Annotated in this window: 58 protein-coding genes and 1 tRNA gene (1 of these 59 cut by a window edge); 22 read left to right on the plus strand and 37 right to left on the minus strand. The window is 54.1% G+C overall.

All coding sequences use genetic code 11. The features are described 5' to 3' along the window. Positions 1–119: 119 nt before the first annotated feature. The gene (locus ACTG3Z_RS10355) at positions 120–1,139 is read right to left on the minus strand and encodes a TRAP transporter substrate-binding protein (protein ID WP_439142998.1); all 1,020 of its coding nucleotides are present in this window, start codon (positions 1,137–1,139) and stop codon (positions 120–122) included. A gap of 288 nt (positions 1,140–1,427) precedes the next feature. Between ACTG3Z_RS10355 and ACTG3Z_RS10360 the strand changes: the two genes are divergently transcribed. Beyond that, positions 1,428–1,949 carry a hypothetical protein gene (locus tag ACTG3Z_RS10360; RefSeq protein ID WP_439142999.1) on the plus strand — a complete coding sequence of 174 codons (522 nt, stop codon included), beginning with the start codon at positions 1,428–1,430 and terminating at the stop codon, positions 1,947–1,949. A gap of 208 nt (positions 1,950–2,157) precedes the next feature. On the opposite strand, the gene ACTG3Z_RS10365 is transcribed toward ACTG3Z_RS10360, so the two are convergent. The 3 genes from ACTG3Z_RS10365 to ACTG3Z_RS10375 all read right to left on the minus strand — a co-directional run bounded on the left by ACTG3Z_RS10365 (position 2,158) and on the right by ACTG3Z_RS10375 (position 3,614). Then, a tRNA-Arg gene (locus ACTG3Z_RS10365) sits at positions 2,158–2,234 on the minus strand. A gap of 55 nt (positions 2,235–2,289) precedes the next feature. Beyond that, positions 2,290–3,369, minus strand: a complete 1,080-nt coding sequence (locus ACTG3Z_RS10370) for a CaiB/BaiF CoA transferase family protein (protein ID WP_439143000.1) — start codon at positions 3,367–3,369, stop codon at positions 2,290–2,292. A 5-nt stretch (positions 3,370–3,374) separates the two neighbouring features. Next, on the minus strand, positions 3,375–3,614 hold the full coding sequence (locus ACTG3Z_RS10375) for an Lrp/AsnC family transcriptional regulator (RefSeq protein WP_375266612.1): 240 nt from the start codon (positions 3,612–3,614) through the stop codon (positions 3,375–3,377). A gap of 151 nt (positions 3,615–3,765) precedes the next feature. On the opposite strand from ACTG3Z_RS10375, the gene hisB reads away from it, so the two are divergent. Then, positions 3,766–4,353 carry an imidazoleglycerol-phosphate dehydratase HisB gene (hisB, locus tag ACTG3Z_RS10380; protein ID WP_439143001.1) on the plus strand — a complete coding sequence of 196 codons (588 nt, stop codon included), beginning with the start codon at positions 3,766–3,768 and terminating at the stop codon, positions 4,351–4,353. Further along, positions 4,354–4,992, plus strand: a complete 639-nt coding sequence (hisH, locus tag ACTG3Z_RS10385) for an imidazole glycerol phosphate synthase subunit HisH (protein ID WP_439143002.1) — start codon at positions 4,354–4,356, stop codon at positions 4,990–4,992. It begins immediately after the preceding gene. 4 nt (positions 4,993–4,996) lie between these two features. Here hisH and ACTG3Z_RS10390 read toward each other — a convergent pair whose 3' ends face one another. Beyond that, positions 4,997–5,389, minus strand: coding sequence for a DUF2147 domain-containing protein (locus ACTG3Z_RS10390; RefSeq protein WP_439143003.1), 393 nt, complete (start codon positions 5,387–5,389; stop codon positions 4,997–4,999). A 132-nt stretch (positions 5,390–5,521) separates the two neighbouring features. Between ACTG3Z_RS10390 and hisA the strand changes: the two genes are divergently transcribed. The 3 genes from hisA to ACTG3Z_RS10405 are packed head-to-tail and all read left to right on the plus strand — an operon-like array spanning position 5,522 to position 7,309. Next, positions 5,522–6,247 carry a 1-(5-phosphoribosyl)-5-[(5-phosphoribosylamino)methylideneamino]imidazole-4-carboxamide isomerase gene (gene hisA, locus ACTG3Z_RS10395; RefSeq protein WP_439143004.1) on the plus strand — a complete coding sequence of 242 codons (726 nt, stop codon included), beginning with the start codon at positions 5,522–5,524 and terminating at the stop codon, positions 6,245–6,247. After that, the gene (hisF, locus tag ACTG3Z_RS10400; protein WP_439143005.1) at positions 6,240–7,001 is read left to right on the plus strand and encodes an imidazole glycerol phosphate synthase subunit HisF; all 762 of its coding nucleotides are present in this window, start codon (positions 6,240–6,242) and stop codon (positions 6,999–7,001) included. Before hisA ends, hisF begins: the two co-directional genes overlap by 8 nt. Continuing rightward, on the plus strand, positions 6,998–7,309 hold the full coding sequence (locus ACTG3Z_RS10405; protein WP_439143006.1) for a phosphoribosyl-ATP diphosphatase: 312 nt from the start codon (positions 6,998–7,000) through the stop codon (positions 7,307–7,309). The genes hisF and ACTG3Z_RS10405 overlap by 4 nt, the downstream gene beginning before the upstream one ends. 19 nt (positions 7,310–7,328) lie before the next feature. Here the strand turns inward: ACTG3Z_RS10405 and tilS are convergent, their stop codons facing one another. The 12 genes from tilS to ruvC all read right to left on the minus strand — a co-directional run bounded on the left by tilS (position 7,329) and on the right by ruvC (position 17,070). Then, complete coding sequence (gene tilS, locus ACTG3Z_RS10410; protein WP_439143007.1) at positions 7,329–8,492, minus strand: tRNA lysidine(34) synthetase TilS; 1,164 nt, start codon at positions 8,490–8,492, stop codon at positions 7,329–7,331. Continuing rightward, a complete protein-coding gene (ybgF, locus tag ACTG3Z_RS10415; protein ID WP_439143008.1) occupies positions 8,492–9,337 on the minus strand; it encodes a tol-pal system protein YbgF in 846 nt (281 codons plus the stop codon). Before ybgF ends, tilS begins: the two co-directional genes overlap by 1 nt. A gap of 23 nt (positions 9,338–9,360) precedes the next feature. Continuing rightward, a complete protein-coding gene (gene pal / locus ACTG3Z_RS10420) occupies positions 9,361–9,903 on the minus strand; it encodes a peptidoglycan-associated lipoprotein Pal (RefSeq protein WP_439143009.1) in 543 nt (180 codons plus the stop codon). 41 nt (positions 9,904–9,944) lie between these two features. Then, on the minus strand, positions 9,945–11,264 hold the full coding sequence (gene tolB, locus ACTG3Z_RS10425) for a Tol-Pal system beta propeller repeat protein TolB (protein WP_439143010.1): 1,320 nt from the start codon (positions 11,262–11,264) through the stop codon (positions 9,945–9,947). A gap of 110 nt (positions 11,265–11,374) precedes the next feature. After that, positions 11,375–12,442: a cell envelope biogenesis protein TolA gene (locus ACTG3Z_RS10430; protein ID WP_439143011.1), complete on the minus strand. Its 1,068-nt coding sequence runs from the start codon at positions 12,440–12,442 to the stop codon at positions 11,375–11,377. Between the two features lie 10 nt (positions 12,443–12,452). Beyond that, positions 12,453–12,935 carry a protein TolR gene (tolR, locus tag ACTG3Z_RS10435; protein WP_439143012.1) on the minus strand — a complete coding sequence of 161 codons (483 nt, stop codon included), beginning with the start codon at positions 12,933–12,935 and terminating at the stop codon, positions 12,453–12,455. A gap of 3 nt (positions 12,936–12,938) precedes the next feature. Next, positions 12,939–13,634: a protein TolQ gene (gene tolQ, locus ACTG3Z_RS10440; RefSeq protein ID WP_439143013.1), complete on the minus strand. Its 696-nt coding sequence runs from the start codon at positions 13,632–13,634 to the stop codon at positions 12,939–12,941. A gap of 114 nt (positions 13,635–13,748) precedes the next feature. Then, on the minus strand, positions 13,749–14,135 hold the full coding sequence (gene ybgC, locus ACTG3Z_RS10445) for a tol-pal system-associated acyl-CoA thioesterase (protein WP_439143014.1): 387 nt from the start codon (positions 14,133–14,135) through the stop codon (positions 13,749–13,751). Positions 14,136–14,144: 9 nt separating this feature from the next. Further along, a complete protein-coding gene (locus ACTG3Z_RS10450; RefSeq protein WP_439143015.1) occupies positions 14,145–14,774 on the minus strand; it encodes a hypothetical protein in 630 nt (209 codons plus the stop codon). 47 nt (positions 14,775–14,821) lie between these two features. Next, on the minus strand, positions 14,822–15,847 hold the full coding sequence (ruvB, locus tag ACTG3Z_RS10455; RefSeq protein ID WP_375266619.1) for a Holliday junction branch migration DNA helicase RuvB: 1,026 nt from the start codon (positions 15,845–15,847) through the stop codon (positions 14,822–14,824). Between the two features lie 51 nt (positions 15,848–15,898). After that, entirely contained in the window at positions 15,899–16,567 is a 669-nt protein-coding gene (ruvA, locus tag ACTG3Z_RS10460; RefSeq protein WP_439143016.1) for a Holliday junction branch migration protein RuvA, read from the minus strand. Continuing rightward, positions 16,564–17,070: a crossover junction endodeoxyribonuclease RuvC gene (gene ruvC, locus ACTG3Z_RS10465; protein WP_439143017.1), complete on the minus strand. Its 507-nt coding sequence runs from the start codon at positions 17,068–17,070 to the stop codon at positions 16,564–16,566. Before ruvC ends, ruvA begins: the two co-directional genes overlap by 4 nt. Positions 17,071–17,433: 363 nt before the next feature. On the opposite strand from ruvC, the gene ACTG3Z_RS10470 reads away from it, so the two are divergent. Continuing rightward, complete coding sequence (locus ACTG3Z_RS10470; protein ID WP_375265688.1) at positions 17,434–17,640, plus strand: DUF1127 domain-containing protein; 207 nt, start codon at positions 17,434–17,436, stop codon at positions 17,638–17,640. Positions 17,641–17,734: 94 nt separating this feature from the next. Here the strand turns inward: ACTG3Z_RS10470 and ACTG3Z_RS10475 are convergent, their stop codons facing one another. The 3 genes from ACTG3Z_RS10475 to ACTG3Z_RS10485 form a co-directional block, all read right to left on the minus strand. Then, positions 17,735–18,088 (minus strand): hypothetical protein, encoded by a 354-nt coding sequence (locus ACTG3Z_RS10475; protein ID WP_439143018.1) that lies wholly within the window; start codon positions 18,086–18,088, stop codon positions 17,735–17,737. Between the two features lie 107 nt (positions 18,089–18,195). Beyond that, positions 18,196–19,071: a 50S ribosomal protein L11 methyltransferase gene (locus ACTG3Z_RS10480; RefSeq protein ID WP_439143019.1), complete on the minus strand. Its 876-nt coding sequence runs from the start codon at positions 19,069–19,071 to the stop codon at positions 18,196–18,198. 19 nt (positions 19,072–19,090) lie between these two features. After that, on the minus strand, positions 19,091–20,320 hold the full coding sequence (locus ACTG3Z_RS10485; RefSeq protein WP_439143020.1) for an MFS transporter: 1,230 nt from the start codon (positions 20,318–20,320) through the stop codon (positions 19,091–19,093). Positions 20,321–20,569: 249 nt separating this feature from the next. On the opposite strand from ACTG3Z_RS10485, the gene ACTG3Z_RS10490 reads away from it, so the two are divergent. Then, complete coding sequence (locus tag ACTG3Z_RS10490; RefSeq protein WP_439143021.1) at positions 20,570–20,863, plus strand: DUF6958 family protein; 294 nt, start codon at positions 20,570–20,572, stop codon at positions 20,861–20,863. Positions 20,864–20,915: 52 nt separating this feature from the next. Here the strand turns inward: ACTG3Z_RS10490 and ACTG3Z_RS10495 are convergent, their stop codons facing one another. Both ACTG3Z_RS10495 and ACTG3Z_RS10500 read right to left on the minus strand, forming a co-directional pair. After that, positions 20,916–21,743, minus strand: coding sequence for a LysR family transcriptional regulator (locus ACTG3Z_RS10495; RefSeq protein ID WP_439143022.1), 828 nt, complete (start codon positions 21,741–21,743; stop codon positions 20,916–20,918). A gap of 152 nt (positions 21,744–21,895) precedes the next feature. After that, positions 21,896–24,124, minus strand: coding sequence for a primosomal protein N' (locus tag ACTG3Z_RS10500; protein WP_439143023.1), 2,229 nt, complete (start codon positions 24,122–24,124; stop codon positions 21,896–21,898). Between the two features lie 60 nt (positions 24,125–24,184). Here ACTG3Z_RS10500 and fsa point away from each other — a divergent pair, with 60 nt between their 5' ends. The 4 genes from fsa (at position 24,185) to ACTG3Z_RS10520 (ending at position 27,300) form a co-directional block, all read left to right on the plus strand. Then, positions 24,185–24,838, plus strand: a complete 654-nt coding sequence (gene fsa / locus ACTG3Z_RS10505) for a fructose-6-phosphate aldolase (protein WP_439143024.1) — start codon at positions 24,185–24,187, stop codon at positions 24,836–24,838. A 48-nt stretch (positions 24,839–24,886) separates the two neighbouring features. Beyond that, positions 24,887–25,594, plus strand: coding sequence for a DUF484 family protein (locus ACTG3Z_RS10510; RefSeq protein ID WP_439143025.1), 708 nt, complete (start codon positions 24,887–24,889; stop codon positions 25,592–25,594). Continuing rightward, positions 25,591–26,511: a tyrosine recombinase XerC gene (locus ACTG3Z_RS10515; protein ID WP_439143026.1), complete on the plus strand. Its 921-nt coding sequence runs from the start codon at positions 25,591–25,593 to the stop codon at positions 26,509–26,511. Before ACTG3Z_RS10510 ends, ACTG3Z_RS10515 begins: the two co-directional genes overlap by 4 nt. A gap of 93 nt (positions 26,512–26,604) precedes the next feature. Next, the gene (locus tag ACTG3Z_RS10520) at positions 26,605–27,300 is read left to right on the plus strand and encodes a CDP-alcohol phosphatidyltransferase family protein (protein ID WP_439143027.1); all 696 of its coding nucleotides are present in this window, start codon (positions 26,605–26,607) and stop codon (positions 27,298–27,300) included. Here the strand turns inward: ACTG3Z_RS10520 and ACTG3Z_RS10525 are convergent. From ACTG3Z_RS10525 to ACTG3Z_RS10550, 6 genes are all read right to left on the minus strand, one after another. After that, entirely contained in the window at positions 27,287–28,123 is an 837-nt protein-coding gene (locus ACTG3Z_RS10525) for an EamA family transporter (RefSeq protein ID WP_439143028.1), read from the minus strand. The two genes, ACTG3Z_RS10520 and ACTG3Z_RS10525, sit on opposite strands and share 14 nt — an antisense overlap. Before the next feature lie 17 nt (positions 28,124–28,140). Beyond that, positions 28,141–31,065: an isoleucine--tRNA ligase gene (gene ileS / locus ACTG3Z_RS10530; protein ID WP_439143029.1), complete on the minus strand. Its 2,925-nt coding sequence runs from the start codon at positions 31,063–31,065 to the stop codon at positions 28,141–28,143. Between the two features lie 570 nt (positions 31,066–31,635). Next, positions 31,636–34,383, minus strand: coding sequence for a DUF2339 domain-containing protein (locus ACTG3Z_RS10535; protein ID WP_439143030.1), 2,748 nt, complete (start codon positions 34,381–34,383; stop codon positions 31,636–31,638). Positions 34,384–34,397: 14 nt separating this feature from the next. Further along, a complete protein-coding gene (locus ACTG3Z_RS10540) occupies positions 34,398–35,399 on the minus strand; it encodes a YcjF family protein (protein ID WP_439143031.1) in 1,002 nt (333 codons plus the stop codon). After that, entirely contained in the window at positions 35,392–35,853 is a 462-nt protein-coding gene (locus tag ACTG3Z_RS10545; protein WP_439143032.1) for a GNAT family N-acetyltransferase, read from the minus strand. Before ACTG3Z_RS10545 ends, ACTG3Z_RS10540 begins: the two co-directional genes overlap by 8 nt. Then, positions 35,850–37,265 (minus strand): YcjX family protein, encoded by a 1,416-nt coding sequence (locus tag ACTG3Z_RS10550; protein ID WP_439143033.1) that lies wholly within the window; start codon positions 37,263–37,265, stop codon positions 35,850–35,852. Before ACTG3Z_RS10550 ends, ACTG3Z_RS10545 begins: the two co-directional genes overlap by 4 nt. Positions 37,266–37,378: 113 nt before the next feature. Between ACTG3Z_RS10550 and truA the strand changes: the two genes are divergently transcribed. Further along, complete coding sequence (gene truA, locus ACTG3Z_RS10555) at positions 37,379–38,155, plus strand: tRNA pseudouridine(38-40) synthase TruA (RefSeq protein WP_439143034.1); 777 nt, start codon at positions 37,379–37,381, stop codon at positions 38,153–38,155. On the opposite strand, the gene ACTG3Z_RS10560 is transcribed toward truA, so the two are convergent. The 4 genes from ACTG3Z_RS10560 to tadA are packed head-to-tail and all read right to left on the minus strand — an operon-like array spanning position 38,156 to position 41,777. Beyond that, complete coding sequence (locus ACTG3Z_RS10560) at positions 38,156–38,596, minus strand: DUF3726 domain-containing protein (RefSeq protein ID WP_439143035.1); 441 nt, start codon at positions 38,594–38,596, stop codon at positions 38,156–38,158. Positions 38,597–38,599: 3 nt separating this feature from the next. Continuing rightward, on the minus strand, positions 38,600–40,252 hold the full coding sequence (locus tag ACTG3Z_RS10565) for a hypothetical protein (RefSeq protein ID WP_439143036.1): 1,653 nt from the start codon (positions 40,250–40,252) through the stop codon (positions 38,600–38,602). After that, positions 40,249–41,295, minus strand: coding sequence for a membrane dipeptidase (locus ACTG3Z_RS10570; protein ID WP_439143124.1), 1,047 nt, complete (start codon positions 41,293–41,295; stop codon positions 40,249–40,251). Before ACTG3Z_RS10570 ends, ACTG3Z_RS10565 begins: the two co-directional genes overlap by 4 nt. A gap of 32 nt (positions 41,296–41,327) precedes the next feature. Then, positions 41,328–41,777, minus strand: coding sequence for a tRNA adenosine(34) deaminase TadA (gene tadA, locus ACTG3Z_RS10575; RefSeq protein WP_439143037.1), 450 nt, complete (start codon positions 41,775–41,777; stop codon positions 41,328–41,330). 53 nt (positions 41,778–41,830) lie between these two features. On the opposite strand from tadA, the gene ACTG3Z_RS10580 reads away from it, so the two are divergent. The 9 genes from ACTG3Z_RS10580 to dtd all read left to right on the plus strand — a co-directional run bounded on the left by ACTG3Z_RS10580 (position 41,831) and on the right by dtd (position 50,472). Further along, the gene (locus ACTG3Z_RS10580; protein WP_439143038.1) at positions 41,831–42,763 is read left to right on the plus strand and encodes a pseudouridine synthase; all 933 of its coding nucleotides are present in this window, start codon (positions 41,831–41,833) and stop codon (positions 42,761–42,763) included. Between the two features lie 158 nt (positions 42,764–42,921). Next, entirely contained in the window at positions 42,922–43,740 is an 819-nt protein-coding gene (locus tag ACTG3Z_RS10585) for a TerC family protein (protein ID WP_375265708.1), read from the plus strand. Between the two features lie 225 nt (positions 43,741–43,965). After that, a complete protein-coding gene (locus ACTG3Z_RS10590) occupies positions 43,966–44,862 on the plus strand; it encodes a 5-bromo-4-chloroindolyl phosphate hydrolysis family protein (RefSeq protein ID WP_439143039.1) in 897 nt (298 codons plus the stop codon). 16 nt (positions 44,863–44,878) lie between these two features. After that, positions 44,879–46,072: a toxic anion resistance protein gene (locus ACTG3Z_RS10595; protein ID WP_439143040.1), complete on the plus strand. Its 1,194-nt coding sequence runs from the start codon at positions 44,879–44,881 to the stop codon at positions 46,070–46,072. After that, complete coding sequence (locus tag ACTG3Z_RS10600; protein WP_439143041.1) at positions 46,073–47,041, plus strand: DUF2927 domain-containing protein; 969 nt, start codon at positions 46,073–46,075, stop codon at positions 47,039–47,041. It begins immediately after the preceding gene. Positions 47,042–47,079: 38 nt separating this feature from the next. Beyond that, the gene (locus ACTG3Z_RS10605) at positions 47,080–48,204 is read left to right on the plus strand and encodes an SPFH domain-containing protein (protein ID WP_439143042.1); all 1,125 of its coding nucleotides are present in this window, start codon (positions 47,080–47,082) and stop codon (positions 48,202–48,204) included. 53 nt (positions 48,205–48,257) lie between these two features. Next, entirely contained in the window at positions 48,258–49,364 is a 1,107-nt protein-coding gene (locus ACTG3Z_RS10610; RefSeq protein WP_439143043.1) for a TFIIB-type zinc finger domain-containing protein, read from the plus strand. After that, positions 49,361–50,038, plus strand: coding sequence for a nitroreductase (locus ACTG3Z_RS10615; RefSeq protein WP_439143044.1), 678 nt, complete (start codon positions 49,361–49,363; stop codon positions 50,036–50,038). The genes ACTG3Z_RS10610 and ACTG3Z_RS10615 overlap by 4 nt, the downstream gene beginning before the upstream one ends. Beyond that, positions 50,035–50,472, plus strand: a complete 438-nt coding sequence (gene dtd / locus ACTG3Z_RS10620) for a D-aminoacyl-tRNA deacylase (protein WP_439143045.1) — start codon at positions 50,035–50,037, stop codon at positions 50,470–50,472. The genes ACTG3Z_RS10615 and dtd overlap by 4 nt, the downstream gene beginning before the upstream one ends. Before the next feature lie 91 nt (positions 50,473–50,563). On the opposite strand, the gene ACTG3Z_RS10625 is transcribed toward dtd, so the two are convergent. From ACTG3Z_RS10625 to ACTG3Z_RS10645, 5 genes are all read right to left on the minus strand, one after another. Beyond that, positions 50,564–51,070, minus strand: coding sequence for an alkylphosphonate utilization protein (locus tag ACTG3Z_RS10625; RefSeq protein ID WP_439143046.1), 507 nt, complete (start codon positions 51,068–51,070; stop codon positions 50,564–50,566). Between the two features lie 8 nt (positions 51,071–51,078). Next, entirely contained in the window at positions 51,079–52,269 is a 1,191-nt protein-coding gene (locus ACTG3Z_RS10630; protein WP_439143047.1) for an HlyD family efflux transporter periplasmic adaptor subunit, read from the minus strand. Between the two features lie 3 nt (positions 52,270–52,272). Continuing rightward, entirely contained in the window at positions 52,273–54,465 is a 2,193-nt protein-coding gene (locus ACTG3Z_RS10635; protein ID WP_439143125.1) for a type I secretion system permease/ATPase, read from the minus strand. A 56-nt stretch (positions 54,466–54,521) separates the two neighbouring features. Further along, positions 54,522–56,081, minus strand: a complete 1,560-nt coding sequence (locus ACTG3Z_RS10640; RefSeq protein WP_439143048.1) for a TolC family protein — start codon at positions 56,079–56,081, stop codon at positions 54,522–54,524. A gap of 85 nt (positions 56,082–56,166) precedes the next feature. Continuing rightward, positions 56,167–56,818: the 3' end of a hypothetical protein gene (locus tag ACTG3Z_RS10645; RefSeq protein WP_439143049.1), read on the minus strand. 2,186 nt of this gene lie beyond the right edge of the window; the window shows 652 of its 2,838 coding nt (coding positions 2,187–2,838); its start codon lies off the right edge, out of view — the gene reads right to left on this strand; it ends in the stop codon at positions 56,167–56,169.

The raw sequence follows: 56,818 nt of genomic DNA on the forward strand, positions 1-56,818 counted from the left end.
GTACCGTGGCTGTAGGCTAAATCCGTCTGGGGTAAGGGGGAGATCGGCCTCAGACCGATTTGTGCAACAAAGCCGCTCGAAACGCCCCCTGTTTGCGTATTAGTTTACTAAAGAACGCTTTACTCGATTTCGCCAATCTCACGGCGAGCAGCATCCATGGCCTCGCGCCATTGCGATAGCAAAGCCTCGCCATTAGGCGCGCGTTTCGCGAAAGTGGCAAAAATGCTTTCGCCTAGATTGGCACGCATTTCTTCAAATTCCGCCGGATCAATCTCATTGATTGTGTGGCCTTGAGCGGCAACAAATCCAAGAGAATCCGCTTCCCATTTGTCGACTTCCGCCCCAACTTCACGGGTCTTATCACAAACGGCGTCGGCCCCAAGCGCGGCTTTAGCGTCATCCGACAAGGCGTCAAAGCGAGCGCGGTCCATAAACACCATGCCGGTCGCACCACCAAGCGGCAAGCGCAGGTGATCTGTTGTCACTTCGTTAAGATTAAACGCAGGGAACGCAGTAAACGTCATAAAATTGCCATCAGCCGTACCACGTTGCAAAGCTTGGTATTGTTCAGGCAAAATGTTCGAGAGCGGCGTGCCGCCAAAGGCTGACACGATTGCAGAGCTGATCGGACTACCAACCATGATCTTTTTGCCCTCAAGGTCGGACATCGAGGTCAATGGCCCACCATTAAGATGCGCAGACGACTGGGGGAAAGGCACAAAGAAAAGTGGTTGGAAATCAGCTAATTCCTCGTCAAATGCTCCGGCCTCGTAAAGGCGGCAAAACGCCAAGGAACTGGCTTCGGCAGAGCCTTCGATGAAGGGTACAGTGGAAACCAATGAGCGCGGGAAGCGGCCCGGATTGAAGACGAGCATGCCAAAAGCGATCTGAACAACATCGTCCTGCACCCGATCGACGTAGTTCCCTGCATTCACAAGCATCTGGCCGTGACGCACTCTGACTTCGACAGCGCCATTAGCTTCAGCGTTCACCGCCTCTGCCCATGGCGTCATAATCCGCTGATTGATCGGATGAATTACGACATTCCCTGTGCCAAAAACAAGCTGTTCAGCCGTTGCCGCCAAAGGCGTTAAGGCTGTAGCCGCGGACAGATATAGAGCTGTTAATTTCTTGCGCATTTTTTCCTCCCAGAAAAATATGAAATGGCCATTCATGGTGTTTTCAACGAGGAGGCTACCCCATATCTGCGCGTTTCGGAATTGAATTCATTGAATGCTTATGATTGATCTTATGAATACATGGACATGCATCCCCCCTCACAAAGCATGGAAGATATCAATGAGTGGTATTTTCCGATTCCGTTTTAGAAATACTTGAAGCAGCTATAATATCCTCCCTAGCAATACGGGATTTCTAGGTTTAACAGCATGTTAGACAAAAAATTCCCGCAATGGGAGGAGACCATAATGAAGACGTCTATCACAGCCGTGGCCTTGGCAGCCTGCGCAGCCACAACGGCAGCAGCACAAGACTACAACTTTAAAGTAACCAACAACTTGACTGAAGGTGTGATCGCACCACTAATCGTTCTGGATGCTGTCAAAGCAGCGCCCATCATGTTCACTGACGAAGGCAAGATGACTGAAGCCTACATCACAACGATCCTCGAGGGGGACCCGCGTCCGATGAACGGCAAAATGCCTGATGCTGTTGCCGGTCCAGTTCTGGGAAAGTCCGGTCCTCCCGGAGTGTTGATTGCTGCGGGCGAAACTGCTTCGGCTGATATGTTCGTCTTTGCAAACGTTCTGCGCTTCTATGCCAAGGGTGACTACACCGAAGGCGATACGGTTATCCAAGGCGTCTATGACATCTCGGCGGGTCCTGGCACAGTTTTGCTGAACCGCTATGACATTGGCCACAATGAAGGCACGATGGAAATGACTTTGGTCGATGAAGGTGTCGTCGAGGTCGTCATCACAGCAAACTGATCCCGATCCCTTGCAGATCATTGCTTCGGCACACCCGCCCCAATCAGGCGGGTGTTTTCGTTTGAAGGGAGCAGAAGCGAAAGATCCGCCAAGCGCTGATATTCTTTGAACCAACACCGATGTGATTTTTACATCGCAGCCTTCAGGCAGTCAGTACCGCTGCAATTCCAACTCGTTTTGTTACAAAAGCACAAAAATTTGAAATTACTGGCGATCCCGGGAGGAATCGAACCCCCAACCCCCTGCTTAGAAGGCAGGTGCTCTATCCAGTTGAGCTACGGGACCGCGCGGGTCAATCTATCGCGCGAAGCGATGCCGGGTTGCAAGCAAAAACACCGCCTTAAAGGCTGAGTTGTGCCAAAATTTCGGCTCTATCCGCATCACGCGCGGGTGCATCTTTCAAGGGTGCTACCTTTCCATCAAAGCGCGGCGCAGCGCTTGCTTGTAGGTGACCATTCTTAACATCCCATACACCGCGCGCTTTCATATGGGGCTCTTGTGCGGCTTCCATTGGGCTAAGCACCACTGCAACACACGCATCCGACCCTTCAAAATGCGACGCCCACTCAGCACGTGATTTTTCCAGAAATATCGTAGCAAGCCGTGCGGTTTGAGCCGCCCATTGCCGCGCATCGTGCTGAGCAGCCATCGACGGATCACTTTGCAAATCCAAAGCCTGGAGCAACAATTGATAAAATTGCGGCTCGAGCGCTTGCACCGCAATATGCCCGCCACACGCACACATATAACTGCGCGACCAATGTGGCCCATCCAGAAGGCTCGCGCCCCGTTTGTCTGACAAACCACCGCCCTGCCCTAAAGCCATGAGCAAGTTCATCATATGCGCGGAGCCATCGACAATCGCTGCATCCACAACGCAGCCTTTTCCCGTTCGAGTTGCCTTGATGATCCCCGCAAGCATGCCCGCTACAAGATACAAAGCGCCACCACCGATATCGCCCAGCAAAGTAGCGGGAGTGACAGGCGCATCATTGGGTAAACCCGCATAGTAAAGCGCGCCTGAGGTGGCGATATAGTTAAGATCATGCCCCGCGTGTTGCGCGCGCGGACCGCTTTGTCCCCAGCCCGTCATGCGGCCAAAAACCAGCTTGGGATTGTTTGCGTGACATTGCTCTGGTCCTAAACCCAAACGTTCCATAACACCGGGGCGAAATCCCTCAATCACCCCGTCGCTCGCGGCTATCAGAGCCCGCGCGATGCCCAAATCTGCTGGGTCTTTCAGGTTAAGCGCAATTGAGCGCTTGCCACGATCCAGTAGACTGGCCTCAGCCGTGATACTGTCTGCTTTTCCTTTGCGGTGGATCACAGTGACCTCTGCACCCAAATCCGCAAGCATCATCCCCGCGAAAGGTGCTGGCCCAAGCCCTTCAATCTCAATGATTTTCAGCCCGTCGAGCATGTTGTTTAGAACGCTTTGAAGGTCATCGTCGTCAAGGACCGCTCAATTCCTTCAATTGGCAGCAAGTGTTCGTTGATGTATTTCCCAATGTCTTCATTTTCAGGAATATACATCTTCACAATCAAATCGTACTCGCCTGAGGTCGAGTAAATCTCCGAGTGAATTTCCTCAAATGCGATTTTTTCCGCAACCGTGTAAGTCGTGCCGGGTTTGCACCTAATTTGCACAAATACGCATGTAGACATTGTGAATGATCCTTTTCGTGACGTAGCGCCAATACTCATTTCAAAGCTGGCACGAAGGTCACGCCAACGCAATCGCGAAACGTGACCGCTTGGCGCGCGCGGCGCGGGTGCTATAAGGGCGCTAACTTGCAATGCTTTAAGGAGCGCCTCGATGCGGAAAGCTAAGGTAACACGCGCAACTGCGGAGACTGATATTTCTGTCGAGATCAATCTCGATGGCACTGGCGTCTATGACAATCAGACTGGCGTTGGCTTCTTTGATCACATGCTCGATCAACTCGCGCGCCATTCCTTGATTGATATGACGATCCGCGCCAAAGGCGATTTGCACATTGATGATCACCATACTGTTGAAGACACGGGCATTGCTTTGGGGCAGGCATTGGCAGAAGCGCTTGGCGACAAGCGCGGGATACGGCGCTATGGTGAATGCCACCTCCCAATGGATGACGCGCAGGTGCGCTGCGCATTAGACCTCTCAGCGCGGCCTTTCTTGGTGTGGAACGTAGACCTCCCAACCCAAAAAATCGGTGCGTTTGATTGCGAATTGGTGCGCGAATTCTTCCAAGCCTTTGCAACACATGGTGGGATAACACTGCACGTCGATCAACTGCATGGCTTTAACAGCCACCACATTGCAGAAGCTGCTTTCAAGGCAGTCGCACGCGCGTTGCGTATCGCAGTTGAAACGGATCCGCGTAAATCGGACGCCGTGCCGTCGACCAAAGGAACGCTTTAAGTGCTCACCGCGATTATTGACTATGAGAGCGGTAATTTGCACTCCGCCGAAAAAGCCTTCGGGCGAATGGCTGCGGAAGTTAACGCAGGCGACGTCGTTGTGACCAGTGACGCTGATGTCGTAGCACGCGCTGATCGGATTGTTTTGCCCGGTGACGGCGCCTTTCCAGCCTGCGTGAAAGCCCTCAAAAGCACAGGTGGCTTGTTTGATGCGCTGCAAGAGGTGGTCACCGTCAAGGCGCGCCCTTTCTTGGGTATTTGCGTCGGTATGCAGCTTATGGCCACGTTGGGTCGTGAGTACGAAACGACTGATGGCCTTGGCTGGATTGATGGCGAAGTCGTCAAGATCACCCCGTCCGACGAAAGCCTGAAAGTGCCCCATATGGGCTGGAATGATCTTGTAATCGACACGCCCCACCCTGTCTTTGACGGTGTTGAAACGGGTGACCACACATACTTTGTGCACTCATACCATTTTAATGTCGCCAAACATGCTGAACGACTTGCACATGTAGATTATGCAGGTGACATCACTGCAATTGTCGGTCGCGACACGATGATGGGGATGCAGTTTCACCCAGAGAAAAGCCAGCAGGTGGGCCTGCGGCTTATCTCTAACTTTCTGACATGGACGCCGTAAACCTTTAGTTTACTCGGCTCCAAGTGCCACCATCACGACACACGCCAAGAACGCAGCCCTGAACGGTAAGCTTGTTTCCAGATAGCTTCAGCTTTCCGTTATAGGTTTTATCGCGGTCAGGCGAATAGGCTTTGCCTTTGCCATATTTGCCAGCACCTGTGTTCACCATGTCCCAGATGAGCTTGCGTCCTTGGTTCTCGGAGATAAACGTTTTGCCGTTTGCATCGAATGACTTGGTCAAAACACCGCAGATCTTGCTACCACAAGCCGAAACGGTGATGAGGCCTGAGTTGCCATTGTCATCTTTTGTGGTTTGCCATGTGCCAAAAACCGGATCAGCAAATGCCGCTGTTGCCGTCACCAACGAAACCGCCGCAATTGTAAGAAGTGCTTTCATCTTTTTTTCTCCCGTCTATTTGACGCAAGAGTGCAAGGCCTCCTGCAACAAAGCAAGAGTTGACGCTACGCCCGTTGCAAAATCGGCAATCTCATGCGAAGGGATGCGCACGTAATAAAAAGGCTTTGCGCGATGATCCTCTACCCTGCGATTGATCTTAAAGACGGCCAAGCGGTGCGCTTGTTGCGTGGCGAAATGGACAAGGCAACAGTGTTCAGCGACGATCCTGCTGCACAAGCTTTGGAGTTCGTAAATGCAGGGTGTGAATGGTTGCATCTGGTTGATCTTAATGGTGCTTTTGCGGGTGAACCAGTGAACGCAGCCCCCGTGGAGGCGATTTTGAAAGCCTGTAACGTACCTGCGCAACTTGGCGGCGGGATCCGTGATATGGCAACGATCGAGCGTTGGCTGGACAAAGGGTTGCAGCGCGTGATCCTTGGCACTGTCGCGGTAGAGAACCCTGAGCTGGTCAGAGAAGCTGCAAAAGCGTTTCCGGGACATGTGGCTGTTGGCATTGACGCGCGCGGCGGTAAAGTCGCAACCAAAGGCTGGGCTGAAGAAACTGACGTTGAAGTCACAGACCTCGCACGTTCGTTCGAGGACGCGGGTGTTGCGGCAATCATTTACACAGACATCAATCGCGATGGCGCGATGCAAGGACCCAACATTGACGCAACGGCGGCCTTGGCGCGTGCCGTCTCTATCCCTGTGATTGCCTCTGGCGGCGTATCCTCCTTAGAGGATTTGATCGCGTTGCGCGATTGTGGAGCCGATCTGAATGGCGCAATTTCGGGTCGCGCCCTCTATGATGGTGCGCTTGATTTGGCGGACGCGCTGAAGGTGTTTGGCGATGCTTAAAACCCGCATCATCCCTTGTCTCGATGTTGCCGACGGGCGCGTCGTCAAAGGTGTGAATTTTGTCGGCTTGCGCGATGCGGGCGACCCCGTAGAAAGCGCGCGCGCTTATGATCTTGCGGGCGCAGATGAGCTTTGCTTCCTCGACATTCACGCCACGCATGAAAACCGCGGCACAATGTTTGACGTTGTGCAGCGCACGGCAGAGCAATGCTATATTCCTTTAACAGTGGGTGGCGGCGTGCGCGAAGTGGACGATGTACGTGCACTTTTGCTTGCAGGCGCTGACAAGGTAAGCTTCAACTCTGCCGCGGTGGCGCGGCCTGATGTCTTGAGCGAAGCCGCAGATCAATTCGGCAGCCAATGCATTGTCTGCGCCATAGATGCGAAAACCGTCGCTCCGGGCCGTTGGGAGATTTTCACCCATGGCGGGCGTAAATCAACCGGAATCGACGCTGTTGAATTCGCTATCCGCGTCGCTGAAAAAGGCGCGGGTGAGATTTTGCTCACCTCGATGGATCGCGACGGAACAAAATCGGGCTTCAATCTCCCCCTCACACGCGCAATTTCAGATGCTGTGAATGTGCCTGTGATCGCCTCTGGCGGTGTGGGCAATCTTGATCATCTGGTCGAGGGCGTCACACAAGGCGGCGCAAGTGCGGTTCTTGCCGCGTCTATCTTTCACTTTGGCGAATATACGGTTGCTCAAGCAAAGGCGCATATGGCCGCCGCAGGTATTCCAGTGAGGCTGACATGAGCGTTTTGCACGACCTATTCGCAACGATCCAAGCACGCAAGGCAGAAGGTGGCACTGAAAGCTGGACCGCAAAGCTGCTGGCACAAGGGCCTGAAAAATGCGCCGAGAAATTTGGTGAAGAGGCGATTGAAGCAATCATCGAAGCTGTAAAGGGCGACAAAGCAGCTTTGCGTTCTGAGGCGGCCGATGTGCTTTATCACTTGCTGGTCATGCTCGCTGCGCGCGATGTGTCACTCGCAGAGGTCGAGGAGGTGTTGGCGCAACGCGTAGGCACCTCTGGTATTGCTGAAAAAGCGTCACGCAGCTGAACACCGTCCGCATTTGAGTTTATTTGGAAAAATGAAGCGGATTTGCGGCGCTTGCGCTCCAAACAGGGTCAGGCTGTGCAATTGGGGCTGCTACGAAGGTCTCATTCTGCCAAATAACCGGCGTTCCCAAAAGTGAGCGGCGCGGCACGAGAGCCGTGTCTCGCCAATCGGGCATATAGGTAAAGTCGCTCTCTCTTAGAGGTTTGATCACATGCGTTGCGGTAAGTGGGCCTGTGATCTTCCATCGCATCTCATCTTCTTTGATCGCACTGGGCTCTCGTGTGAGCCGCAAAGTGTCTCCATGATGATAGGTAATGCATCCGTGTAGGGTTTGAGCAGAGTTATTTGAGAGAAGTGCGATCAAAGCGCTGAAGCGCGGACGATAAGGGTTGCCCGAGATGTTACACAGGGCTCGGCTCAAAACCCGAGCGGCAGTTTCCACAGGCGCCACTTGCAAGGCTTTGAAATTGAAAACGGCATCACCATGATCACCCCAAGCGTTCTGCGAAATCCATGTATCTGCGGCCATTTCAAGAACTTTAGAAGCTGCACGCATCCAATCGGCCGTTTGGTTTAAACGCTGTGTTGTCAGGCCAAGATCATCAAGAAACGGCTGGGCTTGGCGCATTTGAACACGTGTAAAGCGCGGATCTTTATTGGACGGATCCTCGCTCCAGCTCAGGCCTTGCGCGCGCAGATAGGTTTGCAATTCGAAGCGGTCAGCGTCAAGCAATGGCCGCAGGAAACGCACGCCGTGGCGTTCGAAGATTTCTGGCATGGCGGCAAGGCCATCCACGCCCGATCCACGAGCGAGGCGCATCAAAAAGGTCTCTGCAACATCGTCTTTGGTGTGGCCCAGAGCGACAGCCGCAACACCTGAGCGCTGCGCCCAATCACATAAAGCGCTATAGCGCCCAGCACGTGCACGCGCTTGCAGGTCGGCACCATCTTCAAGATTGAGCGTGAGGATTTCATGAGAGATTTTCAGCGACGCACAGAGTTGAGCAACCTGCCCTGCTTCGTCTTTCGCAGCGGCCCGTAGACCATGATCTACGGTCACGGCGCGTATTGCATCTGGTCCTTTGGCTTGCGCCATCAAACTCAAGAGTGCCGTGGAATCACTGCCACCCGAGACTGCAACGCCCAAAGTACGATCACCGCTCAGAAGGGCTGTGTTGAGCATTAATTGCAGCTCAGCGCGGCCATTTCGGCTTGGGCACTGCTCGCGGCAGATGTCCCGGCATGGCGCACCCCAACTTCGCCAAGGGTGACACAGGCTTCGGACACTTTGCCCAGACGCCCCAATGTACGACCAAGGCGGAACAATGCTTCGGGTGCGATATCACTGGACGGGTCCCGCGAGTAGCCCTCTAGGTATGCGCGCGCCGCGTCGCGCGTATTGCCCGCCGCGTCATACGCTTCGCCTTGCATAAGGCGTGCTTGGCCTTCCAGCGGGCTGCCGGGAAAGTTTTGTATGAAAAGTTCGAATTGAGCCGCTGCCCCTGCCGCATCACCACTGTCCATCAATGCTTTGGCCGCATCGAAGTCCGCCTGTTCCCCCATTGCGAGCTGCGCACCGCCGGAGTCGGTTCCACGTGGTGCCGGCACAGCGATTGGCGCATTGGGTGCAGTCCCACCGCCAAGCGTGCTTGTCTCAGCGAGCGTGCTCACATCACCGCCCTCAAGCTCAACCAAGCGGAACTCAAGGTCGCCAATGCGATTGGTTCCATCTTTCACGATCGAGTCGATGCGAAACTCCAGCTGTTCAATCTTACCTGTAAGTCGTTGCAGCTCTCCCTCGACAGAAGCGATCCGGTCGGTCACAGAGCTGCCACCGACGGCAGGTGCAGAGCTGCCAGTCGTCGAAAGCTCCCGCTGCAAACGCTTCATTTCTACGGATAAGACGGTAAGATCCTGCCGAATATCCGCTAAGGTTTGCTCAGTATTGCTTTGCGCAACCAAAGACGTTGAACAAATAAAAAGAGACAAGGCAGCCGCGGCAAACCCTTTCGTCAAACGCGCCGTCATATATCTCTTTCCTTAGAACCAGATTAACCAGAGAGCCCTGCGGCAAGCACAGTCACCGCGCGACGGTTCTTAGCATAGCAACCCTCTTGGCTGCAAATCTCAATCGGACGTTCCTTACCGAAACTCACAACACGAAGTCGCGAGCTGGAGATGCCTTTGGACACAAGATAATCGCGCACTGCATTGGCGCGGCGTTCGCCGAGCGCGACGTTATATTCGCGTGTGCCTTGCTCATCAGCGTGGCCTTCGATGATCGCAGTATAGTCGGAATTTTCCGTCAGCCACCGTGTTTGGCCATCTAGGATCAATCGGCCCTGCCCGTTCAATGTGCTTTGATCCACCTCGAATAGCACACGGTCGCCAACGCTTTGCTGGAAGAAAGCAACGGAGGTGGGGTCGTTGACACCGCCCGTTCCCTCAAAACCATTGCCAGCACCATCATCTATGCCAGAGCTTGGGCCTGCGTTCAGGTCGACAAAATCATCGCCCTCAAAATCAGATTTGTTCGAGCAAGCGGCAAGCGCAAGCACACTGGTCAGCAACACTGCCTTGGTGATCATTTTCATTTGTCTGTCTCACTGCTTATTGTTTGTTTTTAGACGTTTATTTAGCGTTGTAGAGGCGACCACGATGGATCGGATGCGCCGCCAGTTGTTGGGATCCGCTTCAGGTTTCGCCCCGAAATATCGACGGAGTAAAGCGAGGCTGAGCCGCTCGCACCTTGGGTCTCTCGGGTGAACATGATGACGCGACCATTGGGCGACCATGTCGGCCCCTCATCCAAGAAGGACGCGGTTAGCAAACGCTCTTCGGAGCCATCTGTGCGCATCACACCAATGTGGAAACGTCCTTTGGACTGCTTGGTAAATGCGATCAGATCGCCGCGCGGGGACCAAACCGGCGTGCCATAACGTCCTTGGCCAAAGCTGATGCGCTTTGCCTCGCCGCCGTTGGCGCTCATAATATAGATTTGCTGGCTACCGGAGCGATCACTCTCAAAAACGATACGGCTGCCATCCGGGGAAAAACTTGGCGCAGTTTCAATAGAGGGCGCAGACGTCAGGCGCGCGCTGGATCCACTTGCAACGTCCATGCGGTAAACATCTGTATTCCCGCCACGCGCGAGGGAGTAAACGACTGTCCGACCATCAGGCGAAAAGCGCGGTGCGAAGCTCATGGAGCCTTCCTGACTTTCCAAAACACGGCGTTTCACATTGCCGACATCTAAAACGTAAATGCGCGGAAAGCCTGTCTCGTAAGAGGTATAGAGCACACGATCACCCGTGGGTGAAAAGCGCGGCGCAAGCACAAGATGCTCGGACCCCGTTAGAAACTGCACATTCGCGCCGTCATAGTCCATGATCGCAAGACGCTTACGGCGATTGTCTTTCGGTCCTTGCTCGGACACATAAACGACACGACTGTCGAAATATGGATCCTCACCTGTGATACGCGCATAAACTTGATCCGCGACTTTATGCGCCATCCGGCGCCATCCCTGCGTGGTGCCCGCAAATTGCAGACCAGAGCCAAGTTCAGCACCAGAAAACACATCATACACGCGAAACTTCACGCTTAGATTAGAGCCGCTGACGTTCACCGCCCCTGTCACCAAGGCTTGTGCGTTGATCGCCTTCCAATCGGCGTACTGTACAGGTGCATCAAAACTTGTGAACTGGCTGATGTAGGCATCACGTGGCACCTCGCGAAACAGCCCTGTGCCGGAAAGATCACTGACCACCACGCGCGCCAGCCGTTCTGCAAACTCATTGGCCGCAGAACTTTCCGCGACAAAATTGGGGGCTGCGAACGGCATCGGCTCCACCACACCCTCGGTGATTTCAATGCGAAGTGGGCCACTTTGCGCGAGCGCTGCGTATGGCAATGCGCACATTGCTAAAACTGCGATAACTAATCTCAGGGTCATTGCCTGTCCTGCTTTTTCTTTTTTCCACACTCTACGGTGTGTGTGCGTTATAAAAAAGGGCTTTAAGGCCCATCGGCATGTGCTTGCCTAGGTGTTGTGTCCAATGAGACTCATCTGATGCGCATATCTTTGGGATTGAAGGTCATCTCGATCTCTTTCCATTGCTCGTATTTGTCCTCAGGAAGATCATAGCCCTCCTTCTGACAGCGCAAAATCGCGCGGCGCGCAGATTGGAAGGCGGTTTCCACCGAAGACCCTTCACCCCCTGTAGAACTTACAAGTCGCAAGCTGCCCGGAGTAACCTTGCCACGCACGTCCATCGACATGCCAATCACAACGGTGACATCTGCAGCCTGACTGCCCACATCAACCACCCAACAGTTTTGCACCGCAAGGCGCAATGCGTTGGTCTCACCCGCCGTCAATGTGGGCCCGCTGGCTTCATCGCTGGCTGCTGGTTCGCCTAATGCTTCAGCCAAGGCCGCATTCACCGCAGCTGATGTATCAGGCTGAGATGCAGCAGCGTTCTCTCGCGGCCTCGATCTAGGGCGCGTGGTTGATGTTGGGGCTGACGCTGAGGGCTGTTCTGCCTCCGTCACAATCTCAGTTGCCGCCTCTTCCGGTGCCGTTTCAGACTGTTCCTCGACCACCTGTTCTGCGTTTTCATCAGGTTGCGTCGCTTCTTGCGCCGTATTGTCGATTGCAACATCCGGCTCAGGCGCGGCCACCGCTTCCGGCGCAACGCGGTCCGCAGGGCGCGGTTTGGGACGCAACGACGTATCAGGGGCTGCGTCGGGAATAACCACCGCTTCTGGCTCAGGCGCTGGTTCGACAGTAGGTTCGGGAACAGGCTCTGGCGCGATGACAGGTTCAGGGATCGGTTCGGGCACCACGATTTGTGGCGGTTCGGGCGTGGGTTCTGGTGCAGGTTCCGGAACTGGCACAACGGGTGTTGGCTCCAGCGCTGGCTCTGGCGCACTCAGCACAGGCTCTGGCGCAATGGGTTCAACATCGGGAGGCTGCGCTGGTGCGGTAAGCGCTGCGAACTCCGCTTCTGAAATGACAGAAATATCCATTGTCGGCAGCTCAAGCGGTTCTGCATCAAACAAACCGCCAAACAAGGCATAGCCAAGCAGCAGCGCATGTCCGCCTGCCGAGATATAGGTGCTCTTTTGCACCGCGCGCGCCCTAGTTATCCGCGAGATCGGCGTTGAGCTCAGGACCGCCGGTATCTGTCACAAGGCCGATGTCGCTAAATCCGCCTGCATTCAAAGCGCCCATAACTTGAACGACTTGTTCATACGCAACAGCGCCGTCCGCGCGCAGGTACACCCGCGTACTCGCACGCTCCGCCGCAATGGCTTGCAGCTTTGTCACCAATTCCGCGCTTTGTGTTTCTGTCGTTTGGATCAAAATCCGCCCGTCCGCAGCAATGGTCACCGTCAAAGGCTCTTCCGCATCCGACGGCAAAGCACCCGCTGCCGTTTTCGGCAGCTCCACAGGCACGCCCACAGTCATCAAAGGAGCCGCGACCATAAAGATGATCAAAAGAACCAGCATAACGTCCACAAACGGTGTTACATTGATCTCTGCCATTGGCTTGGCCCGTCCGCCACGCCGCCTACGTCGCTTGCCACCGCCACCGTCTTTTTGAATAACGCCCGCACCCATGGCTTAACTGTCCAACTGACGGGATAAAATCGTGGCAAATTCATCAGCAAATGCTTCGTAACCACCAACGATACGATCACTATCCGCACTGAATTTATTGTAATAAATCACCGCTGGGATCGCTGCGAGCAAACCCAAACCCGTCGCCAGAAGCGCCTCTGCAATACCCGGGGCAACTACGGCTAGATTGGTGTTTTGCGCTTCTGCAATCTCGATAAAGGCGTTCATAATGCCCCAAACCGTACCGAAAAGCCCAACAAATGGCGCTGTAGAGCCAACAGTCGCAAGCACAGACAGGCCCGCTTGCAGCTCTTCCGCTTCTTTTGCAATCGCCACATCCATCGAGCGGTCAATCCGGCTCTGTGCGCCTGCGATTAAACCACCATCTACACGATGTGAGCGGCGCCATTCAGTCATTCCTGCCGCGAAAATCTTTTCCGAGGCCCCATTCGGCTGCGCACCGATCTGCTCGAACAACTGATCAAGTGGCTCACCTGACCAGAACGCCTGATCAAACACGGCTTGCTCACTGCGCGCCGTGCGGTACTGCATGTACTTTTGCACCACAATGGACCACGCCCAGATCGAGGCCACGACCAGCATGATCATCACAAGTTTTACGGTTATCGTCGCGCGCGCAAAAAGCGCCCACATGGAGAAATCAATCTCCTGCGCCATCGCAAGGGTTTCTGCTTCCATTTGCCTGCTCTTCTCAAGTCCGGCCACTCATGCGGCTCTTAATGAGTACTAGCTTAAACGATACCAGCGACAAAACCAATATCTGGCGCGCAACAAGCTAGAGATCAGCCCAAATCAATGAACGATTCGGCGGATATTCGCTGGAAGCCTCGTCGGTTGCCCCCCTACAGTGAGCGCAACAAGGGTGACTTGCGCTGAGAACAGCAAGTCTTTACCGCGCGTTACGTCCTGTTTCAGAACGATGCGCGCGCCTGTCATTTGCTCTACTGTGGTGCGAACGATCAACTCATCGTCAAAACGCGCAGGCGTGAGATAATCCGCCTCCACCCGCCGCACAGCAAAAACGAGACCATCCTCTTCTTTCAAACGAACCTGATCAACGCCAAGCCCGCGCACCCACTCTGTGCGCGCACGTTCGATAAAGCGTAGATAATTGGCATAGTACACAATCCCCGCAAGGTCCGTGTCCTCGTAATAAACCCGCAAACCAAATTCATGCATACCGCGCCCCTATTGCTTTTTTGGCATGCGCGCTGCCAATCGCAGCGCATGGCTCGGATCAGTCGCCGCGACGGGCATCACAGCGTCATACGCTGCGGCCAAGAGCCCAGAAACCTCAGGCTTCACAATCACGCCCCCGCCCTCCATGACTGCCAAAGGCGATGCATTGATGAATGCACGGTCGGACCAAAGCACCATCATTTGCACCGCTTGGTTCAGCGCCAAAGTCTCCGCAGGCACATCACTCATATGTTGATCCATCCGAATAAATGTAAAGCAGGCCTTGATCGCCCCCTCCTCATCAAACCGAAACACACGGTATTGATTGGCGTCTGCCGCGCTAACCCGCGCGACCATCCCAGCCAAATCCGGTACCAACTCATCCAGTTTTGGGACGTCCAGCAACTCGCTCCACTCATTAAAGAAGAAGAACATCGCGTTGCTGCCCAGTTCGGGATCGGTTTCTGCCATATGATGGTTCGATACCAAACACACAGCTTCAATCGCCCCTTTGACCACCTTCAACGTCTCATCTGTCACGCCAAACACGACTGGTGAAATCGCCCGCCCCCAACGCGCAAACACATAACGTTCGTCCGAGCGCGTGAAGAGCGCCTCAATCTCAGATGCATCCAACATTGATCTTCATCTTTCCAAATAAACTCCCCGCGGAGCGCCATGCACTCTCAGCCGAAAAGCCCAGCTTGTTCTGGACCTTTTGGTGCGGCCATTCCTAAATGAGTCCATGCCTTTTGCGCAAGCATACGGCCACGCGGTGTGCGCTGGATCAAACCTTGCTGCAACAAAAACGGCTCAATCACCTCTTCAAGCGCGTCACGACTTTCAGACAAGGCTGCGGACATCGTTTCAATTCCGACAGGACCACCCTGATAGTTTTCAGCAATCAAACGCAAATAGCGCCGATCCGCCCCATCAAGGCCAAGCTTGTCCACGCCAAGCCGCGTCAGCGCCATGTCGGCCAAGTCACGGGTCACGCGGCCATCTCCCTCGACAACCGCGAAATCCACAACGCGGCGCAACAAACGCCCGGCGATCCGAGGCGTTCCTCGCGCACGTTTCGCAATCTCACGCGCGCCCCCCTCATCCGCAGGCGCGCCCAGCTTGCGCGCATTGCGCTCAACAATCGTGTAAAGCTCATCCTCTGTATAGAATTCCAAGCGCGTTGGAATTCCAAAACGGTCCCGCAACGGCGTGGTTAACAGGCCAAGCCGTGTGGTCGCGCCAACCAGTGTAAAGGGCTGCAATTCTATGCGCACAGTTCGTGCGGCTGGCCCTTCTCCGATCACCAAATCCAGCTCAAAATCCTCCATCGCCGGATAAAGGACTTCTTCAACAGCTGGGTTCAATCGGTGGATTTCATCGATAAACAGAACGTCTCGCGCTTCAAGATTGGTTAGGATCGCGGCCAAATCCCCCGCTTTCGCCAAAACGGGGCCGGAGGTCATGCGAAAAGATACGCCTAATTCGCGCGACATAATCTGCGCCAACGTGGTTTTACCGAGACCCGGCGGACCATGAAACAACGTATGATCCATCGCTTCCCCGCGACGGCGCGCACTTTCAATGAACACCTTTAGGTTCGCGCGCGCGCCCGCTTGGCCAATAAACTCATCAAGTGCTTGCGGACGCAAAGCGCGATCATTGTCTTCGGGCAACGCATCGGGACGAAGATTTGGATCAGGTTCAATCATCTGCATTCTTTTCTGCGAAAATGTCGGTCAGAGCGGTTGAGCACGAGCGGTTCATGACTTTGGCGCAAGCAGTTTCAACGCCGCACGGATCAAGCTCGACACATCTGCGTCAGGCTCCACTCCAGCAGCTTCTGCCACAGCGCCCGCCGCATCAGAGGGTGAATAGCCCAGATTGCCCAAAGCCGACAAAGCTTCAGCTTGAGCAGACGCATTCGGCGCAGCACTCTTGCGCTTTGGCGTCTCAATCACATCGAAATCATCAGACGCAGGCACCTCGCCCATCGCTTCTGCGGGCGATCCCGTTCCCATTGCGATCACGCCGGGCGCTTTGTCTTTCAATTCAATAACAACGCGCTGCGCTGTCTTGGGGCCAACGCCCTTTGCTGCCTTAATCGCAGTGACATCTCCCAAAGCAATCGCTCGGCTCACACCATCCGCGCCCAAAGCTCCAAGTATCGCCAAAGACGCTTTCGCGCCAATGCCTTGAACGCTCATCAGCAAGCGATGCCATTCTTTTTCAACGAGCGACGTGAAGCCGAAAAGCTGCAAGTTATCTTCGCGCACCAACAGATCCGTATAAAGTGCGACAACCTCACCTGCACCCGGCAAACCTGCCAAAGTGCGATCCGAGCAATAGACCATATATCCGACGCCACGCACATCGATCAGCACGTGATCGGTACTGCGGTAATCTATGCGTCCTGAGAGTTTACCGATCATCCGTTCGCCGCCTCTTTCGCCTTTTCCCAAACCCGCGTTGAGCGCGTATAGTGCGCGTGGCACATTGCAATCGCAAGTGCGTCAGCCGCGTCCGGACCATTCAACACAACACCGGGCAACTGTAGTTTTACCATATGTTGGATCTGCTCCTTTGCGGCATGCCCGACGCCCACGATTGTTTTCTTAACTTTATTGGGGGCATATTCACCAATCTCGAGGCCAGCTTGCGCAGGTACCAACAAGGCAATGCCACGTGCTTGGCCAAGTTTAAGCGTTCCAGCCCCGTCTTTGTTTACAAAGGTCTGTTCGACCGCTGCTGTATCGGGATTGTACTCTCGCACAATCTCGCTCAACTGACGATGCAAAGACAGTAACCGAAGGCCCAAATCCTTGCCTTCAGATTTGCAGACCCCATTGCCAAGATGGCGCATGCGGCTTCCATCGACCTCAATCATGCCCCAGCCCATGTTACGAAGCCCCGGGTCGATCCCTAAAACGCGCATACTGCTCTGCACCTTTTGTTGCGTGTTACACGACGTGTTGTTTTTTTGATGCAGTAGCACGAAACGCGAACAAAAGGAAAAGGAAAGTTAACAAATGTCGGATTTATCCACTGGTGACCCGAAAGCGACATAGTGATCTTTCAAAGCAGTCAAAATCGTCACTCAACGCCCCAAACACGACACACTTATAGCCAAAGATTCACCTTCTTTTACTGCGTGTTAGCACCAATTTTCGCTATGCAATTCAGTCATATCTCCCATGCAAAAATGCTTGCTTGTCGAGCGTCATCTTCCCTCCTAAGTGGGCCTCAGAACACATCATTGACCGGCTCAAGAAGCGGTCCGCATCAAAGGAATACGATCATGGCTGCAATTGACAGCACGCGCACAACATACGTCTCTGGTGGCGGATTTTCAGCGCTTACCAATGTCTTGGGCGCAATCTCCACATGGAATGACGCGCGCCAAACACGCAAGTCGCTCAACGCACTCAGCACACGTGAGCTGGAAGATATTGGCCTGTGCCGTGGCGACATCGACGACGTTGCTCAAGGCACCTTTCGCGTCTAAAGACGCTCTTTCATTTGAATGAAAAAAAGCCGCTGCATAATTTGCAGCGGCTTTTCCTTTGCGCGGATCAATGCGCAACTAGTCTTGGAAGCGACTATCGTATGAGAGGTGCGATCCCTTGGATGACCGCATTTGTGAGAGGATCAACACTGAGAAGAACTGATCCGACTTGCTCAACTATATTACCTGACGACAGAGCGGTGAGTTGCTCTTCGTAAGCTGTGAGACCAACATTCAAGACCGCAAGCGCCTTGAAGATCGTTATTAAGACACCGAACAAGAGAATTAAACGTATAGGGGCACCAAAAGACCGCCGCGACTTTTTACGCGGAACGACCTGGATTAGACCGTTTTTATCAACGATCGTCGAGTACTGGGAGGTCGCCTGCCGTTGACTATCCGGCAACAGCACAAAACCAGTTTTTTTCTTAAGCAGAGAAACACCCATGGCAGCCTCCTAGTGATTGGCCCCCACCAATCGTACGCGATACTCATAAATTTAAATTGTGGCAAAATCTGGGCAAATGCGGCAACTTCGTCATAAATGCTCTGAATTTAGTCCGCTTTGCGAAGTGTTAGTGACGACCATTCGCCAATCTCTTCACGATAGGTAAGATTGGTTCCAAAACCTGCATAAACATCGATGATTTCGTCAGCTTGTTCATTCAAAATGCCCGAGAGAATCAGGTAGCCACCCGCCTTTAGATTCGCGCACATCTCCGGTGCGAGCATAATGAGCGGCCCTTTTAGGATGTTTGCGAAGATCAGATCGAAAGCGGCCGCAGCACTCAACTCAGGGTTATCAAACCCAGCAGCTTCGACACATTTCACGCGTCCATCCAGCCCATTTGCTGAAACATTGACCTTGGCCACATCGACTGCGACCTCATCGATATCACTTGCAAGCACCACATTTGGCCAGATACGCGCGGCGCCCATGGCCAAAACTGCTGTACCGCAGCCTATATCGGCGACGGATTTCCCGACAAAGCCCTCACCCGCAAGACGATCTAGTGCGCGCAAGCAACCCAATGTTGTCCCGTGATGCCCTGTGCCAAAGGCCATCGCCGCCTCGATCAACAATGGTTCACACCCTTCAGGCACCTGATCTGCGTCATGGCTGCCATATACAAAGAAACGACCGGCATGTACCGGCGCAAGCTCGCGGCGCACGTGCGCGACCCAATCTGTTTCTGGCACCTCAGACACAACAAACGGCTTTGCAGCAAAAGCAGCTGCCAATAGATCAAGCGCTGCAGCATCAGGGATCTCGATGAAGTAGCCCCCCACTTCCCATAAGCCTGACCCATCTTCGACTTCGAACACACCGATCCCAGTGGGTTCAGGGTTTAGGCGTTCCATTGCTTCGCCTAAACGCTCTGCTTGGTCTTTGCCCATCAGGGTCGTCAATGCTGTGTAAGTGATGCTCATACGAGGGATCTTTCTAAAGTTATTCTGCCGCAACTGGGACGGGCTTGGTCAAACGGGTCTCGTTCCCCGGTGCAGGGTGACGCGGGATCAGAAGTGCCAAAAGCAGCGATATGCTCGCCATACCTGCCGCAAGAACAAATACTGCAGATGGCGATGTAAGCCAAAGATACCCGAGCAATGCAGGCAAAAACACCGCAGCGATGTGATTGATGGTGAAAGCAACTGCAGCCGTTGGTGCAATATCGCCGGGATCCGCAATTTTCTGAAAATAGGTTTTTAGGGCAAGCGCGAGCGCAAAAAAGATGTGATCGACCACATATAGCCCAGCCGCGATCAAAACGCCCCAGCCGAACCAATAAATCCCGCCATAGGCAAGGAACACCGCCACGAGACCTGCGTATTCAAACATCAACGTACGCTGTTCACCGAAATGCGCCACCGCGCGGCCCATCAATGGGGCGACAAAAATATTAATCACCAAATTTATAAGATAGAGCGCCGTGATCTCGTGTACTTCAAACCCAAAACGCTCAACCATCATAAAGCCGGCAAAGACCATAAATATCTGACGCCGTGCGCCAGACATGAATTGTAGCGCATAGTATAGCCAATAACGCTTGCGCAGGATCATCTTTTTAACCTGCGGATGCGGCGCGTCGAACTGCGGATAGATAAAAAAGCAAGCCAAAGCGATTAACGCCGTCAGTCCACCCGACACCAAATAGACCGAGTTATAGCTCAAGCCCAAAGTTTCCCACGTCAGCACAATTGCAACATACGCAAGCAAAGTAGCACCCGAACCGGCCGCCAAAAGCCAGCCAAGCATTTGTGGCGCGCGTGCCTTGTCAATCCATTGAAGCTGCAGCGATTGATTAACCGTTTCATAGTAGTGAAACCCGATCGAGCTCAGCATCGTCAGGGTCAAAATACCGCTCATGGAGGGAAACCAAGCCGTAATTCCAGACGCAACGCCAAGCATGATCAATGACACCAACCCCAAGACCTGTTCACGCATGAAAATGATGATCGCAATAACACCAATCGCGAAAAATCCCGGAATTTCACGCACGCTATGCAACCAACCGATATCAGAGCCATCAAAACCAGCGGCTTCTATAACGAAGTTATTGAGCAAAGCAGACCAAGTTGAAAACGCAATCGGCATCGCCACGGCCATGACAAATAAAAGCGCAATGGGTCTGCGCCAAAGTGGCAGGGCTTGCGCATCGTGAAGGGTGACTGGTTTCATGGGTTTGCAATAGGGTGAAGCTTGGTGATTGGCGAGCCTTATTTTAGCGTGTTTGACCAAGCGCTCGTCCGGCATCGGGCTGTAAAATTGGATCTAAGTGAGCGTCTTGCCCTACTCTATCGCTCACCTAAGGCTGCACTTAAGCACATTGGTTTTAAGGCTCTCTCAACCTGCGGGTCCCTTGCTTGTGTTAGCATACCCCGCTAGCCAGCCTTGGCTGAGTACCAAAAATTTGGTAACCTCAACGTCATGAGTTCTGAAAAAATCACTGTTCGCAACATCAACACCCCTGGTCGTACGGAAACCGTGCGAGCGGATAAATACAATGATATGTACGACGCGCTCTTGAAGGCCTTGCCAGAAACAGCGCCGGGCGGGACCTTTGATGAGATTGTCGAAACTGTAAAAACATATCTATCGCCAAAACTATTTCCCGATGGCAAAACCGCTGGGTGGTGGGCAAAGACAGTTCAACTTGACCTAGAGGCCAAAGGGCAAATCATCCGCTCAAACACAAAGCCTCTCAGATTTTACAAGACCTAGGCACAGCAACTTGGTTAAGTGCGCGATTGGATAATAGTGGCCATGTTGAAATCTAGTGGGCCTCGTTTTGCCCGGATTGAAAGTCTGCGAAACACGCCTCGATCCATTGCTTTACAACATTGAGCTTTGGGTCTTTTAAACGGCTCTCATGTGTAACCAGCCAAGCTTCACGAACGGTCGTTGGGGTGTCCGGCATCCGCTCTATTTCTGCGTCCCCATGGACCATCATCTCAGGAAGAACCGCAGCAACCTTAAGTCTTTTGCATGCATCCAGCGCCGCTTTATGGTCAGTCACGCGCAAGATCGGCGGCGTCTCTAAATAGTCACCAGCCATTTTCACTTCGGGAATCCAACCAAGCTTTTCTTCACGCCCGATCCACTCGGTTGCTTTGCCACCTTTGGGACAGAAGAACGAATATTTCAGATCAGATAACTTTTTAGCATGAAGTCGACCTGACGTCGGCCGCGCAAGACGGATTGCAACATCAGCCTCACCGAATGCTAAACTCAAGTTGGCGTTCGAGCTATGCAGATTCAATTTGATCGCAGGATAATTCGTATGAAAGTCATGCAAGCGCGGGAATAAAATTGTCCGGTTAATAAAATCCAAACTTGTAATCATAATTTCGCCTGAATGCTCTCCAGAGATATATCCATCCCCCAAGTCAGCAATCGACTTCTCAAGCCTCACACCAATGTTAAAAAGGCGACGTCCAAGCGGCGTCAAAACCCATTGATTGTTGGTCTTTACCACCACCTGTTCGTTGAGCCGCTCAGAAATAGCCGAAATTTTGCGCGACACAGTTGTCGCGCTTGTGCGAAGTAAATCTGCCGCAGCTTGAGCGGATCCCGTCCGCTCCAATGCGAGCAAATATCGCAAGTCATCCCAGTTCTTGTTGATAACTGTCCCCCGACAATATCATATCCCCAACTTTGCTTACGATAATAAAGTTGGTCTAAACAGCAAGAGAATATTTAACGCAATTTTGCAGAGGTGGCCTTGCAACTTTCGCCAATAATCGGGCCATTTGGCTAGTAAAAGCTCTGTGGGTCAATATCGATGCTCAAACGAACATGCGTTGGCACCTTCACTTGCTTGACCCACGCTTTCAACGCGCGCTGCAACGGTGCGTTCTTATCTGCTTTCACCAATAAACGAACGCGATGTCGGCCACGCACCCGCGCGATGGGCGCAGGGGCTGGGCCAAACACTTGGGCTCCAATCTGTCGTAACGGACCATCCAAGCGAGCGAGTGCCGCGCCTAAGTCAAACACATCCTGAACGTCCGGCGATGACAAAATTATACCCGCCATCCGCCCGTATGGAGGCACGGTCGCCGCGCGTCGCTCCGCCGCTTCTGCTGTCCAAAACCCATTTTCATCACCCGCCAAAATGGCACGAATAACAGGATGGTCTGGTTGATAGGTTTGCATCAGCGCCGTGCCACGTTTGCTCGAACGCCCTGCCCGTCCTGCAACTTGGCGCATCAATTGAAACGTGCGCTCTGCCGCGCGCAAATCAGACCCTTGCAAGCCAAGATCAGCATCAATCACACCGACCAACGTGAGCAATGGAAAATTGTGCCCCTTTGCGACCAATTGCGTCCCAATTATTATGTCCGCCGCGCCTTCTGCGATCCCGAGGATCTCTGCTTTAAGTGCACGCGCAGAGCCATACATGTCAGAACTTAGCGTCGCGATACGCGCATCAGGGAAAAGTTCTGCAGCTTCTTCCGCCAATCTCTCGACGCCCGGCCCAACTGCGGCAAGACGATCTTGTGCCTCACACGATGGGCACGCCTCAGGCATCGCTTTGCTTTCACCACATTGATGACAGACAAGGCGTTTCTGAAACCGGTGCTCCACCATTCGCGCGTCACAATGATCGCAGCCAATCTGATGTCCGCAGGCCCTACAGATTGTCACCGGCGCATAACCGCGTCGGTTGATAAACAGCAAAGCCTGCTCACCAGACGCAATACGTGCATCCACTTCAGCCTTCAACAGCGGTGAAATCCAACGATTACCAGCCAGTTTAACACCGCGCATATCAATCGCGCGCATGTCCGGCATTACCGCGTCGCCAAAGCGTGACGTCAGATCAATCCGCGTATATTTCCCCGCCTCAGCATTTGCCCAACTCTCAAGGCTTGGTGTGGCGCTGGCTAAAATTACCTGAGCATTACAAATGGACGCACGCAGAACCGTCATGTCGCGCGCGTTATAAAGAACGCCGTCCTCTTGCTTGTAAGACGTGTCATGTTCTTCATCGACCACGATCAATCCAAGATCACGAAACGGTAGAAATAGAGCAGAGCGCGCACCGACAACCAATTGCGCACCGCCTTGAGCGACCATTTTCCAGGTACGTCGTCGCTCTGTCATCGTGACACCTGAATGCCACTCTGCTGGCTTTGCGCCAAATCGTTCTTGAACACGTGTCAAAAACTCTGCCGTCAAAGCGATCTCAGGCAAGAGCACCAAAGCTTGCCGCCCTTTGCGCAAACACTCCGCAACGGCTTCCAAATAGACTTCCGTTTTACCCGATCCCGTCACACCGCGTAGCAAGGTTGTGCCGTACTCGCCTGACCTTATGCCTGCGCGCAAAAGCTCTGCCGCCTCCGCTTGATCTGGCGCAAGAGCTTTGCTCGGCATGTCTGCATCCAAACGCGGGAACGGCAAATCGCGCGGCGTATCTTCTTCATGCACAGCCCCGAGTTTGACCAACCCTTTCACAACGGATGACGTTACACCTGCCGCTTCACTGAGTTCTTTCAAGGTAAACGAAAGATCACCGTACTCTTGCAACGCATCCAACACACGACCACGCGGTTCCGTCATGCGATCGGGCTCTGTGTCCCCTTTTCGATAAATTTTGCGCATTGAAGGCGGATCACCAAGCCCCGGCGCGCGAACTCCAAGGCGCAACATGCTTTCCATATCCGTCAGCGTGTAAGCGCCCGCCTTTTCAAGAAACTCCCGCAATTCAGATCGCATGGGAGCCAGGTCCAGTGAACGAATGACAGAACGGGTCTTAGCGTAATCATAATCGCCGGCACCTGCGCTCCACACGACCCCAAAAACCTTGCGCGGGCCAAGAGGCACTTCAACAAATGCCCCAAGCCAACACCCCCCTTCAGGCGCTTTATAATCAAGACGCCGCCCCAAAGGCTGCGTTGTCCAAACGCCGACCAGCTGGCCTTCATGAAAGAAGTCTGTTTGCGCCTCGTTAGCGCTGTCATGTGAGGGCTTTTCGCTCATACCTATATGGGGTAAAGCCTCAGCCAACCGACGCCAACCCCCCACTAAGGACACAAACACATGAAATTTTTCGTAGACACCGCAGAAATCGATCAAATTGCTGAACTCAATGACCTTGGCATGGTGGATGGTGTGACGACCAACCCCTCCTTGATCATGAAATCCGGCCGTGACATTCTCGAAGTGACCAAAGAGATTGCTGCATTGGTCGATGGTCCCGTCTCCGCTGAAGTCGTCGCAACCGAAGCGGATGAGATGATCGCCGAGGGGCGTAAGCTCGCGAAAATCGCGGACAACATTACCGTCAAAGTGCCGCTCACGTGGGCAGGCCTGCAAACCTGCAAGACGCTTTCGTCCGAGGGTACAATGGTAAACGTCACGCTTTGCTTCTCTGCAAACCAAGCGTTGCTTGCCGCAAAAGCTGGCGCAACATTCATTTCGCCATTCGTGGGTCGCTTGGATGACATCAACATCGATGGCATGGATTTGATCAACGATATCCGCACGATCTATGATAATTACGCATTCGACACTGAAATTCTTGTCGCATCGATCCGCACTGTGAACCACGTTTTGGACTCTGCGTTGATTGGCGCAGACGTCATCACAGCGCCTCCTGCCGTGATCAAAAAGCTCGCCGATCACCCGCTGACCGATGCAGGTCTGGCACAGTTCATGGCCGATTGGGCAAAAACGGGTCAGAATATTCTCTGATTTCCCAGCTCTTGTGCTATACGCAAAAGAAAAAGACACGAGAGCAGCATGAACACCACCGCAAAAATGACAGATGATCTGCGCGAGCGGATCATCACACGGCCTGATGTTATCCTTGAAGACAAGGATTTGATGAAGGCTTTGATCGAAGCCAATGAACGCGCAATGGGCGGCAATATAGTCGATTTGCGCGGCATCGCGATGGAGCGCTTGGAAGCGCGCCTCGATCGCCTAGAAGACACGCACCGCTCAGTGATTGCTGCTGCCTACGAGAACCTTGCGGGCACCAACCAAGTGCACCGTGCGATCCTGCGCATGCTTGATCCCGTTGATTTTGAAACCTTCCTCAAAGATCTTGGCGGCGAAGTCGCAGAAATTCTGCGGGTTGATTGCATCCGCCTCGTCCTCGAATCCGTGCAGGCCGAAGACGAACCCGCAGTCAGTAAGCTATCTGATGTGCTCTGTGTCGCTGAACCCGGTTTCATCGCGACATATCTGGGTGGCCACCCAGATCGACCCTCTCGCAATGTCACGCTTCGCCAAATGTCCGAAGGCGATAACGCGATTTACGGCGAAGCCGCAGGCTGGGTGCGCTCTGAAGCTTGCCTCACACTTGATTTCGGCGTAGGCCGCCTGCCCGGCATGTTGGTGATGGGCGCAGAAGACCCGCATCAATTTACGCCACAACAAGGCTCGGACCTTCTCGCCTTTTTCGGTGGCGTGTTTGAACGCGCAATGCGCCGCTGGCTTTCGTGAGCCTGATCTCACCCCAAGCCCGCGATGCGCTTCAACACTGGTTGGAAACGCAAAAATCTCTGAAAGGCGCGTCTGAAAACACGATCAAGGCGTACAACGCTGACACGGCCGATTTCATTGCTTTCATGACAAGTTACAAAAGCGAATCGCAAGGTCTCGCAGCCTTGTCTCGTATCACAACACGCGACATGCGCGCATGGATGGCTGCAACGCGTGGCACGGATGTCGGTGCGCGATCTTTAGCGCGCAAACTCTCGTCCGTGAAAAGCTTTTACCGCTGGCTTGCTGAACGCGAAGGTTTTGAACCTACCGCCGTTCTCACCATACGCGCACCCAAGTTTCAAAAGAAGCTCCCTCGCCCGTTAGCCGTGGATGCCGCTAAAGCGATGATCGAGACGGTTGAATATCAAACCTCACACACTTGGGTTGCAGCACGCGACAGTGCCGTCCTTACACTGCTCTATGGCTGTGGCTTGCGAATTTCCGAAGCACTCGGCTTGACGGGTGCCGATGTTCCACTCCCCGACAGTCTTCGCATTCGGGGTAAAGGCGGCAAAGAACGTGTGGTTCCAGTCCTGCCTGCCGCGCGAGAAGCAGTACAAGCTTACCTCAAACTCTGCCCGCACCCTTTGGAACCGACATCACCCCTATTCCGCGGCATCCGCGGCGGCGCTCTCAACTCTCGCGCCGTACAACAGGTGATGGCAAAAGCGCGTATGCAACTTGGCCTGCCCGCCACGGCAACACCGCACGCCATGCGACACAGCTTTGCAACGCATCTGCTAAGCGCAGGAGGAGATCTGCGCTCAATTCAAGAACTACTCGGCCATTCGTCGCTTTCAACAACACAAGCTTATACCGCAGTCGATACAGCGCGCCTTATGGAAGTCTATGACCGCGCGCACCCAAAAGCTTGATTGCTTCCTTTTTCTAAAAATATCCCCACCGGAGGCCAAATTTCTTAAAGAAGAAATTTGCGCCCGCGCTCAAAATAGGCCATGACGCCCCTCATGACACCTCAAAATCGCGCACTCGCTGTCCATCTTCTCACCGCCACTGGCGCGGTCTTTGCAATGCTTGCCATGCTTGCTGCTGTGCAATCCAAATGGGATTTGATGTTCCTATGGCTTGTCGTAGCCTTTGCGGTTGATGGCATCGATGGCCCCCTTGCGCGCAAATATGATGTGAAGCAATACGCACCGCAATTTGATGGTGTCCTGCTCGACCTGATCATCGACTACCTCACTTATGTTTTTATTCCCGCCTTCGCACTCTTCGCGTCCGGCCTTTTGCCCGGTTGGACAGGCTGGTTCGCGATCATCGTGATTACCTTTACATCTGCGATGTATTTCGCGGATACACGCATGAAAACAAAAGATAATTCGTTTTCAGGCTTTCCAGGCTGCTGGAATATGTTGATCATCGTAATCTTCGCAATCGAACCAAATTTCTGGATTTCCATTGCCCTCATCGCAGCGCTGGCAACGGCAATGTTTTTACCGTTGAAATTCATCCACCCCGTGCGTACCGAGCGCTGGCGCACTTTGTCTTTGCCGATTGCACTGGCTTGGACCTTCTTTGCAGGCTGGGCCGCTTGGGTCGATTTTCACCCCGAGAGCTGGGCACATTGGGGGCTTGTTCTGACCTCGATTTACCTTACGTTCGCAGGAATCGCGCAGCAAATCATCCCAGCTAAAGACGCGTAAGGACTACACCTGACACGATCAAAACTGCGGCAGTTGCTTTGCCTCGGTCCATTCTATCGCCCATCACAAGCCAGCCAATCACCACCGCAAACAATATCGACGTTTCGCGAAGGGCGGTCACCAATGCAATTGGGGCCAGTGTCATTGCCCAGACGACAATCGCGTAGGCCGCATAAGACGCCGCACCGGCACCCGCTCCGATCATCCAATCATGCTTGGTGGACTTCAACACACCTCGCCCGCGAAAGGCGATACAAACGGGTGTGAAAATGAGCGCATCCAAAAAGAACATCCACGCCACATAGAGCACCGCGTCGCCCGCGACCCGTGCGCCAAGTCCATCAACAATAGAATATCCCGCCGTCATCACAGCAGAACCAAGGGCGAACGGTACCAGGCGGCGCGATTCACCGTTTGCAAACGCCCCTCGCGCCATCATCAAGATGCCAAGGCCAAGAAGCAAAACGCCAATGACCTCAAACGCCGCAAGTGTATCGCTTAACAAAAAGCCACTTAATGCCAAAACGATCATCGGCGCGGCCCCTCGTGCAATGGGGTAGACGCGGCTCAAATCGCCCTGCTCATAGGCATAAGACAGGAACAGCTTGTAACCTGAATGAAACAAAGCCGATGCCACGAGCCACGGCCAAACCGATGCTGCTGGAAGCGCGTTTGATAGTGCGATGATGCTGCCGAAAGCGCCTTGCAGCACCGTCATGATCAACATGGAAGTAAATTTGCTCGCCCCACTTTTGATGAGCGCATTCCAACTTGCGTGCAACAGAGCCGCTGCAAGCACTGCAAAGAAGACGAATGCGCTCATCTATGGGTCATGCGTATTTAGCCATCAAGCGCAGTGGCACAGCGACCACACACACCTTCATGCGCGGTCGTTCCGACGTCGGGCAAGATTTTCCAGCAACGCTGACACTTCTCGCCATCAGCTTTTGCAAATGCGACCGCAACCCCTTCAGTTTCAGGGAGTACGAAGGCATCAGCGGGTGCAGGATCGCCCGAAAGTTTGATCGCAGAAGTGATCGCAATATCGTCAAACGGCACGCTCTCCAGCGCCGCGCGCAGATCCGCATCCGCGATGTAAACAGTGGGTGCCGCTTCCAGTGATGCGCCGATGACTTTTTCCGTGCGTTGCACTTCCAAAGCCGCCGTCACAACACGGCGCGCGCCACGAATGGAGGCCCACTTCGCCGCCAACGCGTTATCGCGCCACTCGGCCGGAGTCTCTGCGAAGTCTTCCAAATGAACCGAGCTACCCTCACCACCAAAGCGCTCCAGCCAGACCTCTTCCATCGTGAAGACCAATACAGGGGCAAGCCATTTCGTCAAACGGTGGAACAAGATATCAAGCACCGTGCGCGCTGCGCGCCGGCGCTCTGTATCGCCATCACAATAGAGCGCATCTTTACGAATATCGAAGTAGAATGCAGACAAATCAACCGTTGCGAATGTGAACACCGCGGAGAACACTCCTTGGAAATCAAATGCTTTGTAGCCTTTTGTCACTACTTCATCGAGTTCAGACAAACGGTGCAAGACCCAGCGCTCCAGCTCTGGCATATCAGCGGGGTCCATGCGATCGCTTTCAGTGAAATCATTCAAAGAGCCAAGCATAAAGCGCATCGTGTTGCGCAGACGGCGATAGCTATCTGCCACGCCTTTCAGGATTTCCGGCCCGATGCGTTGATCAGATGTATAATCCACCTGCGCCACCCAAAGACGCAAAATATCCGCGCCATACTGTTTGACGACTGTCTCAGGCACGATGGTGTTGCCAAGCGATTTGGACATCTTCATGCCCTTTTCATCCAGCGTAAAACCGTGTGTCACAACATTGCGGTAAGGTGCGCGTCCAAGCGTTCCACAAGCCTGCAAAAGCGAAGAATGGAACCAGCCGCGATGCTGATCCGTGCCTTCCATGTAAACATCCGCGATGCCATCTTCCGTACCATCAGGACGATCACGCAGAACGAAGCTGTGCGTAGACCCTGAGTCGAACCATACATCCAGAACATCGAACACCTGATCATAGTCATCCGCGTTCACGATCCCGTCCAAGAAGCGTGCTTTTGCGCCGTCCTTGTACCACGCATCCGCGCCCTCAGCCTCGAACGCTTCGGTGATGCGTGTGTTCACATCATCGTGGCGCAAAAGGAAATCAGGATCCGTTGGCAACAAACCTTTGCGCGTGAAGACCGTCAGCGGAACGCCCCAAGCGCGTTGACGCGAAAGCACCCAATCAGGGCGCGCTTCGATCATCGAATAGAGACGATTGCGCCCCGTTTGTGGCGTCCATTTCACCAGCTCGTCGATGGAAGTCAGCGCACGCTCACGGATCGTCATGCCATGTGTGTCTTGCCCATCACCAACAGGGCGATCCACTGCCGCGAACCATTGCGGCGTGTTGCGATAGATGATCGGCGCTTTGGAGCGCCAGGAATGCGGGTAGCTATGCTTGATCTTGCCGCGCGCGAGCAGGCCACCGACATCGACAAGCTTGTCGATGATCGCCTTGTTCGCGTCGCCCTCACCGCCTTTGCGGTTGAGGATGTATTTGCCACCAAAGAACGGCAGATCCTTACGGAACCCCCCGTCGTCCATGACGTTGTAAGTGATGACTTGCTCAAGCATGCCAAGGTCGCGGTAAAGTTCGAACTCTTCCATACCGTGAGACGGCGCGCAGTGCACAAAACCTGTGCCCTCGGTGTCCGTCACAAATTCTGCCGCACGGAAATCGCGGATGTCATCCCACTCGCCATCACCGCCTTTCGCGCCATAAAGAGGGTGCTTCAAAGAGATCGTTTCAAGCTGTGCGTTCGTTACATCAGCGCGGCGTGTGTAGTTGCTTTCTTCCAGACGCGCGCGCGCAAAAACATCAGCGGCCAAATTATCTGCCAAGATGTAAGTATCGCCAGCATCGGCCCAGCATTCGTCCGGTGTGGAGGTGACTTCGTAAAGACCGTAAGAAATGCCCTCACCGTAAACCACTGCTTTGTTGGACGGCATGGTCCAAGGGGTCGTCGTCCAGATCACCACTTTCGCAGCATCCAGCACCGCATCGCCCGTGCCCGTCACTTGAAACTTCACCCAAACCGTAAAGCTGTCCTTGTCGTGATACTCCACCTCTGCCTCAGCCAGCGCGGTTTGCTCCACAGGGGACCACATCACAGGCTTGGAGCCTTGATAAAGCGTGCCGTTCATCAAGAACTTCTGGAACTCCGCCGCGATCACTGCCTCAGCGTGGAAATCCATCGTAAGATACGGATCAGGCCAGTTGCCCGTGATGCCGAGACGCTTGAACTCATCGCGCTGGATATCAACCCAACCTTCGGCGAACTTGCGGCATTCCTGACGGAAATCAACGATATCAACGTCGTCTTTGCTTTTGCCTTTCTTGCGGTATTGCTCTTCGATCTTCCATTCGATCGGCAGACCGTGGCAATCCCAACCGGGCACATAACGCGCATCAAAGCCCATCATTTGATGGCTGCGCACGATCATATCCTTGATCGTTTTGTTCAGCGCGTGACCAATGTGCAAATGCCCGTTCGCATATGGAGGGCCGTCGTGCAACGTAAAGGGTGCGCGGCCTTCTTTGGCGCGCAGCTTGTCGTATACGCCAATTTCTTCCCAACGCTTGAGCCATTCAGGCTCGCGCTTGGGCAAACCCGCGCGCATTGGAAAATCAGTTTTTGGCAGGTTCAACGTGGGTTTGTAGTCAACTGTTGTATCGGGTGTGTCAGCACACATATCGGGCGTCCTTTGGAACGAAATATACATAGGAAATTGAGAGGCGGTGCGGGTCGTCCCCATACACCTTATCCCGGCGGCTCACACTCAGAGCGCCGGGCTGATAATTCGAGTAATGATCGCATATATCAGGCTCATCTTGTTGCCGTTATAGGCCTGCATGACTGCCGCGTCCAGAGCACCATCGCCCACATCGCACCACAATTTTATCACGACCAAATCACAATCTCACTCTATTAAAAGTTGAGTAAAATCTTGAGTTCCAGCGTTTTTGGAGAGTGATGGTGTTTAGCAAAGGCCGTTTATACATCCTAGCAGGTCTCGGATGCATTGCATTGCCCGGGATCAATCTTTTGTATCAAACACACTTTGTGGAGGACGAAGCCGCACCACAGGTTCGCCAAACAAAACAACAAGCCGAAGACAGCTGCGTTCAGGACTCAGTGCAAATTGCGGGCGTTTGGGTAGGATGCAAAGCAACCAGTTCTGCCCGTGAAGAAAACAACGCCCCACGCAAACTGCAGATGGACTCGCAACGGGCCAAACGCTCCGCAACCGGATCGCGCTTTATCAAGTTGAACTAGACGGTCCCAACTCACTTCGATTCTGTGTTTGCGATGGATCTGCAAGTTCCCAACGCGCACTCATCGCGCGGCTGAGCCATGCGAGACCCGAAAGTGCAAGCCCTAGCCCGAGGAAAGAAGCGACGCGGATCAGACCCATCAAACCGCTCATATCGATCAGAAAAACCTTGGCGATGGTGACAGCAATGCCCGCCATCGCTAGCTTTCTTAGAAGCAATGATCGACGTGCAAATGCGAAGAATAACAATCCAACAGAGGCAAGCATCATCGCGATCGTATAACTATAAAGCTCGCCTTGGCTTACTGAATTGCTCGCGATTTCAAAACCTTGCCAGAAGCGACGGATTTCAAAGCCAACATAAGCCATGATCAAAGCTGCGCTCAATGAGGCAAACGCACCGCGTAGATTGCGATTGATGTGATCAAGCTTCCAAACCAGCACGCCCAGAACAAAGGCGGGAACAAGATAAGCAATTGCAATGGTATCCATCAACAAGGGCCCATGAATGTCGTTCGAGCTGCGCCATGTGAGCGGAGACTGAAAGACCAAAGCAAACAGGAGTGTTCCAAACGCCAACACGCCAAGCAGCGTCGCAAGACCGATACGCACAAAGCCAAGTCGCGACGGCACGCGCAAGCGATATAGCTGCGCGCCCATAGAAATCAGCAGCACTGACCCCGCCAACGAAAGCCCCCAGAAGCTATCGATATCACCGCGCAAAGATCGCTCGAGCAGGATCAGAACGAAAACAGCACCAAACGACCAGATCGCGCTTTCCAGCGCCAATTGTGCGCCTATGCGCGTGATCGGGCGCAGGATCCACCATGCCATCCCCATCAACGCAAGCGGCACGACAAAGCCCAAGACGACTTCCCAAAGCGGTGTGTTCCACCACGACGCCCAAGGCACACCCGGATCGATCAGGAACCGCCAGCCCAGCACTGCAACGCAAAGCTGAATGAATAGCCCAAGCCACGCCATGTCAAAACGGCGATCTATCAGCGCAGCGATCACAATCATAACCGCTATCGCGATGCTCAGCGCTGCAGTGGACAGGATCAGCATCAAAGCGAAGGACATCAGTGACAGTGCCGACATCGCAAAGAGCGCGGCGGGCCGCATGTCCTCAGGCCAGCGTTTGGCACTGCGTTCCGCCAAAACCGTCATCAACGCCGCACCAGTGATGGCATGACCAGCCCAAGGGTATGCGCCAATATAAACGCTCGGCGTCCAGAAAATCTCTAACGCGCCAAGTGCCAAAGGCAGCGCGAATGCGCTGGCTGCGATCCAGATCAAAGAGCCACGCACACCTTGTGATACGCGCCAAAACCCAAGTGCGGCAAAGACCGCGAACATGCCAGAAAATAGGCTTGCGGCGTGTGGGAGCACGGCACCTTCCAACCGATCTGCGAGTTTGATTTCTGTGAAGTCTTGGAAGATCGACACGCGTTCCAGCGCGAGGACTATGATCAAAGCAAGCAACGCGATTGGCGCCAACGCGCTCAGGTCCTGCAACGCTTTTGCGCGCCACATCCACACCAACGCAAGACACCCAAGCGCAAAGACGCTCCAGATGCCAAGCCAGCCTTCCAAGGACTGGCCAGCTTCGAGCGGTGCCAGAAAACTCAGCACCATCGCGGCAATGAATGTTCCCGCGGCGAGACGTGTTGGAAAGTCTGGCCAGTTGAAAGACCCTTTGCCCAGCGTTTTCAATACAACGCTCGACACCATTGATCCGCTGTGATCGGGCCAAATACGACGCACGGGCAACGCAGTCGCCGCCACCACTGTTATGAACCCAAACGCCAACGCATGCACATTTTGCGCACCGCTGATCAACAACATCCAAGTTGCAATAAAGCCGCCGATCAGCGCCAAAACAGACACCCACGCCCAGCGCCTTACCCTATCAATCGCCAATGCCATCACAACGATCAGTGCGAAATAGTAGAAAAACAGTTGCGGTGCATCGCTTGATCCGCCGACGGCAAAAGGCGCAGCCAAAGCGCCAATTACACCAATCGCGGCCAGAAATGGCCCGTAGAACCAGCCAAGGACAACCGCTAAAACCGCAACGCCAACCAAAGCGAAAAGCGTCAAGTCAGATGGCAACATATCATAGAGATGGCGTGCTGATAAGACTGCTGCAAACAGCGTGACTATGCCAGCGCCAGAGAACGTCGAGGGCAGCGCTTGCATCGTGCCGCTATCATCGCCAAAGCGACGGCGTGCCACCTCTCCAAGAATGACAAAGGCCGCGCCAAGCGCAAGCGCGCCCATGATCCGCGCGAAAGGTGTCAGCAAGCCTTGCTCAACACCGTATTGAACCATGAATATCCCCGCCAGCGCGAGCGAAATGGCCGCAATGCCGAGGAACCAATTGTCCTTCAACCAATTGAGAGCATTGGCGAAAAGGTCTGCGCGAAACACGAAAGAGCGTGGTGTAGGTTTTTCTTGGGTGTCCGATGTGACAACGGTTTCCACGCTTGGCGCGGGCGCATCCACCTCAATCAACGCGTCGTTTGAGGATGGCGTTGCAAGCGCGCGTTCTATGTCCGGAGCTACCCATGGCCCAACTTTATCAATGTTTGTATTTTCTGGACTGCCGCTGGCGGCCTGTTCCAGCTGATCTATACGCGCGCTTAGTTCACGTACTTTGCGAGACAGGCTCAAAACCCCAATCGGCGCGAGCAAGATCGCAATACCGACGAGAATTGCAATAAGTATAAACAAGCCTTCCACGCGCCCTACCCTTCTTTACCGAACAAACCTGTTAATGCGCGGCTCACCAGTCCTGTGACTGACGGGCGTTTAAGGGCCGTAAAAGGCAACGGGCGACATACTTCCATTGCTGCAACGCCGACACGTGCGGTTAACGCTCCGTTTACCACCCCCTCGCCAAAGCGGCGCGAGATTTTGCCAAGTACCCCGCCCCCAGCCACGGACGACAAAAAGTCATCGCCAATCGCCACCGCGCCTGTCGCAACCAGATGGGTCATCACAGCGCGCGTAAGCCGCCAATTTCCCAACGCGCCAGAGCGTCCACCATAGATCTCTGCAATACGGCGGATCATTCGCAGATTTGAGGTGAGTGCGGTCGCAACATCCGCGAGCGCGAGCGGTACAATGGCCGTGACTGTCGCAACCTGACGCGCCGCGGCTTCGATCTCTCGCGTGGCTGCGGTGTCCAAAGGAGCAAGCACATCGCGTTCGGCCAAATCCAACAGACCATCACCGTCCAGTATGTCGACGCTTTTCTCAGCCAAAGCCTCGCGCCCCCAACGGGTATCCTCGCGCCCTTTGTAAAGCCGCGTGATCTGATCCACGACGCGCTTTGCTTCGCTCAAATCCCCACTCATCCGCGCTGCTTCACCCGCGCGGTGCAGCACATCCATACGCTTGAGCCTTGAAAACGCTGCCAATTCTCGCAGGGCGATCACCAGCAAGACCACAATGAAGGCCAACATCAGCACGCTAATCGCATACCCGAAAAGCGGCATCCGCACGATGAGGCCATTCACAAAATCCCAAGCGGCCAGCGAAATTGCAAATCCCATAAGCGAAAGGAGCAAGCCCCAAAACCATTTCACCAAGCGCGATGGTCGACGCGCGGCGAGCGTAGCAATGGTCTGCATCGCTTGGCCTTGTGGTGCCGGTGCGTCAAGCTCGGGAACAGGCTGCGCTGCTTCCGGCCCTTGCTCTGGTGCAGGCGCATCCTCAAGATCAAATAGGACAGGTCCTTTAGCCATTTTGCGGCTCCTTGTTACTCTTCACCCAGACAAAACGAACATCCGGCAGACCTTCGTCATTGCCCGCACCGTCCGTACGTTCCGCTTCAGCAAAGCCATGGGCGCGGTAAAACCTTTGCGCGCCCTCGTTTGCTTGAAATGTCCAGAGCTCAAGACGTTCTTGCGAACTTTGCGCCTGCTCTAAAAGCAGTGCGCCGATCCCTTGGTTCTGATACGCGTTTAGGACATAAAGCGACTGCACCAAATCTCTGTCGCGCGCTAGAAACCCGACAGCAGTCTCGTCGCGCTCACAAACGCTCACCCAACCCCGATCGATCAAATCACCCATATGCGCAATATCTTCAGCGCCTGTGTGCAAGCATGGCTTCCACGACTGCGCAGCGACCGCCTCTGACAGGATTACGCCAAGCTTTCCAGCATCAGTGCTGCGTGCAGGCCTGAGGAATTGGCTCACAGCTTATCCCCAATAAGGAACTGCGCTGCCTTATCAAGGCGGATATGCGGCGGACCGAACCCCGGCTTTAAGGTCAGTGGCGCAGGCGCAAAGCGCATGACTTGATAATCCTGATCCAGCCAAGCTTCTGCCCCATCGCGCACGGAGCCTAGTAGATGGGATGGATCGCTGGGAAGTTGACCAGGATAGAACGCCGCTTGTTTACCCGTATCTAACAAAGCGCCACGCACGCAATTTAGCGCAGTTCCCTCATGATCAAGCGTTTCTTCAGTCGTCGCGCGTAAAGACGCCAATGCCATGGATGCAGTTTGCGCCCCCGCAAAACTCGCACGGTCGCGCGCATCACGTGTCAACGCCTCCATGATCGCGGTCAGCTCACTGTGCTGTGTATGATGCAAATGGTCTGCTTTGCTGGCGGAGAACAAAATCCGCTCAACCCGTTTTCCAAGCAATAAACGACTAAGGAACGCGTTTGTCCCAGGTCTGAAAGCGCTTAAAATATCTGTCATCGCACCACGCAAATCCTCTACTGCGCGTGGACCATTGTGAATAGCGCCCAGCGCATCGACCAGCACAACTTGGCGATCAATGCGCGCGAACTGATCGCGAAAAAACGGCTTAACCACATGGGATTTATAAGCCTCATACCGGCGCGCCATTTCACGCCCTAAACTGCGACGCCCAACACTTGCCGCACCCGCAATAGGCGCAAAGGTAATTGCAGGGCTCCCCGCGAGATCGCCAGGCAACAAGAACCGCCCCGGCGTACAGTCGTAAAAGCCTGCCCCGCGCGCTGCGTGAAGATACTCGGTAAACTTCGCGGCCAGTGCCTGTGCCTCTTGCTCATCAAGCTTTGCGGTTATGTCTGTGCTTGCCAACAGCTCGCGATACGCCTTGGCCTCATCGCGCGCCTCGATACGCTCCAAGACCTCGGATGACCATTCCTCAAAGCTTTTATCGAGCAGCGCAAGATCAAGCAGCCATTCACCGGGATAATCCACAATGTCCAAATGCACCGTGCGCGGACCTTGCAAACCACCAAGCAGCCCATTGGGTTGCACTTTGAGCGAAACGCGCAGCTCTGAAATCGCGCGTGTGCTGTCGGGCCAATGTGGCTCGCGCGCAGTGAGCGCGCCAAGATGCGCCTCATAGTCAAAACGCGGCACGGTATCATCGGGTTGAGGTTGCAAATAGGCTGCGGTTATACGCCCTTCCGCTGCCGCCTGAAGTTGCATCATGCGGCCACGATCCAGCAAATTGGCCACCAAAGACGTGATAAACACAGTCTTGCCAGAGCGTGCCAAACCCGTGACACCTAAGCGGATCACAGGCTCAAACAGCGTTTCATTTACTGTATCGCGCGCGCCCTCCATCGTTCGAATGATCCCATCTGCGAGGGTAGTAATAACCAAGGGGTGCCGCCTTAAATTGCCATCTGTTTGTTTAAGGATAAGGATGCACCCACCACGTTACCAGAGGGGAAAAACCATTGTTTCCGCCCCCTTGCGTCGTTAAGAGCAGCGCTATGCCCAGATATGCCCTTAAAATTGAATACCACGGCGCGCCTTTTGTTGGATGGCAACGCCAAAACGCTCAGACTTCGGTACAGGGCCAAATCGAAGCCGCGCTGGCCAAGCTTGAAAGCGGGCCGCACACAATTGCCGCAGCGGGGCGCACGGATGCAGGCGTTCATGCGTGGGGACAAGTGGCGCATTGCGATCTGAGCAAAGACTGGGATCCGTTCAAGCTGTCGGGCGCGTTGAACTATCATCTTAAACCTGACCCGATTTCCATTGTTGCATGTGTTTGGGTCGATGATGATTGGCACGCGCGCTTTTCAGCCGTTGAGCGGCGCTACGAATTTCGCCTGTTGATGCGGCGCGCACCCGCGACACATGACGCAGGTCTGGTTTGGCAAGTGCCGCGTTTACTGGATGTCGAAGCAATGCAGATGGGTGCACATCATTTGATTGGGCACCACGATTTTACAACCTTCCGTTCTTCTATTTGCCAGGCACTAAGCCCAGTAAAGACACTTGATGAATTGACTGTGCGCCAGATTGACGGACGATCTGGCCCAGAAGTCCGCTTTACGGTGCGTGCGCGCTCTTTCTTGCACAACCAAGTGCGTAGCTTTGTAGGAACTTTGGAATGTGTCGGCTCTGGCGCGTGGGCACCGGATGATGTGCGCACAGCCCTTGAAGCAAAAGAGCGCCAAGCCTGCGGCACCGTTAGCCCGCCCCACGGGCTCTACCTTGCCGAGGTGCGTTATCCAGAAGATGTTTTTGCAAACGCTGAGTGATCAGTCGTTATCGCTCAAACCAGCGCCCGCCCCTGCAAGCCGCGAAGCTTCACTTTCCGGTACGAGCATCTTTGCCGCATATTGCGCAAATGCGCTCCATAAACTCTCATCAACTTCAAAGGGTCCGACGACTTTCTTGGGCGAACACATGGCGTCCATCAGAGCGGCATCAACGTTGCATTCCAATTTCACCCTCACCCCTGCTGCACTAAGGTCTTGCCAAGCTATAACCGCCTGAACAGGATGGCCGCCCCTTACGACGCCTTGATCCAATATTGGGGCTTCACACGGACGGCCAAGCGCTTCAAGTACGCAAGGCAAATTCCCTGTAGAGCTTAACAAAGGCGCAGCACGCGCAAGTTCTTCTGCGCAGCCAAGGGGCAAACCAGCGCCGCGTGCCGCCTTAAGAACCATGCTCGAAATTTCATTGGCAGAGCGCATCGCCTACTCCCCAAAGCACGGCAACCACCAATCATCCGCGCGACTGAGTTCATCAAACAAAGGCGCACCTTGGCACAAGGTGATCCGCGTCCAGCGATCCGATTTCGGATCAAACTTCGCCGCTCCGAAAAACGACAACTTGCAACGCAGCATATCAATCGGAAGGCAACGATCAGCGATTAAGTTGTCGCGGATTTCACCATATGGCGCGCGGGCGAGTGTTTGCACACGGCGCACCGCAAAGCGCAGATCAGGGCGCTTGAGCAACAGCTCGGCTGTAATGCCGCTCTCGCCCTCCAATGCTTGCGACAACGTTGACACCTGTCGTGCGATATCAAGCGGGCTTTCCAGCTCTGCGCCCTCTTCTTCATGGCGCATGCCAAGACGCGGCTCTTGCTTGGCCTCGGAAACATACCAGAACTGCGCCGTTTCACGCGTGCATTCAAAATCAAGCGCTGTCGCCCAATCCCAATCGCGCGCGATCAATGCACGCAATTCAGTCACTTGCATCGCCGGATCAAGCTCAGCGCCATAAGGGTTGGCCATACAATCGGTGAGACCGTCAATCAGCGAGCCAAAAGGCTCCAACAGCAAAGCAACCAGCAGCTCTTGCGTGTCTTCAAACCAATGCTCTGACGCTTGCAGGATCTGCTGGATCGGCTCTTGTGCACTCACTGTCTGCGCAAGCATCTCCTGCACCGCAGGCCAATCACGTTTGAGCTGCTCAATGCGACCCGCCGCAATCTCATCCGGCACAGACCATTCGCCCAAGTGCCGCCCAGCGCGTGCAGCCAAGGCAATGATCTGCGTTTGTTCATCCGCGCTCAACTTTGGGAGCGCAGCGATACGCGCCAGCGCCGTTTCGCGCACTTGCATCCAACTATCAAGCAGGCGTGGATGACTGACCAAAAAAGGTGCCATGCCCAGCCCTGTAGAATTTCCAATACCCAGATGACGCTTCAATTTGGGATCTAACGCTGCACCGCCCACATGCTCCGCAAGATCATGGGTGAAGCCACGAATGAGCCAGACTGTCAGCATCTCAGCGGCAAAAGGTCCACCAAGGCAAGGACGCGCTGCAATGTGAGCGCGATCAGCAATGCCAAATTTACCGTTTCCATAAACCGCTGTTGTGCGCATCAAATAGCCCACATCACGCACCATCGCTTTGTCCGGCTGATCGCCCCGTTTCAGTGCATCGGTGACATGTTGGAACAAACGGACAGACTTGTTGGCACGGCTTAAAACCAGATCGCGCTCTGTAAAGCGCGCGGCTTCTTGCTTTGGCGCAGACGCGACGATGCGCGCGATCTCGTCTTCGCTTGGGATGCCGTCATAAAGCACGTAAGCGCTGTCCCACGCCGTCGCGATCACACGGTCAGTGCGCAACTCGGGCGGCAAGTCCGTTGAGATAGCGACGAGTGAGTAGTCATATCCCCCGAGGTGCACGCTATAAACCGCATGGCCAAAACCATCTTCATCCATGCACCAAACTGGACGCGTCACCTGCACATTATTAGCTGCCAAATCTCGCATCAACGTGCGCAAAAACGACAAACGCGTCGGGAACATCGCCCCCATACGGCGAAGACGCATCACAGTGCTGGGCGGCCGCATATCTATTTGCGGCGCTATCTCTCGTTCAGGCGCGCTCATGTCGCGGGACCAAAGGATGTATCATAAAAGTTGAACCAATTGCCGCCCATGATGCCCTCCATTTCGCTCTTGCTAAAACCAACATCTAGCAGACCTTGAGCAATCGTTCCGAAATCGCGATTATCATTGAACCAGCTTGGCATTGGCGGGAATCCTGCATCACTTGCGCTGCCCTCGCCGTAGTCAATCACCTTGCTCCACCGCCCTACGCGCATCCATTCTACGATGCTGTCTGGCTGATCTTGACAGAGATCCGTACCAATCCCAAGGTGCTCCGCCCCATAGCGCGACGCGGCCTCTGCCACCATTTCGCAAAAGCTTTGCAACGTGCACGCGGGCCCGTCCTTAAGATGGTGCGGGTATACAGAAAACCCAAGCATACCGCCGCGCGCTGTGAGAGCTTTGAGCACATCATCTGATTTATTACGCAGCGCGGGATGCCACCAATGGGGATTGGCATGGGTAATCCCAATCGGGCGACTGGAATGATCAATCGCCTCCAAGGTCGAGCGATCAGCAGAATGGGACATATCCACCACCATCCCAACACGGTTCATTTCTTGCACGACCTGCTTGCCCATGCGGGTCAAACCCGTGTCGTCCGCCTCATAACAGCCCGTCGCGAGCAAGGACTGGTTGTTATAAGTCAGCTGCATAAACCGCACGCCAAGTTGGTGGCAGATCTCGACCAAACCGATATCATCCTCTATCGGGCTGGGGTTCTGGAACCCGAAAAAAATCGCAGTGCGCCCTGTCTCTTGCGCCAAGCGCACGTCGGCAGCGCTTGTGCCTTTGAAAATCAGTTCTGGAAAGCGTTCAAACCAGCGATTGAAGCTTTCAAGGTTCAACACCATTTCACGGAAACTCTCGTGATAGGCGATTGTGACATGAACAGCGTCCACCCCCCCTTCGCGCATTTGGCGGAAGATGGTTTCAGACCAGTTGGCGTATTGTAGATTGTCGATCAACGGTGTTTTCATGGTGATACGAATATCGCAAAGCCGGTCTACGACAAGCCTAAAAAACGACGCGTTTTGGCGGATTTCCTATTTTCTAGAATAATCGCGTGCCGCTCTTAAAGCCGTTTTCCTTTGAAAAAGCGCACAAGTAGTTCAGCGGCTTCATCTGCAGCGATGCCATCGTAGATGTCAGGCGCATGATGGCTTTGCGGATGTTCGAACACGCGCGCGCCGACTGTCACGCCGCCGGACTTCGGATCACCTGCCCCATAATAAAGCCGCCCAATGCGCGCATGGGCAATTGCACCCGCACACATCGCACAAGGCTCTAAGGTCACATAAAGATCGCATCCGATTAAACGATCTTGCCCTAAGGCTATACAAGCGTCCCTAATCGCCATGATCTCCGCATGCGCAGTCGGATCACACCCTTTGCGCGTCGCATTGCGCCCACGTCCGATAATCTTGCCGTCACGCACGACAACAGCACCGACAGGGACTTCGCCTGCTGCTTCAGCTGCGCGTGCTTCTACCAAAGCCGCCTCCATAAAGGATGTGAATTGCATCAAACGTGCTCGTCTCTCTTTCGCTATGCTCTGCAATACCCTAAAGCACCCGTATGGATACAGAAACACCCAAAGGCGATCGCATCGCAAAGGTCTTGGCGCGTGCAGGTGTTGCCTCACGTCGCGAAGCGGAACGCATGATCGAAGCTGGCCGTATCACGGTTGACGGCAAAATCATCGACAGCCCGGCGCTGAACGTATTACCAAACGCGCGCATTTCAGTTGATGGCAAGCCAATGGCTGCGCCAGAACCGCCCCGCGTTTGGATGTATCACAAGCCAACCGGTCTGGTGACAACGGATAGCGATGAAAAGGGCCGCAAGACGATCTTTGATGATCTGCCTGAAGGAATGCCGCGGGTGATGAGCGTTGGGCGTCTCGACCTAAACTCTGAAGGGCTTTTGTTGCTGACCAACGATGGTGGCTTAAAGCGCAAGCTTGAGCTGCCCTCAACAGGATGGCTGCGCAAATACCGCGTGCGTGTTAACGGCCGCCCTACTGAAGAAACGTTCGAACCTTTGCGCAAAGGTCTTAACCTGCAAGGTGAGCACTTCCAGCCGATGCTTGTCAGCATTGATCGCCAACAAGGCGCAAATGCTTGGCTGACCGTTGGTATCCGCGAAGGCAAAAACCGCGAAATTCGCCGCGCTATGGAAGCAATTGAACTTAACGTGAACCGCTTGATCCGCGTTAGCTATGGTCCCTTTCAGCTTGGCAATCTCAAGACGTCTGCCGTCGAGGAACTGCGCCGCAAGACTCTCAAAGACCAACTTGGTCTTAGCGATGAAGATCTCGAAGCGCCGGGAGCAAAGCCAAAACCCAGCCAACGCGGCAAGCAAAACGTCACGCGCGGCAAGCGCCCGCCTCTCCCTAAAGGCCCCCTGCGCGGACGCGACCGCTTTTCGGATAGCGATCCAATGGCGCGCCCTAAATCAAGTGGCAAACCCAACTCTAAATCGGCAAACAAACCGCGCCCCAAGCGCTAACGCCCACCTCTTCCTCTTTCCATAAATATCCCGGGGTGCGCGAGGGGCTGGCCCCTCGCTCCTGTCGCCGCGTTGCGCGCGGGGAAATTCCCCCTTTCCTATTTTCCGTGCGCTCCGCTATAGAAGCCACAAAATATACCAATTTGGGGGACAAATCCGTGGCTGACCTGCTCACATTAGAAAACCTTGGCAACCTTTTGATGCTCTGCTTTTTGCAAGCGGTACTCGGGTTTGACAATCTGCTCTACATTTCAATCGAGAGCCAACGCGCGCCTGTCGCACAACAAAAGTCGGTGCGCTATTGGGGCATCATCATTGCCGTTGCGTTACGTGTCGTCCTTTTGTTCGTCATGATCCGTTTGATCGACGCGATGGCCGAGCCATTTTTCATATTGGACTGGGAAGGCGTGATTACCGGGGGCGTCAACTTCGCAACGCTCGTCTTTATCATCGGTGGTGTGTTCATCATGTACACAGCTGTCAAAGAAATCGGCCACATGCTGACAATCCACGATCTCAACACGGATGTTGAGGGCAAATCAGGTAAATCCGCAGCAAAGGTCATTGCGATGATCGTCACGATGAACCTGATCTTCTCATTCGACTCTGTACTGTCCGCGCTCGCAATTACCGATGTCTTCCCGATCCTAGCGACCGCGATTATCCTTTCTGGTATCGCAATGCTCGTGCTTGCAGATGGCGTTACGCGTTTTCTAGAGCAGAACCGCATGTACGAGGTGCTTGGCCTTTTCATCCTTTTGATTGTTGGTGTCGTCCTACTTGGCGAAGCGGGCCAAGCGGCAGCACATGCGATGCATGACGACAGTCTTGCGCTAAAAGTCTTCGGGTATGAAGTTATTCCAATGTCCAAGACAACCTTCTACTTCTCTGTGCTGGTTTTGGTCGCGGTCGAGATCATCCAATCGGGCTACACGCGCAAACTAAACGCTGAACGACGTACTGGGCAGCGCCACTAACGCCCAAAAAAACGTATTCGGGGGAAAACCATCGGCTTTTCCCCCGAGGACACTGGTTTTTTTCGCTCTTCGAGCACATACTTATAGTTAAGCCAAAGTAAGGCAGTACCAAAGGTTCATCCGGGGGGATGGTATGACCGGAACAGGTCTTCAGAAATTCGCGTATACCGCATTGATCGTTTTGCTCTTCGGCGTCAGCTCTGGCTGGCTTGGAGGCTTATAAACATGGCGCAAAAATTTGGTGGCAAGTATAGCCCCGACGGGAGCACGCAAACAGAGCATGCTGCCCCCCAGCGCAATAGCTTTGAGGGTGCAAACCCAGATGCGGCGGGCGCACGTTCAAACGTTTTGTTCACGCCTGCGATTGTTCTGGTCGCAACGACGTTCTCAGATGGAGCAATTCCGATGGCGTTTGGGCTTGTCGGTGCTGCATCCCTGACCCTGTCCGCATGGCTTTTGCGTTCAGGATTGCGCGCAGAGGCAGAATACAACGCGCGTAAAGTGGCGCGTCGCCCTGCTTTGCCGCGCAAGATGTTTGCCTCTGTCCTCACGGGGATCGGAGCAGCGCTTGCCGTGATTGCACATCTCGACAACTTTAGCATCCTGTCGCCACTGATCTTTGGACTTGCGGCGGGCGGTTTGCATCTTGCAGCCTTTGGCCTTGACCCGCTCAAGCACAAGGGAATGAAAGGGATTGATACTTTCCAGCAAGACCGCGTCAGCCGTGTTGTTGATGAAGCCGAAAAACACCTCAATTCCATGTCAGATGCAATTTTGCGCGCTGGAGATCGAGGAATGGAACGTCGCGTAGAGCAGTTCCAACGCACAGCGCGTGAACTTTTTCGCACAGTTGAAGAAGATCCGCGCGATTTGAGCGGGGCACGCAAGTATCTTGGGGTCTATTTGCGTGGTGCAAGTGATGCGACTGTGAAATTCGCGGATGTCTACTCGCGCACAGGCGACGCACAGGCGCGCACAGATTATTCTGATTTGCTGGATGATCTGGAGCAGAACTTTTCTGCCCGCACCCGCAAAATGCTGCTTGATGACCGCAGCGACCTAACTGTTGAAATTGAAGTGCTGCGCGAACGTTTGCAGCGCGAGGGCGTAAGCTCGTCTTAACTCGGAGAATTTGATAATGGCCACTACAATCCAAGCCAAAGCACAAGAAACGCTCGCTCTCGTGGAAGAAGTGAACGCAGTTGTACTCGCAGAACCAACCGAGGCTAATGCGGTCGTCGTTCTGGCCGAGGCTGATGCCCCTGTCAGCGCGGAAATCACCAAACGCATGGATGAAATCGACATGGATAACACCAATTCCATCGTTGCTTTCGGCTCTGGCGCGCAGGCAGAATTGCAAGTGATCTCGCAGCAAATGCTGGCAGATGTACGCAACAAAGATGTGGGCCCTGCTGGCGACAGCCTCCGCAATATTGTCACAACCATCCGTGGCTTTTCCGTTTCTGAACTAGATGTGCGTCGCAAGCGCAGCTGGTGGGAAAAACTGATTGGTCGCGCCGCTCCTTTCGCGCAATTCACCGCCAAATTTGAAACGGTTCAGGGCCAGATTGACAAAGTCACAGAGGACCTTTTGGGGCATGAGCACACGCTGCTGAAAGACATCAAATCGCTTGATATTCTCTATGACAAGACGCTCGCGTTCTACGACGAACTTGCGCTCTACATCGCGGCGGGCACCGAAAAAATTCGCCTACTCGACGAAAATGATATTCCTGCAAAAGAAGCAGAAGTCCAAGCCGCTCCTGAGGGCGAACAAGTGATGAAAGCGCAAGAGCTGCGCGATCTACGTGCCGCGCGCGATGATCTTGAGCGTCGTGTCCACGATCTTAAACTCACACGTCAGGTGACGATGCAAAGCTTGCCGTCCATTCGTCTTGTACAGGAGAACGACAAATCTTTGGTCACTAAGATCAACTCCACATTGGTGAACACGGTCCCCCTTTGGGAAACACAACTGGCACAGGCGGTCACAATACAACGCTCTGCAGAAGCCGCGGCCGCTGTGCGTGATGCCAATGATCTAACCAATGAATTGCTAACCTCTAACGCTAAGAACCTGCGCGAGAGCAACAAAATGATCCGTACCGAAATGGAGCGCGGCGTCTTTGACATTGAAGCGGTCAAGCAAGCCAATGCAGACCTGATTGGCACCATAGAGGAAAGCTTGCAAATTGCAGACGAAGGCAAAGCAAAGCGTGCCGCTGCCGAAGCCGATTTGAAAAAGATGGAAGGCGACCTGCGCGATACGCTCGCCGCGGCCAAAGCAAAAAGCTCTGGCACAGGCGATACAATCGGCACAGCTGCTGGCTAAATGAAAAAGTTGCGGCGCATTGCATCTATGACAGCCCTGCTTGGCGCATTTGCGCTTGCAGGATGTGATATGCCTGCGCCGCAAATCAACTCTGGCCCCGTGGTTTCGCCTCGCCCGGAAGTGAAACCAGCACGCCCCGTGACGCCTGTACCAAGACCTCAATCAGAAGCCAGCAAAGAACTCGCTAGCTATTACAACCGCATTCAATCGGATCTGTTGGTTCAAGGATTATTGCGCACGGATGGTGGTCGCCCCGACACGCCCTACACAGACACAATGCTGGCTCGAAACTTCGAACGGATTGCATTTTTCGATGAATACTCTGGTGGCGGACTTGGTGCTGCCAATGGGCAAGCTGGTCGCCTGAAACGCTGGCAAGGTCCTGTGCGGTTCAACGTCGAATTTGGGTCTAATATCAGCGCCACAAAGCAAGAGCGCTACAGCGCCAATGTCACACGCTACGCCGCACGTTTGGCCCGCTCAACGGGCCATCCCATCGGCGTCAGCCCAACCAGCGCCAACTTTCATGTTCTCGTCATGAGCGAAGATGATCGCGGTTACGTGCAACAACGCGTGCGCGAGCTTGTGCCGCGCATTGATCCGCAAGCCTTGCGCATCTTTGGCAATCTGCCGCGCTCTATTCATTGCCTTGTTGTCGCCTTTTCCGGCAGTGGCAACAGCTATGGCTATGGTCAAGCCATTGCACTTATCCGCGCCGAACACCCTGATCTCATGCTCCGCTCATGCATTCACGAAGAACTCGCGCAGGGCCTTGGCCTCGCCAATGACAGCCCTGCCGCGCGCCCGTCAATTTTCAACGATGACGATGAATTTGCGCTGCTCACCACACATGATGCGCATCTCCTCGGCATGCTCTACGATCCACGCCTAGAAACCGGCATGACGCTTGAAGCAGCACGCCCAATTATCCGTCAAATGGCAACGGAACGCGTTGGGCCAAGATCATGAAACAAACGATATTGCTTTCCAATTGAAGGACTAAACCCATGGGTATTTTCGATTTTCTCACAGGCGAATTCATCGACGTCATTCATTGGACAGATGACACACGCGACACGATGGTTTGGCGGTTCGAGCGCGAAGGCCATGAAATCAAATATGGCGCAAAACTCACGGTGCGCGAAGGCCAAGCCGCTGTTTTCGTTCATGAAGGTCAGCTTGCGGATGTCTTCACCCCCGGTCTCTACATGCTTGAGACCAACAACATGCCGATCCTCACAACGCTCAACCACTGGGATCACGGCTTTCAAAGCCCTTTCAAGTCTGAGGTCTATTACGTCAACACGACACGCTTTAACGATCTCAAATGGGGCACGAAAAACCCAATCATCGCGCGCGATCCCGAGTTCGGCCCAGTGCGGTTGCGCGCGTTTGGCACATATTCCGTCAAGGTCTCTGATCCGGCACGCTTCTTGACCGAAATTGTCGGCACGGACGGCGAATTTACGATGGATGAAATCAGCTTCCAGATCCGTAATATCATCGTCCAAGAGTTCTCGCGCACCATAGCGCGCTCAGGCATTCCAGTGCTTGATATGGCTGCAAACACACGCGAATTGGGCCAACTGGTCGCCAAAGAAATCGAAGCGCAACTAGCAGAATACGGCCTCTCGCTCCCAGAGCTCTACATTGAAAACATCTCATTACCTCCCGCAGTGGAAGAGGTGATGGACAAGCGCTCTTCCATGGGCGTCATCGGCAATCTCAACGAGTACATGCAGTTTCAAGCGGCCGAAGCTTTGGGCCGCGATGGCGGAGGTGCGGCCGCGATCCAGGCAGGCATGGGCGCAGGTCTTGGCATGCAAATTGCCGGCTCAATGACACAGCAAGCAGGACCATGGGGCGCACGCCCCACCAGCGCACCCACAGCGGCCGCGCCAATGGCACCGCCCCCCCCGCCTGTGGAACATGTTTGGCATATCGCCGCAAATGGCGAAACCACCGGTCCTTTTTCCAAGGCGAAGATGGGCCGCATGGTAAGCGAGGGCACATTGACCCGCGCAAGCCTTGTTTGGACTGCGGGACAAGATGGCTGGAAAGCCGCTGATGAGGTTACCGAACTCGCGCAACTCTTCACGATCCTGCCACCCCCACCCCCCCCTGTGGGCTAGCGAAACATATGTCTTCCTCTCTCTAAAAATATCCCCGCCGGAGGCTCCCAAACGTGCCAGATACGCAGGTATCAAACTTAGAAGAACACCGTTTTCCATGCGATCAATGTGGAGCGGACTTTCGTTTTGACCCGTCGGAGGGGAAGCTCACATGCGATCATTGCGGCCATAGCGCCGCAATCGAAGGGACAGGCCGCCATGCGCAGCCAATCCGAGAGCTTGATTTTGCGGACGCCATCAATGCGCAATTGCCTGACGCAGAAATCGAAGAAACCCGCGTGTTGTCCTGTCTAAATTGCGCCGCTCAGGTAGAGCTTGGTGGCGCAGATCACGCATCTGAATGCCCGTTTTGTGCAACGCCTGTGGTGACCGGAACAGGCATACATCGTCACATCAAGCCCAAAGCTGTGCTGCCTTTCGCGCTCGATGAAAGGAGCGCTCGCAAATCCATGACCGATTGGCTTGGTGGGCTCTGGTTCGCCCCTAACGGACTGAAAGACTATGCGCGCAAAGGGCGCAAAATTCAGGGCATTTATGTACCCTATTGGACCTTTGATGCAGATACGAAATCAAATTACTCGGGCGAACGCGGCACGATCTATTACGAAACGCAGACGGTGATGCGCGATGGCAAGCGCCAGCAAATCAAAGTTCCCAAAACCCGCTGGCGTGCTGTCAGTGGCAAAGTTGCGCGTTTCTTTGATGATGTTTTGGTCCTTGCGTCCAAATCACTCCCTAAGCGCTACACGGATGCGCTGGAACCTTGGGATTTAGCCGCGCTCGAACCCTACAATCCAGAATTTCTGGCTGGAATGCGCGCGGAGGGGTATATGGTCGAACTCCAAGATGGCTTTGCGCAAGCACGCCATCAGATGGAGCGCGTGATTGAGCGCGACGTAAAATTCCATATTGGCGGAGATCGACAGCGTGTACACAACGTCGATACCGACCTAAACGATGTCACCTTCAAACATATCCTTTTGCCGATCTGGCTTGCCGCCTATAAATATCGCGGCAAAACTTATCGGTTTGTTGTCAACGGATCGACAGGACGTGTTCAGGGCGAACGCCCCTACTCTGCCATCAAGATCACTTTTGCTGTCGTGCTTGGCTTGCTGATTGCCGCTGCGATTGGCTTTGGCATGGCGATGACGCAATGAACGCGGCTGAGTCCTTCGAGACGCTTTTGCGCACGCGCCATTCTTGCCGTGCGTTTCTCGACAAGCCTGTCGCGCGCTCAGATATTGAACGCATCATTCGTATTGCCGGGCGTGTCCCGTCTTGGTGCAACGCGCAACCTTGGAAGGTTGTCGTCACAGATCGGGACGAAACGCAGCGCTTCCGCATCGCCCTTCACGCCCATATGCAAGTCAACTCCGCAGCACCCGATATACCGTTTCCCGCAGGTTATTCTGGCCAACATAAAGAGAGACGGCGCGCTTGTGGTTTTCAGCTCTACGATGCCGTTGGGATTGAAAAAGGCGATCGCGTCGCATCTGCTGCTCAAATGATGGAGAACTTCAATTTCTTCGGCGCACCCCATGTTGCGATCATCAGCTCAGGCGCGGAACTAGGCCCTTATGGCGCGATGGACTGTGGTGGTTTTGTGTCTGCCTTTACGCTCGCGGCACAAGCACTGGGGATCGCAAGCATTCCCCAAGCCGCTATCGCGTCTTATGCGCCGTTGATCCGATCACACTTCGGTTTTGAAAACGATCGCTTGATCCTTTGTGCAATCTCTTTGGGGTACGAAGACACAGATCACCCAGCAAATAGTTTTCGCACAGAGCGGGCAGAGATCGATGAGATTATGGAGTGGAAAGGCGTGTCATGAAAGCTGTTGTCCAACGCGTCTCGCGCGCATCTGTGCGTGTCGACGGTGAGGTTATTGGCGCAATCGAACGAGGTGTGTTGATCCTTATGTGCGCAATGCGAGGCGATGAAGCACATCAAGCGGATCAACTCGCGGCAAAAATATCCAAGCTGCGAATTTTTCAAGATGACACCGGCAAGATGAACTTATCGTTGAAGGACATTGAAGGTGCGGCATTGGTGGTGAGCCAGTTCACCTTGGCTGGCGATACAACACGCGGCAATCGGCCAGGTTTTTCTTCTGCTGCCGCCCCTGCGGATGGGAAACGGCTTTATGAGCACTTTAAATCAGCGCTGAGCGAATTGGGATTGCCTGTTCAATCAGGTCAGTTTGGTGCGGATATGGCGGTAGAGTTGATCAACGATGGACCCGTGACGATTTTGTACGATCTTTGATGTAGGGCGCAAAATTTTTTGTAAAAATTTTCTTTAGCGAGGCTCTGCCTCGCGCTCCGGGATATTTATGGAAAAAGGAAACGATAACAACTTAGCTCTTTTTCACGAACTCGGTCAGAATAACGATCCTTTGGCTCTCAACACGTCCTTCAATATGCTTTGCATTATCTTGAACCAGAGAAATATTGCGAAAAGCGGTGCCACGCTTGGCCGTAAAGCCAGCCCCCTTAACCGGGAGTTCTTTTATCAGGACAACAGTATCGCCGCTGCTCAAAACCGCGCCGTTGCTATCACGGTGAACAAGCGCGGCTTCAGGGACATTCTGCGCCTTTTCCAACAGGTCTGGTTCGAGATAGACGATATGCATCAAGTCCCTTGCCCAAGCTGATAGATTGAGGTTCGACAGAATGCGATACGCCGCAACTTGTGTCGGACCGTCCACACTCCAAACAGCGTCGTGCAGACATTGCCAATGGGGATCATCACTTGGCGAAGTCGTGAGGGCTGCGCGACATCGCTCACACAAGTGCGTGGAGAGTCCTGCGCCGTCGATTTCAACCTCGGTGGCGTCTGGCGCAGAACATACAGAACAGATCATATTCGTCCCTAGCGTTCGCGCAGTGCTTCTTTGGATTTATAAAGTGGCTTTAGAAGATATTGCAAAACTGTCTTTTGACCTGTGTGCAACTCAACGCTTGCTTGCATGCCTGGGCGAATTTCGATGCCTTCTTGACGGTTTGTCAGGCTGTTCATATCGACCTTAAGCGTCACTTTATAATGAGGGTCACCATCCGCCGCGCGTGAGCGTTCGTCTTTGAACGTATCGGCTGAAATGAACCCAACGCGCGCTTTGAGCGTGCCATAGATCGTGTAGTCATAGGCGCTGAGCTTGATCGTCGCCTCTTGGCCGCGACGAATGTTGGCGATGTTTTCCGGTTTCACACGCGCTTCGACGAAGAGTTCTTCATCGAGCGGAATGATCTGCAAGATTTCTTCACCCGGACGCACAACGCCGCCGATTGTCGTGACAGAGAGATTATTTACTACGCCGCGCATCGGGCTTACCAGAACAGTCCTGTTAAGTTGGTCGGTACTTGCTTTCATATTCTGTTTCAGCGTCGCAAGCTCCTTGAGCACGTCAGAGTATTCCTGAGCGCGTTCCAGTTCAGTTTGGGTCACGACCTCATCAAACTTGATCTTCGCATCTGCGTGGGCTTTGCGGGCACGCGTTACTTCGATCAATGAAACGATCTCACGTTTGAGCATACGCTCCATCAATTCCAACTCTTTCGCGGCTTGGTTTAGCACGCTCTGCGCCCCATCGCGGCGGGACACAAAGTCGGACTGGCGCGCTCGAAGCAACGCCTTTTCAGAGGCAACCATGCCAGCGGCTTGCATTGCCAAATTAGATGGAATGTTGAAATCAAATTGACCTGCGAGCTCTGCCTCAAGGCGCAAACGGCGCACTTCGAAACCTGTGATTTGCTCGCTCAAGTCATCCACAGAGGATTGGAACTGCGTGCCATGAAGACGCGCAAGCACGTCATCCTTCATCACCTCATCGCCCTCTTTCACGAGAAGTTCCGCGAGGATGCCACCTTCTAGGTTCTGAATGATTTGCGGCCGTGAGGAGGAAATGAACGAGCCATCTGCGCGCACAATTTCATCGACCCAAGCAAAGGCGGCCCAGACGATGAACAGCCAAACCGTGCCAGCGCACAGCCAGATCATCAGGCTTGGCCCTTTGAGGCGCTCGTTCATTTGAGCGCCAAGATTGGTCATGCTCCCTGCGCTCATAGCCTATGCCCCATTCGCAGCGACAGTGCGCGCGCTACTATTGTCAGAATTGTTTTTCGAATTGAGATGCGCCAAGACCTGATCACGCGGACCATCCACAGCCATACGACCGTTTTGCAAGATCAGCGTACGCTCTGTCAGTTTCAGGATTGGCACGCGGTGGGTCGCGATGACGGCTGTGCGCCCTTGCAGCCACGTCTCGAGACGGCTGACCAGTGTGCTTTCAAGCGTTTGATCAAGTGCTGCCGTTGGCTCATCAAGCAAACAAATCGCAGGATCCTGAAGCCACAAACGCGCCCAGCCGATCGATTGGCGTTGGCCGATAGACAGGCCTGCACCGCCATCATGGATTTGAAGATCGAGACCTTTCGGGTGGGTTTTAACGAACTGACCAAGGCCCGCGAAATCGAGCGCATCCATCAGCCGCTCATCATCGCGCTCAAGCATATTGAGGTTCAGGTTATCGCGCAAAGAGCCAGAGAACAGACGCACATCTTGGCCAAGGTAGCCAATGAGGCGGCGCAAATCACGCGGCTCGATCTGGTTCATGTCCGTACCATCGATCAAGATACGACCAGAGGTTGGTGCGTAAAGGCCAGAGAGCATTTTCAGCAACGTCGATTTGCCAGACCCGTTGGTGCCCAGAACCGCAACCGCTTGGCCCGGGTTCAAAGCCACCGCAGATATATCAAGCGTCGGCGCGCCCTCTTCGTCGTAGCGGAACATCACATCACGCAGCTCGAAACGCCCCTCAAGACGTTCGCGGCGCATATATGTGCGGCCTTCTTCGGCGTCTTGTTCAGCGTGCGCGATACCATCAAGACCATCAAGTGCAGTTTTGACGTTGCCCCAGCGGGCCATCGTGCCGGCCAATTGCGTCAAAGGCGCAAGCGTGCGTGACGTCAAAATGCCCGTGGCAATAATAGAGCCAACCGTGAACTGGCCGGCGAAGACCATATAGGCCCCTGCGACAACCGCGCTCACATAAGTGGCCTGTTGCACACCTTGCGACCAGAAAGTCAGATTGGAGGATAGCTTGCGCTGCTCGCTTGATTTCATTGCAGAAAGCGTCGTCAGTTCAGACCACATGCGACGCACACGATCTTCGGCGCGCTGTGTTTTAACCGTGTCGAGTTCAAAGAGCGCTTCTTGCAATAAGCGTGATGCTTTTGCAGAGGCCCCTTGGGTTTCTTCCGTCAGGCGCATCATCTTTTTTTGCAAGAAATAGCTTGGCAGAACCATCAAGATGCCGCCGATGACCAAGACCCAAACCACATTGCCCGCGATGGACGCAACAAGGAACAGGAACACGAAGATGAACGGGATGTCTGTCAGCGTGCCAACGGTAGAGGCCGTAAAGAATTCACGCACGGAGCCAAATTCACGCATGGATGAGAACAGCTGGCTTGGCGATTTGCCTTTGAGATCAGAGCGCATGCCCAGCACGCGATCCATCAAAGTCGCTTGCACTTCGAGCTCGATCTGACGCCCTGCCCCATCAAGCAAACGCGCACGCGCAATTTTGAGGCACACTTCCATAATCAACGCGATCGCGGCACCTGCGGCCAACACCCAAAGCGTGGCTTCGGATTGATGCGGGATAACGCGGTCATAGACCTGCAAGGAAAACAGCGCGACCGCGACAGCCAAAAGGTTGGCCACAAAAGAGCCAAGGATCACCTCGCCAAAGTGGCGCGAGAATTTGGGAAAGTGGCTCCAGAACCAATGTTCATTCAGCTTGGCCGTCTTATGCGCATCGCTGATTTGCTCCAGCGGTGCTTCGGCTTTGATGATGTTGCCCGAGAAATAAGGGCTGAATTCTTCGTATGGAACCTGCGCGCGACTGTCAGTGCAGGTGGGATCAAACAGGATTAGATCACCGCGTGACTGGCTCAGCACCAAAATATACTGTCCATTGGTCATTTGTGCAATCGCAGGCCACAGGTCTGGCGTCATCTCAGTGACACGACCCGTTTCAACAGTCAGCCCAACGGCGCGCAAAGCTTCAGCGTAGCCATCCGCCTCAAGCGTGTCGCCCGCGGTTGTGCAGGCGGCCACGGTTTCAAGCAAATCACTCGCGACCGCTTGAGTGCCAAGCAGCGAAGCATAAAGCTTGATAAGATCCGCGCGGGACTTGGTTTTTTCGCTATAGCGCGGCGCATCATTTTTTTGCGGCTCAGCCGCGACACCCGTCATCACGCCAAGAACGGCTTTGCCGCCTTGGATAATCGTGGGGATGCGTGCTGGCTTGCTCAAATCTCTGCTCCGCTTGCCAAAAGGCCCATCTCATTGGCAATTTCCAGCTTGATCAGTGCAGACTTGAACGTCAGCTCTGCCGCGCTTTGTTGTTGACGCGCATAGGTCTCATAGACGCCCACAACATCCATCACCTGTCGCGTTCCTGCTTTATACTGCGCCTGAAACAGATCGAGGTTCTTTTTGGACTGACTTGTGAGTGCGCGGGATTCCCCCTTTTGGCGCTCAACACCGCGAAGCTGTGCCTCAAGCGCGCGCAGGCGGCGATTGCTGTCTTCGCGCGCTTGCGCAACCAAGCGCTGCGCACCTTCTTTGGCCGCTTCTATCGCTTGCAACTTTGCGCCTGTACCAAGGCTCAATAGCGAGTCCGTTGTCACGTTTAAGCCTAGAGAGTTTCCAGACGTGCCTGTAGAACCTGTTGCTTTAAGGCCAGGCAGATTACCGGCACGTTCCATTGTCGCTTCTGCAATAGCGCGTTCTTTTTCAGCCTCAGCCAAAAGAATACCCAATGGCTTGGTGCCCAAACCATTTACAGACAGTTCAGGAATGCCGCGCACACCTTGCATGGATCGGATCGACATCGCATCCAACTCGGCCAGCGCCGTGTTGCGCGCTTCATTATTTGACGCCATCTCGCTGCGGATTTCCGCAAGCTTCTGACGCAGAACCACAAGATCAGAGCGATCTGACACCCCACCGCGCACACGCTCGGACATGATGTACTCAAAGTGACTCATGTCATTAAAGGCCGTGGTGCTCAGTTCGGATTTCTGCGCGGCCTTTTGTGCTTTGAGATAAAGCTCAAGCGCCGTGAAGACACGCTGGTTGGTGTCCATGGACAGGTTTACCGCCGCCACTTCAACGTCCGCTTTGGCATAAGCGCGCTCCGCCTTTTTGCGGCCGTTGTCAAAGAGCACTTGCTCGACAATCAGATTGGCCACCAAATCGCCAAGGGAGGATAGCGAAATGGACGGGCCAATCGATGGCAACCAATTCTTGGAGGCTGCCACAGCGCGAAGGCGCGCTGCTCGTAATTCGGATTCCGCGGCGCGAGAGTTAGCGGCAAGCACACTGCTTGCAACTTGATCATAAGCACTGCCGTTGGGCAAAAGCGAGCGGCGTGTTTGTAAGCCCGAAATGATAAGGCTCTCGGCACTTTCTTTTGCGCGAGCAGTTTGTACTTTCTGTGCTGCTTTCTCTTCACGGCTCAGACCTGCGGTTTCAGACTTGGGCTTGAACAGCGCTGCGAATTTGGTGCCGCCAGAATTCTGAGAGACCTCTTCCCCCCCAGCCGCATCTTTTTTCTTGAAAAGCCCCGCAAAAGGGTTGGTGCCGCCCGTCTCGTTATTTTCGCTGTTCGCGGCACTGGCAGCTGTTTCGTTGCGCTTAAAAAGCGAAAAGCCCTGCTCCGTTTTTTCAGACTGGGCAAGGTTGGCATCGTCACTGCTAAAGCGCGAAACGAATGGAATGTCTTGTTCTAACGTATTGACGCAGCCCGAAAGTCCCATCGCGAGACCCGCTATCATCAATCCGGTTTTTGCCCTATTGGCCGTCATCTGCCCCAAACCTCACCTGTACACACTTCACCTTTTTAGTGTCAGGGTGCGCCGCGCTATTACGCTGGCGCACCCTGCACATCACTTAAATTGTGATGACGTTGGTGATTTCGTCTTCGATGTAGATCGTTGTGTCACCGAGCGTGTAGACATTGTAATCTATCCCACCTTCGGTCACGGGATCATCTTCTTTCTGAGCGCCGATGATCGTCACAGAGTCGCCCGAGTCCGCTTCATTCGCACTCTTGGCTTCGCCACGGATCGTGACAACGTCAGAGTTTGTTGAAAGCGCCTTGATGTCCGCTTCAGTCAATGTGAGCGCAGTATCTGTCGCACCCAAATTGATCGTTTCGATCTGGTAGTCAGCCAAGTGAGCATTGCTCATATCCTGCGCGGCTGGACCACCCTCAAGGATGACATAGGTGCCGGACGTGTTGCCCGCCGCATCGCTTTCGGTGATGATCAGGTTTTCGCCGTCAGACATGGACTCGGTGAGCTCGATACGCATCTGGTCGCTTTGACCACGTACTGCACCGGTGCCGTAGTCATTGAACTGATTGCCTTCGTCTGGAGCCAGATCGGTGACTTGACCATCTACTTCGACACGCGCGACACCCAGGGTCTCACTTGGTGCTTCGATATCAAAATCTTCGTACTGAAGCGTGCCGCTGTTGAAATCAGCAGAAAAGCCCGTAACGTCCACCCCATCCGGAACACGTGTGTCGATATCGATGCTG

It is taken from the genome of Planktotalea sp. (assembly GCF_965659345.1).
Lineage (GTDB): Bacteria > Pseudomonadota > Alphaproteobacteria > Rhodobacterales > Rhodobacteraceae > Planktotalea.

Excerpts from the sequence above, each read along its gene's own strand:
- ACTG3Z_RS10500 (WP_439143023.1), bottom strand. The coding sequence starts at position 24,124 with ATGAGCGAAAAGCCCTCACATGACAGCGCTAACGAGGCGCAAACAGAC.
- ACTG3Z_RS10525 (WP_439143028.1), bottom strand. The coding sequence starts at position 28,123 with ATGAGCGCATTCGTCTTCTTTGCAGTGCTTGCAGCGGCTCTGTTGCAC.
- ACTG3Z_RS10560 (WP_439143035.1), bottom strand. The coding sequence starts at position 38,596 with ATGCGCTCTGCCAATGAAATTTCGAGCATGGTTCTTAAGGCGGCACGC.
- tadA (WP_439143037.1), bottom strand. The coding sequence starts at position 41,777 with ATGCAATTCACATCCTTTATGGAGGCGGCTTTGGTAGAAGCACGCGCA.
- ACTG3Z_RS10450 (WP_439143015.1), bottom strand. The coding sequence starts at position 14,774 with ATGTTGGATGCATCTGAGATTGAGGCGCTCTTCACGCGCTCGGACGAA.
- ACTG3Z_RS10485 (WP_439143020.1), bottom strand. The coding sequence starts at position 20,320 with ATGAAACCAGTCACCCTTCACGATGCGCAAGCCCTGCCACTTTGGCGC.
- ACTG3Z_RS10490 (WP_439143021.1), top strand. The coding sequence starts at position 20,570 with ATGAGTTCTGAAAAAATCACTGTTCGCAACATCAACACCCCTGGTCGT.
- tolB (WP_439143010.1), bottom strand. The coding sequence starts at position 11,264 with ATGACCCTGAGATTAGTTATCGCAGTTTTAGCAATGTGCGCATTGCCA.
- ACTG3Z_RS10635 (WP_439143125.1), bottom strand. The coding sequence starts at position 54,465 with ATGACGGGTGTCGCGGCTGAGCCGCAAAAAAATGATGCGCCGCGCTAT.
- ACTG3Z_RS10595 (WP_439143040.1), top strand. The coding sequence starts at position 44,879 with ATGGCCACTACAATCCAAGCCAAAGCACAAGAAACGCTCGCTCTCGTG.
- ACTG3Z_RS10605 (WP_439143042.1), top strand. The coding sequence starts at position 47,080 with ATGGGTATTTTCGATTTTCTCACAGGCGAATTCATCGACGTCATTCAT.
- tolQ (WP_439143013.1), bottom strand. The coding sequence starts at position 13,634 with ATGGAAGCAGAAACCCTTGCGATGGCGCAGGAGATTGATTTCTCCATG.
- ACTG3Z_RS10375 (WP_375266612.1), bottom strand. The coding sequence starts at position 3,614 with ATGTCTACATGCGTATTTGTGCAAATTAGGTGCAAACCCGGCACGACT.
- hisA (WP_439143004.1), top strand. The coding sequence starts at position 5,522 with ATGATCCTCTACCCTGCGATTGATCTTAAAGACGGCCAAGCGGTGCGC.
- ruvA (WP_439143016.1), bottom strand. The coding sequence starts at position 16,567 with ATGATCGGTAAACTCTCAGGACGCATAGATTACCGCAGTACCGATCAC.
- dtd (WP_439143045.1), top strand. The coding sequence starts at position 50,035 with ATGAAAGCTGTTGTCCAACGCGTCTCGCGCGCATCTGTGCGTGTCGAC.
- ileS (WP_439143029.1), bottom strand. The coding sequence starts at position 31,065 with ATGTGTGCTGACACACCCGATACAACAGTTGACTACAAACCCACGTTG.
- ACTG3Z_RS10565 (WP_439143036.1), bottom strand. The coding sequence starts at position 40,252 with ATGAGCGCGCCTGAACGAGAGATAGCGCCGCAAATAGATATGCGGCCG.
- ACTG3Z_RS10475 (WP_439143018.1), bottom strand. The coding sequence starts at position 18,088 with ATGGGTGTTTCTCTGCTTAAGAAAAAAACTGGTTTTGTGCTGTTGCCG.
- ACTG3Z_RS10355 (WP_439142998.1), bottom strand. The coding sequence starts at position 1,139 with ATGCGCAAGAAATTAACAGCTCTATATCTGTCCGCGGCTACAGCCTTA.
- ybgC (WP_439143014.1), bottom strand. The coding sequence starts at position 14,135 with ATGCATGAATTTGGTTTGCGGGTTTATTACGAGGACACGGACCTTGCG.
- tilS (WP_439143007.1), bottom strand. The coding sequence starts at position 8,492 with ATGCTCAACACAGCCCTTCTGAGCGGTGATCGTACTTTGGGCGTTGCA.
- hisB (WP_439143001.1), top strand. The coding sequence starts at position 3,766 with ATGCGGAAAGCTAAGGTAACACGCGCAACTGCGGAGACTGATATTTCT.
- hisF (WP_439143005.1), top strand. The coding sequence starts at position 6,240 with ATGCTTAAAACCCGCATCATCCCTTGTCTCGATGTTGCCGACGGGCGC.
- fsa (WP_439143024.1), top strand. The coding sequence starts at position 24,185 with ATGAAATTTTTCGTAGACACCGCAGAAATCGATCAAATTGCTGAACTC.
- tolR (WP_439143012.1), bottom strand. The coding sequence starts at position 12,935 with ATGGGTGCGGGCGTTATTCAAAAAGACGGTGGCGGTGGCAAGCGACGT.
- ruvC (WP_439143017.1), bottom strand. The coding sequence starts at position 17,070 with ATGCGCGTTTTAGGGATCGACCCGGGGCTTCGTAACATGGGCTGGGGC.
- ACTG3Z_RS10405 (WP_439143006.1), top strand. The coding sequence starts at position 6,998 with ATGAGCGTTTTGCACGACCTATTCGCAACGATCCAAGCACGCAAGGCA.
- ACTG3Z_RS10470 (WP_375265688.1), top strand. The coding sequence starts at position 17,434 with ATGGCTGCAATTGACAGCACGCGCACAACATACGTCTCTGGTGGCGGA.
- ACTG3Z_RS10600 (WP_439143041.1), top strand. The coding sequence starts at position 46,073 with ATGAAAAAGTTGCGGCGCATTGCATCTATGACAGCCCTGCTTGGCGCA.
- ACTG3Z_RS10480 (WP_439143019.1), bottom strand. The coding sequence starts at position 19,071 with ATGAGCATCACTTACACAGCATTGACGACCCTGATGGGCAAAGACCAA.
- ACTG3Z_RS10390 (WP_439143003.1), bottom strand. The coding sequence starts at position 5,389 with ATGAAAGCACTTCTTACAATTGCGGCGGTTTCGTTGGTGACGGCAACA.
- ACTG3Z_RS10520 (WP_439143027.1), top strand. The coding sequence starts at position 26,605 with ATGACACCTCAAAATCGCGCACTCGCTGTCCATCTTCTCACCGCCACT.
- ACTG3Z_RS10615 (WP_439143044.1), top strand. The coding sequence starts at position 49,361 with ATGAACGCGGCTGAGTCCTTCGAGACGCTTTTGCGCACGCGCCATTCT.
- ACTG3Z_RS10590 (WP_439143039.1), top strand. The coding sequence starts at position 43,966 with ATGGCGCAAAAATTTGGTGGCAAGTATAGCCCCGACGGGAGCACGCAA.
- ACTG3Z_RS10360 (WP_439142999.1), top strand. The coding sequence starts at position 1,428 with ATGAAGACGTCTATCACAGCCGTGGCCTTGGCAGCCTGCGCAGCCACA.
- ACTG3Z_RS10510 (WP_439143025.1), top strand. The coding sequence starts at position 24,887 with ATGAACACCACCGCAAAAATGACAGATGATCTGCGCGAGCGGATCATC.
- ACTG3Z_RS10580 (WP_439143038.1), top strand. The coding sequence starts at position 41,831 with ATGGATACAGAAACACCCAAAGGCGATCGCATCGCAAAGGTCTTGGCG.
- ACTG3Z_RS10370 (WP_439143000.1), bottom strand. The coding sequence starts at position 3,369 with ATGCTCGACGGGCTGAAAATCATTGAGATTGAAGGGCTTGGGCCAGCA.
- ACTG3Z_RS10630 (WP_439143047.1), bottom strand. The coding sequence starts at position 52,269 with ATGAGCGCAGGGAGCATGACCAATCTTGGCGCTCAAATGAACGAGCGC.
- ACTG3Z_RS10625 (WP_439143046.1), bottom strand. The coding sequence starts at position 51,070 with ATGATCTGTTCTGTATGTTCTGCGCCAGACGCCACCGAGGTTGAAATC.
- ruvB (WP_375266619.1), bottom strand. The coding sequence starts at position 15,847 with ATGATTGAACCTGATCCAAATCTTCGTCCCGATGCGTTGCCCGAAGAC.
- ACTG3Z_RS10540 (WP_439143031.1), bottom strand. The coding sequence starts at position 35,399 with ATGGCTAAAGGACCTGTCCTATTTGATCTTGAGGATGCGCCTGCACCA.
- pal (WP_439143009.1), bottom strand. The coding sequence starts at position 9,903 with ATGAAAATGATCACCAAGGCAGTGTTGCTGACCAGTGTGCTTGCGCTT.
- ACTG3Z_RS10640 (WP_439143048.1), bottom strand. The coding sequence starts at position 56,081 with ATGACGGCCAATAGGGCAAAAACCGGATTGATGATAGCGGGTCTCGCG.
- truA (WP_439143034.1), top strand. The coding sequence starts at position 37,379 with ATGCCCAGATATGCCCTTAAAATTGAATACCACGGCGCGCCTTTTGTT.
- ybgF (WP_439143008.1), bottom strand. The coding sequence starts at position 9,337 with ATGACGGCGCGTTTGACGAAAGGGTTTGCCGCGGCTGCCTTGTCTCTT.